A 41,480-nucleotide genomic window follows, 5' to 3' on the forward strand; every position below is an offset into this window, starting at 1 on the left:
AACCCTACGCCGAGGGCATCACCGCCAGTGCCTGTTACCGCCTCAACACCAGCGTCCTGGAAGGCATGAACAACCGCATCAAGGTCATCAAGCGCATGGCCTACGGCTACCGGGACAGCGACTACTTCTTCCTCAAGATCAAAGCCGCCTTTCCCGGGAATCCGCGATGAACCTTTTTTTTGCCTATCGGGAGGTCTCTCCAGATGGGGCGCGGCTCAGGGCGCGACGCCCTTCCGGGAACGCCGCGAGTACGTCCCTGTAGGCTCCCTTTCGAACGTCCTGTTCTCAAGGGTCCCGGAAGGGCGTCGCGCCCTGAGCCGCTTAGTAGTGAGCCTCCGCGCCACAGAGACCGCTCCGCCTGGCCTGGTTCTCAAAGGGGAGGGCGGTTCCAGCGCGACGCCCCGACGTTCCAGTTGTTGATGATTATTTGACCTGACAAAGCGTTTCCTTACACTTCCTTGAAGGGCGTCACAATTTGAAATGGACGCCATGCCTACCAAAAAAAGAAAAAGGGGAATGTCATGTCCATGGATTTCGAGGATCGACTGGAACAAATGCGGGCCAAAGTAGGGCAGTTGGCAGGTGAACTCAGTACCGAGGAAGCCACGAAAAACGCGCTGGTGATGCCTTTCATCAAGGATATTCTTGGCTACGATGTGTTCAACCCTTTGGAAGTGATTCCCGAGTTCACGGCCGACCAGGGAATAAAGAAAGGCGAAAAGGTCGATTATGCCGTCAAGCAGAACGGCCTGGTTCAGATTCTTATCGAATGTAAACGAGCCGGCGACGAGCTCGGCTTCAAACACGCTTCCCAGCTTTACCGGTATTTCTCGGTCACTGATGCCAGAATCGCCATCCTTACCAATGGAGTGCGATATCAGTTCTTCACCGATCTGGATGCGGCGAACCGCATGGACAAAAACCCGTTCATGGAAATCGATTTCGCCAACTTCAACTGGCGGCTGTCCGATGAGATCCGCAAGCTTTCCAAGAACGATTTCGACCTGGGCGATGTCATCAACGCTGCCGGCGAGCTTAAGTATACGAACAGAATCAAGAAACTGGTGGCGGAGCAATTCAGTAATCCCTCCGAAGAATTCGTGACTCTATTTGCAAGTCAGGTCTACGACGGGCGACTCACGCAACGCACCAAAGAGGATTTTCGTGAAATTGTCCGGAAAGCCACGGCTCAGTTTCTGAATGACAACCTCAATGATCGTCTTAAAGGCGCCGTACGCGACGACTACACCCAGAGACCGGAACCGTCGATGAGAGATGGCTCGGACGAAGAGCAAGGGCCGCAAGTGGAAACCACTGCGGAGGAACTTCAAGGTTTCTATATCGTTCGGGCGATCCTGTCGGACCATGTGGATATCAACCGCATCATTGACCGCGATACGTTGAGTTACTTCGGCGTATTGCTGGACGATAACAATCGTAAGCCGATCTGCCGTCTGCACTTTAACCGCGCACAGAAATACCTCGGGCTCTTCGATGAGAACAAAAAAGAGACCCGACATCCAATTTCCGCGCCGACGGACATCTTCCAGTACAAAGACCAGATCAGGCATACCATCGGCTACTACGATACGGCCCCTGCGACCACCATGGAGCCACTGGATAGGGACGAGACCACGCAAGTATAAGCAGGCATAATTCCCGCTTATGGTTATGGGGCCGATGATCGGCGTAATTTATAGCCGGTCGCCGGCCCGACATCCGGCGTCGTGATAATCCCTGCGCCGCTCACAGTCGCGCTCGCACACAGTACCCTCCGCTCTCAGCTCTCCAAACTGACCTTCGCTGGAATCTTTATGCGTAATTTACGGCCCGCCCGCATTACGGAATAGAGAATTTACGCCGGCCTCGCCGATGCTTCGCCTATCCATTCCGTCGTATCCACGAATCCCGTGGTCGACGTTCTGAACGGAAAGGCGACGCCTGGTTCGCCTGGGTCGAGACGCCGATCTAGCGGCACTGGCCAGCAAGGGCGCCGACCTGGTGATCCTGGACCTGGGCCTGCCGGACATGGACGGCCGCGAGGTGCTGATTGAGCTGCGCCAATGGTCCACGGTGCCGGTGATCGTGCTCACGGTGCGCGCCGACGAGGCGGAAAAAGTGGCGCTGCTGGACGCCGGCGCCAACGACTACGTGACCAAGCCGTTCGGCATCGAGGAACTGATGGCCCGCATCCGGGCTTTCCTGCGCAACGTCCATGGCCGCCGGGACCTGAGCCCGGTGTACGACGATGGCGAACTGCGCATCGACCTGGCGGGCCGGGACGTGCGACTGCACGGTGAGCCGGTGACGCTGACCCGCAAGGAGTTCGCCTTGCTCGCCGCGCTGTCCCGGCAACCGGGCCGGCTGATCACCCAGTCGCAACTGCTGCGCGAGATCTGGGGACCGAGCCATGTGGAAGACGCCCATTATCTGCGCATCCTGGTGGCCAAGCTGCGCCAGAAGCTCAAGGACGAGGCCACGGCGCCGCGTTACATCATTACCGACCCGGGAGTGGGCCTGCGATTTCTGGGACAGGACCCTGGCCCGGACCATCGGTAAGTACGTGTAATGTATATTATGTTAAATACAAGATATTAAGATAGAAGACATTGAGGTTGAGCCCCTGGAGGCATCGGGCCTGAGCCCGACCCTCCAGCCACTTCCGCCCTATGCCGGACAGTGCTCTTTCAGGAAGCTGATCTGGTCCGCCACCACCTGTTCGAAGGCCTCGCCCAGATAGATCTCGAAGTGCCCCGCCTGGTAATGCTTGATCTGGTGCCTGGGCGTGCGGCTGGCATGGCGAAGGGTTTGCCGGGCCGGCGCCACGGTGTCGTTGTCGCACACGCAGTACAGCACCGGCGCCTGGATGGCGGCGGTTTTGCGTCCCGGGTAATAGCGGATGATGTCCAGGGCGAAGCGCGCGGCGGCTTCGTTGCGCACCTCGGCGCCGTCCGGCGCCAGGTTCATATAGCCGTCCCAGGCGTCCGGGGCGGTCATCAGGGCGGTTTCGCCGGGGCGCCCCGCCACCGCCACCATCACCGGTTCGGCGCGGGCCAGGGCGCCGAGCCGGTCACGCAGGGCGCGGACGGTGAGTTTCGCCGAGACCAGCGGTTCGGTGGCCAGGGTCGAGGCCAGGCCGTCGGTGAACGGGCATTGGGAGATCACCGCCGCCAGGCGCGGATCGTCGGCGGCGGTGGCCAGCACATGGCCGCCGGAGAAAGACGTTCCCCACAGGATCACCCGGTCCGGGTCGGCCTGGTCCAGGGTTCGGGCATGGGCCACCGCCGCCTTCCAGTCCTGCAGCTGCTTTTTGATGTCCAGCAGTTGCCGGGGCTGGCCGTCGCTGTCGCCGAAATGGCGATAGTCGAACAGCAGGCAGGCGTAGCCCTGGGCCACGAACCGCTCGGCGTAGGCCGGCAGCCGCATATTGCGGGTGCCGCCCAGGCCGTGGGCCATGACCAGGACCGGTGCACGGCCGGGGGTGTCGGGCAGGTAAAGATCGCCCCGACAGGTGACCCCGGCGGATGGGAATTGAATCGGTGTTACGGACGTCATCGCCCTGCCCCCCTGGAAAATTCTCGACGGCGGCAGCTTGCCTCGGATGGCTGGCCGGGCGGTAGGCCGGGGCGTCCGGGCGCCCCGGCGGCAGGTTCAATCGTGCATGAAGACCAGGTTCCGGGTCGCCGAAGCGCTCTAGAGTTCCGCCACCGCCGCCATGGCGGCGGTGAGCTCGCTGAGCTGGTCGGGCTGGATGCCGAAGGGCGGCATGATGTAGACCAGCTTGCCGAACGGGCGAATCCAGACGCCCCGCTCCACCAGCATTTTCTGGGTGGCGGCCACGTCACGGGGTTGCTCCAGTTCCAGCACGCCGATGGCGCCCAGGGCGCGCACGTCGGCCACGCCGGGCAGGCGGCGGCAGGGTTCCAGTTCCCGGCGCAGCTGCGATTGGATGCCGGCCACCCGGCCGCGCCAGTCGCTTTCCAGCAGCAGTTCGATGCTGGCGTTGGCCACCGCGCAGGCCAGCGGGTTGCCCATGAAGGTGGGGCCATGCATCAGCACGCCGGCCTCGCCGTCGCAGATGCCGGCGGCCACCCGATCGCTGCACAGGGTCGCCGCCAGGGTCATGTAGCCGCCGGTGAGGGCCTTGCCCAGGCACAGAATGTCCGGGCAGACACCGGCGTGTTCCAGGGCGAACAGCTCCCCGGTGCGGCCAAAACCGGTGGCGATTTCGTCGAAGATCAGCAACACGCCGTGCTGGTCGCACAGGCGGCGGGCGCCGCGCAGATACTCCGGATGGTAGAGGCGCATGCCGCCGGCCCCCTGGACGATGGGCTCCAGGATCACCGCCGCCACTTCATCGGCGTGCCGCTCCAGCAGGTCGCGCAGGGAATCCAGGTCGCTCTCGTCCCAGTCGTCGTGGTAGCCGGTGCGCGGCGCCTCGGCGAACAGGTGCTGGGGCATCACCTTGCTGAACAGGTGGTGCATGCCGTTGACCGGGTCGCAGGTGGCCATGGCCCCGAAGGTGTCGCCGTGGTAGCCGTGGCGCAGGGCGATCAGGCGGTGCTTCTCCGCCCTGCCCTGGCTCAGCCAGTACTGCAGCGCCATCTTGATCGCCACTTCCACGGACACCGAGCCGCTGTCCGCCAGGAACACCTTGTTAAGGGGCTCCGGGGTCAGCGCCACCAGCTTCTTGCCCAGTTCCACCGCCGGCTCGTGGGTGAGGCCGCCGAACATGACGTGGGCCATGCGATCGATCTGGGCCTTGGCGGCCTGGTTCAGGCGCGGGTGGTTGTAACCGTGGATCGCCGCCCACCAGGAGGACATGCCATCGATCAGGCGGCGGCCGTCGTCCAGCTCCAGGTAGACCCCCTCGGCGCGGGCCACCGGGTACACCGGCAGGGGCTTGGAGGTGGAGGTATAGGGGTGCCAGAGGTGGTCGCGGTCGAAGGCGAGATCGATGGCACCGGGTCGGGAGCTGGGCATGGTGGAATCCGTGCGGGCAAGTGGGTGAGGAACCATGCCAATTCGGGGCCGCCGACTCAAGCCCTGGCGGCGGCTGTTTACAGCTGGGTCACCAGCAGCCGCGCCAGCACCCCGTAGCTGTCATCCGGATTGCGAATGCCGGAGATGTCGAAATTGAAACGCTCGAACAGGGAAAAGCCCAGCCCCACGGTGGCCGAGGTGTCCAGGTGATCGATCAGGTCGTGGCGGTAGCCCAGGCGCAGGGACGCCGGGCCGAAGCCGTCGAAGGACAGATTGGCGCCGGCGAAGCGGGCGTCGTCGTCCTGTTCAAAGGCATCCCGGGCGTCGATATTGATGTTGAGCCGGGCGCCGGGCCACCACCAGGCCGGGTCCAGATAGGTGGCCAGGCTGGCCAGGGCCGAGGTGCGGTAGGGGCTGGACACCAGCCGGCCGTCGTCCCGGTGCGGGAACAGCCGCTCCACCCGCAGCGCCATGTCCAGGTCGCCAAAGGTCTTCTTGAGGCCGGCATTGATGTTGAAGCCCTCACTGGCGGTGAGGGTGCCCGGGGCCTGGAAGGTGGGATTGAAGGCCGCTTCGGTGGGCCGGGTGTAGCTGTAGAGCATTTCCCGGCGGGCCTTGAACACGGCGTCGAAGCGGTAGTCCTGGCCGGGGCCGAACAGCCGGTCCAGGGTCACCCCGGCTTCGGTCAGGGAGCTGCCCTGCCCCCGCGTCATCGGGTCCCGGCGCGGCGAGGTGTCGGCGGGAAACAGGGCCGACAGCCGGGTCTGGCTGCGCGCCATCAGGCGGGGCGAGAAATAGCGCACCGGCAGTTCAAACTCGGTGCCGGCATCGGCGTTGACGCTGAGCCGGTCGCGGTTCAGTTCCTCGACCACCCCCGGGTTGCCGCCGGCCACCGGTTCGCCGACCACGTCGAAGTCGCCAAAGAAGCGCTCACCGTGGGCGGCGCCGGTCAGGCAAACAGTGATCAGTAAGGCAAACAGGCGCATGGCCGTCCGCTCCGGAAAAACGCGCGGAAGTGGGATAACGATGGGCACTACTATGCAACAGCCGGGATAATTGTTAAAAGGCGACAGCGCGAATTTTACGTTTCCGCTTTTCAGTCCCCGTTTTTATGGTTCTATCGCCCTGGCATTCCCGTTGGGAATGAGTGCCAGTCCCAGGTTTCATTGGATATCACGCCCCGCCGGGCGGAGCATGGTCGCTCCCCGGCCGCCCTACCCCTTTCCGTCGTGAGCAGATTGATGAATCAACGCGCCTTCTGGCAGTCCGGCCTGGTGCTGGTGGCTCTGGCCACCTTCGCCATGGCCTTCAAGGGCATCTTTGCCCGCTTGGTATACCAATACGGCGTGTCCGTGGACGTGCTGCTGGTGTGGCGCTTCGCCCTGGCGGTGCCGCTGTTCTGGGTCGGCGCCCTGTGGATCAATCGCAACCGGCCCAAGGTCCGGTTGGACCGCCGCCAGTGGCTGCTGTGCGGGCTCAGCGGTCTGTTGTTCTTCTTCAGCACCTGGTGCGACTTCAGCGCCATCCATGAACTGGGCGCCAGCCTGTCGCGGATGTTGCTGTACCTGTTTCCGGCGCTGGTGATGCTGATCGAGGCGGCGCGGGCCCGGCGGCTGCCCTCGGCGCTGCACGCCCTGGTGTTCGCCGGCGCCTGGAGTGGCATTGCCCTGTTGCTGCTGCCCGGCTGGCAGGACGGCCGGGTGACCCTCCACGGGGTGCTTTACGGGCTGGGCGCGGCGGCCTGCTACGCCAGCTTCCTGACCCTGGGCCAGGGGCTGATGAAATCCCTGGGCTCGGTGCGCTTCAATCAGGTGTCGAACAGTTTCACGCTGGTGTTCATGGGCGTCGGGCTGCTGCCCGGCATTCCCGCCTCGGAGCTGATGCTGAGCGCGCAGGCGCTGGGTTGGATGCTGGTGATGGTGGTGGTGTCCACGGTGTTGCCGTTCTTTTTGCTGTTCGAGGGCTTCCACCGGGCCAATGCCTCGGAGGCGGCGGTGGTGGCCATGTTCGGCCCGGTGGTGACGGTGGGGGCCGCCCTGGCGCTGTTTCCGGACGAGCAGCTGGGGCCGCTGCAATGGCTGGGGATGGTGGTGGTGCTGGCCAGTATCGGCGCCCTCAAGCTGGTGAAGGCGCCGAACTGAGCCGGTGGATCAGAACTCCGCTTCCAGGGACCAGCGGTAGACCACGTCGTCGGCGCCGTCGCTGAGGCCAAGGATGGCGCCCGCTTCCCACTCCAGTTCGTGGCCGCCCAGCTTGAACTCGCCGAGCAGTACCGGGCCGGCGCCGTGGTTGCCGCTTTCACCGTAGTATTCCAGGGCCGGGGCCAGATCATCGTCCTCCAGCCAGGCCAGCTGGGCGGCGGCGGAGTATTCCACCTCGTCTTCCTCGGCGTCGTCGCCGTCCTGCTTTTCGGCGAAGGCGTTCAGGCGCAGGCGGAAGTCGCCGGGCAGCCGCTGTTCATAGAGCGGCCCGATCTTGTATTCCCACAGGTCCTCGTCACGCTCCTTTTCCACCTCGCCGAGCAGGGCCAGGGCGTAGTCCCGGTTCTGGAACAGGTTGAAGCGCCCTTCCAGCTCATAGGCTTCCAGTTCAAACGCCTCGCCGGGCAGCTTTTCCGTGTTCAGGTAGGCTTCCAGGGCGAAGCGGTCACTGAAGGCGTAGCCCAGAGAGAATTTCTGCAGCCAGCGTCCGTCTTCCTCCCGGTCGCCGTCGTCCAGGTAGGTGCCGCGGGTTTCCAGCTCCCACTCGCCGGCGTGGATGCGGGGGGAATAGACCTTGTCCACATCGGCCAGGGTCAGCGTCGGCAGCCCGGCGCAACAGGCGAGCGCCAGCAGGCGTGGCAGGCGTTGGTTCATTCCGAGTCCTTGTTCGAGTCCGTGAACGGCAAGATTAGCGCAGAGGGCGTGTTGTTAGCTTAAGGAAAGCTTAAGGGATCGAGGGTTATCGCGGCTGAAGCGGTACATCGCCGATCGCGGCTGAAGCCGCTCCTACAACCCCTGTAGGAGCGGCTTCAGCCGCGATCGGCGCTTCACTTGCTCAGGTACTTCATGGCCCGCTCGATGCCCTCAAGGGTGAGCGGGAACATGTGCTGGTCGGCCAGCTGCTTGATCCACTGGGTGGAGGTGGTCATCTGCCAGGCGCGCTCCGGCTCCGGGTTCAGCCAGATCACCTTCTCGTAGGTCTCCATGATGCGCTGGAACCAGACCGCGCCGGGTTCGTCGTTCCAATGCTCCACGGAACCGCCCACGGAGTTCACCTCGTAGGGGCTCATGGCGGCGTCGCCGATAAAGATCACCTTGTAGTCGCTGCCGTACTTGTGCAGCACGTCCCAGGTGGAGACCTTCTCGTCCCAGCGGCGGCGGTTGTCCTTCCACACGTATTCGTAGATGAAGTTGTGGAAGTAGAAGTACTCCATGTGCTTGAACTCCAGCCGGGCGGCGGAGAACAGCTCCTCGCACATCTTGATGTAGGGGTCCATGGAACCGCCAATATCGAAGAACAGCAGCACCTTGACCCGGTTTTCCTTCTGCGGGCGCATCTTGATGTCGAGCAGGCCGGCGTTGCGGGCGGTGGAACGGATGGTGTCATCCATATCCAGCTCTTCGTCGCGGCCGGTGCGGGCGAACTTGCGCAGCCGGCGCAGGGCCAGCTTGATGTTGCGGATGCCCAGCTCCACGGAGTCGTCCAGGTTGCGGAATTCCCGCTTCTCCCAGACCTTCACCGCGCTCTTGTTGCGCGACGGGCCGACCATGCGGATGCCTTCCGGGTTTTCCCCATAGCCGCCGAACGGGCTGGTGCCGCCGGTGCCCACCCACTTGTTGCCGCCCTGGTGGCGTTTTTCCTGCTCTTCCAGGCGCTTGCGCAGCTCATCGAGAATCTTTTCCAGGCTGCCCAGGCCCTGGAGCTTCTCGCGCTCCTCGGCGGACAGGGTCTTTTCCAGCTGGGCGCGCAGCCATTCCTCGGGAATGGTGCGGCTCAGCCAATCCGGCTCGATGCTTTCCAGGCCCTCGAAGTAATGGGCGAAGGCCCGGTCGAAGCGGTCATAGTACTTCTCGTCCTTGACCATCACCGCCCGGGACAGCATGTAGAAGTCCTCGATGGACCCGAACGCCACATGGTGTTTGAGCGCGTCGAACAGATCGAGCAGTTCGCGCAGGCTCACCGGCACCCGGTGGGCACGCAGGTCCTCGAAAAAACCGATCAGCATGGAGGTTGCCTCCCAAATCCTCGGTGCGGGTCGCGGCTGAAGCCGCTCCTACGGTACGCCGGAGCGACGGCAGGAGCGGCTTCAGCCGCGACCCACGGGCGCGATCAGCGTTCGCGGCGGCTCATGAAGGCCAGCCGTTCCAGCAGCTGCACGTCGGCCTCGTTCTTCACCAGGGCGCCGTACAGGGGCGGCACCGCGCTCTTGGTGTCGCGGTTGCGCAGGATGTCCTGGGGAATGTCGTCGGCCATCAGCAGCTTGAGCCAGTCGATCAGCTCGCTGGTGGAGGGCTTTTTCTTCATGCCCGGCACCTTGCGCAGGTCGAAGAAGATCTCCAGCGCTTCGCTGACCAGCTCCTTCTTGATCTCCGGGAAGTGCACGTCGACGATCGCCTGCATGGTCTTGGCGTCGGGGAAGTTGATGTAGTGGAAGAAGCAGCGGCGCAGGAAGGCGTCCGGCAGCTCCTTCTCGTTGTTGGAGGTGATGATGACGATGGGCCGCTTCTCGGCGCGCACGGTTTCGCCGGTCTCGTAGACGAAGAACTCCATGCGATCCAGTTCCTGCAACAGGTCGTTGGGGAACTCGATATCGGCCTTGTCGATCTCGTCGATCAGCAGCACCACCTGGTCGTCGGCGGAGAACGCCTCCCACAGGCGGCCCTTCTTGATGTAGTTGGACACGTCCTCCACACCCTCGGCGCCGAGCTGGGAGTCGCGCAGCCGGGACACCGCGTCGTACTCGTACAGGCCCTGCTGGGCCTTGGTGGTGGACTTGATGTGCCAGGACAGCAACGGCATGCCGAGGGACTCGGCCACCTGCTCGGCGAGCAGGGTTTTGCCGGTGCCCGGCTCGCCCTTGATCAGCAGCGGACGCTGCAGGGCGATGGCGGCGTTGACGGCCATCTTCAGATCTTCGGTGGCCACGTACTGGTCGGTGCCCTGAAACTGCATGCGTGTCTCTCCACGTCATCGAGAATAACGAGGCGCACTCTAGCAACCCCCGGCGCCGGCGCAAAGGGCCGGAATCGCCACGTTGCGGGAGGATTGCGTCAGTCCCTGTGCCATAATCCCGCCCCATGAATCTGCTGCTGCTGCATCCCGATCAACGCCTGGACGGCGACCGCTGGCGTCTGGACCCGCGCCAGGCCAGCCATGTGCGCCAGGTGCTGGGCCTGGCGGTGGGCGATCATTGCCGGGCCGGATTGCTCAATGGAGGCCTGGGAACGGGCCGCATAGAATCCATTGAAAACAATGAGATAGAAATTTCTTTTAAAGTGGATTCTCAGCCTCCGGCGCCGCTTCCGCTGAACCTGCTTCTGGCCCTGCCCCGGCCGAAAATGCTCAAGCGCCTGCTGATCGACGGAGCCAGCCTGGGCATCAAGCGCATCGTTCTGATCAATGCCTGGAAGGTGGACAAGAGCTACTGGCGCACCCCCAACCTGAAGGCGGATCTGTTACGGGAGAAACTGCTGCTGGGCCTGGAACAGGCCGGCGACACGGTGCTGCCGGAGCTGGTGATGGCGCCCCGCTTCCGGCCGTTCGTGGAGGATGATCTGGACGCCTGGGCCGGGCCCGGCCCCCGTTTCCTGGCCCATCCCGGGGATTACCCCGCCCTGCCCCACGACCTGGACGGCCCGGCCACCCTGGCGATCGGGCCGGAAGGGGGCTGGACGCCGTTCGAGGTGGAGATGCTTGAGGCGCGGGGCTTCCAGGCGCACCGTTTCGGCACCCGCATTCTGCGGGTGGAAACCGCGTTGCCGGCGTTGGTGGGGGCGTTGATGCGGTTGCCCTAGGCGCAATCGCGACTGAAGTCGCTCCTACACAGGTTTTCCGTAGGAGCGACTTCAGTCGCGATAACCATCAAATCAACGCCGGTAAGGATTACGGCGCGGTTTGCGCGGCGGCTTGTCACCGCGCTGGTGGCGCAGGCGCGCGCGGCCGTACAGGCCGGTGTACTTCTTGCCCTTGAGATCCACCCGGTCGGTGAGCGGCTTGATCTCATCGGCGGTGAGTTCTTTCCAGCGGCCCATGCGCAGGTCCGAGGGCAGGCTCAGGTCGCCGAAGCGGATACGGATCAACCGCGCCACTTCCAGGTCCTGGGACTGGAACAGACGGCGCACTTCCCGGTACTTACCCCCGGTGAGGCTGACCTTGTGCCAGTGGTTGGCGGCCTCCTCGGCGCCGCCGGCGTCCACGATGCTGTCGAACCGGGAAACCCCGTCCTCCAGCAACACGCCGTCCAGCATCGCCCGCCGTTTCTCGTCGGTCAGCTCGCCGCGCACCCGTACCGCGTACTCGCGCACGAAGCCGTTGGACGGGTGCATCAGGCGGTGCGCCAGTTCACCGTCGGTGGTGAACAGCATCAGGCCGGTGGTATTGATATCCAGCCGGCCCACCTGCACCCAACGCAGGCCCTGCAACCGGGGCAGATTGTCGAACACCGTGGGGCGCCCCTGCGGGTCGTTCCGCGAGCACACCTCACCGGCTGGCTTGTGATAAACAATCACGCGCCGAATTACGTCTTCTTCCGCCTTCACTGGAATGATCCTGCCGTCCACTCTGATCGTGTCTTCCGGCTCCACCCGGTCACCCAGGGTCGCCACCTTGCCGTTCACGGAGATGCGCCCGTCGGCGATCCAGGTCTCCAGTTCACGGCGTGATCCCAGCCCGGTGCGGGCCAGGACTTTCTGCAACTTTTCACTCATGACGCGATGCTTCGTCCTCGTTGGCGGGCGTCCCGCCGTCGTCGTTGCCGTTCCGGTCGCTTTCCTGCTGCCCGGATCGGTCTTGCGCGTCCATTTCCGCCGCCACCGGTTCGGTGGGGGCGGCATCGTTTTCCGCTTCCGGTGACGCCTTGCGCCGGAATTCGGATTCGAAGCCCACGTTGACCTGGTCCACCTTGTCCATGCTCATCAGCGTGGACTCGTCGATCTCCGGCTCGTCCTCGAAGGCGCCGAACAGGCGCTCCTCGGCCTGCGAGCGCCGCTCTTTGTCGTGGTCACCGTCGCCCTGGCCGCGGTCCGGGTCCGGCGCGTCGCTCAGCGCCAGTTCCTCGTTGAGCTTGTCCAGATCCTTGATCTCGGACAGCGGCGGCAGGTCCTCCAGACTCTTCAGGTCGAAGTAGTCCAGAAACTGCCGGGTGGTGGCGAACATGGCCGGTCGCCCGGGGACGTCCCGGTGGCCCACCACCCGCACCCAGTTGCGTTCCAGCAGGCTCTTGATGATGTGCGAGCTGACCGAAACGCCGCGAATCTCCTCGATCTCGCCCCGGGTAATGGGCTGACGGTAGGCCACCAGCGCCAGGGTTTCCAGGATCGCGCGGCTGTAGCGCGGTGGTTTTTCCTGCCACAGCCGGCTCACCCAGGGGCCCAGCTCCTTGCGCACCTGAAAGCGGAAACCGGAAGCCACCTCGCGCAGCTCGATGCCACGTTCGGCGTAGTCTTCCGCCACCTCTTCCAGCAGTTTCGACAGGGCCGCCTTGTCCGGCCGGTCCTGCTCGTCGAACAGCATCAACAGGGCGTCCCGGTCCAGCGGGCCGTCGGCGGCGAAAATCGCCGCTTCCAGAATGTTCTTGATGTGCTGCGGCTCCACGTCAATCGTCCTCGGGCGTGTCGTCGGCGGTTTCGTCGTCATCGATTTCCAGCGCCGCCAGGGCCTCGGACTCCTCCAGAACCAGGGTCCTGGCCTTGACGTGAATGGGGCTGAAAGGCTCGGTCTGGATCAGCTCGATCAGCGAACCCTTGACCAGCTCCAGCACCGCCAGAAAGCTCACCACCACCCCGAGCCGGCCTTCCTCGGCCTCGAACAGCTCCACGAACGGCACGAACTCGCGGCCCTTGAGCCGGTCCAGCACGTTCGCCATGCGCTCGCGGGTGGACAGTTTTTCCCGCGATACCTGGTGGTTCTCGAACATGTCGGCGCGGTACAGCACTTCCTTGAAGGCCAGCAGCAGCTCGCGCAGGTCCACGTCCGGCTCCGCCTTCTCGCGCACGTACTCCGGACGGCGGGCGGCGGCCAGCTGAAAATCCCGTTCCTGGCGCGGCAGCCCGTCGATGTCCTCGGCGGCCTGCTTGAAGCGCTCGTATTCCTGCAGACGGCGGATCAACTCCGCGCGTGGGTCCTCGCCGTCCTCTTCGTCGTCATGGCTGGGGCGCGGCAGCAGGCTGCGCGACTTGATCTCCCCCAGCATGGCTGCCATCACCAGATATTCGGCGGCCAACTCCAGGTTGAGCGCCTTCATCAGGTCCACGTATTCCATGTACTGGCTGGTGATCTGGGCCACCGGAATATCCAGGATGTCCAGATTCTGGCGCTTGATCAGATACAGCAGCAGATCCAGCGGCCCTTCGAACGCCTCCAGGAATACTTCCAGGGCGTCCGGCGGAATATACAGATCGTCCGGCAGCTTGGTGATCGCCTGACCGTACATCAGACCAAACGGCATTTCCGCCTGTCGCGGACTGGCCGGCGCCAGGGGGTTGTCGGCGCCGGGCGCCGCTGGCTGGTCGACGACGTCGTTCATGCGTGCCGCTCCCGCTGGCCGCTCGCCCGCTGGTCGCTCACCGGTAGTGCAGCCCCATGGCGGAGCGCACTTCCTCAAGGGTGGCGCGGGCCGCCTCGCGGGCTTCCTCGCAGCCTTCCGTGACGATGGCGCGCACCAGGTCCGGGTTGCGCAGATGTTCCTCGGCGCGCTTGCGGATCGGTGCCAGCTCTTCCTGCACCGCCTCGATCACCGGCTTCTTGCATTCCAGGCAGCCGATGCCCGCGGAGGTGCAGCCCTCGCGCACCCATTCGCGGGTGGCGTCGTCACTGTACACCTTATGGAATTCCCACACCGGACACTTCTCCGGATTACCCGGGTCGCTGCGGCGCACCCGGGCCGGGTCGGTGGGCATGCGCCGGATCTTGGCGTCCACCTGGTCCGGCTCCTCGCGCAGGCTGATGAAGTTGCCGTAGGACTTGGACATCTTCTGGCCGTCCAGGCCCGGCATCTTCGAGGCCGGCGTCAGCAGCGCCTGGGGCTCGGGCAGAATCACCTTGCCGCCGCCCTCCAGGTCACCGCTCAGGCGTTCCTTGTCGCCCAGGGTGATGTTTTGCTGGCCCTGCACCAGGGCGCGGGCGGTTTCCAGGGCCGACTCGTCGCCCTGTTCCTGATATTTGCGGCGGTTGTCGGTGTAGATGCGCGCCTGCTTCTTGCCCATCTTGCGGATCGCCGCTTCCACCGCTTCCTCGAAGCCCGGCTCACGGCCGTACAGGTGGTTGAAGCGGCGCGCCACCTCCCGGGTCAGCTCCACATGGGCCACCTGATCGGCGCCCACCGGCACCTGGCCGGCCCGGTAGATCAGAATATCGGCGGCCTGCAGCAGCGGATAACCGAGGAACCCGTAGGTGCTCAGGTCCTTCTCGCGCAGCTTCTCCTGCTGGTCCTTGTAGGTCGGCACCCGCTCCAGCCAGGACAGCGGCGTCATCATCGACAGCAGCAGGTGCAATTCCGCGTGTTCCGGCACCTGGCTCTGAATAAACAGGGTGGCGGAGCCGGGATTGACGCCGGCGGCCAGCCAGTCGGTGACCAGGTCCCAGACATGGTCCTGAATGGCATGGGGGTTCTCATATTCGGTGGTGAGACCATGCCAGTCAGCGACAAAAAAGAAACATTCGTACTCGTGCTGCAAACGTGCCCAATTCTTGAGCACGCCATGGTAGTGCCCCAGATGCAGGCGCCCGGTGGCGCGCATGCCCGATACCACTCTTTGGGAGGGAACCACGGAACTCAAAAGCCGACTCCTGTCGTAACGGCAAGAAAGCGGCGATTATAAAGGGAACCGCCGGGGTAAAGACAGGGCTGGCATACCGCCAACCCCGGGAAGATCCGCAATAAGGCCTTGCAGGGACAGTGCCAATCCGTCCCCGGGCTTACGGTTGTTCAGAAAATGGCGTCGAGAGGCCCGGCGCCCTCGCGCACCACCTCCGGCCCGGTGCCGTCGGCCAGGGAGATCACCGTGGTTTCGGTGACCCCGCAGAAGCCCCCGTCGATCACCAGATCCACCTGCCCCTGCAGGAAATCACGCACGTCCTGGGGGTCGGTGAGCGGGAATTCGTCGTCCGGCAGGTGGGCGGTGGAGGTCATGATCGGCCCGCCCTGCTCCGCCAGCAGCGCCTGGCAGATGCGGTGGTCGGGCACGCGGATGCCGATGGTGCGTTTTTTCGGGTGCATCAGCCGCCGGGGCACTTCGTTGGTGGCTTTGAGAATAAAGGTGTAGGCGCCCGGGGTATGGGCCTTGAGCAGCCGGTAGTCCGGGTTCTCCACCTTGGCGAACACCGCCAGCACCGACAGGTCCGGGCACAACAGGGTGAACTGGTGTTTGTCGTCCAGCCGGCGCAGGCGGATCAGGCGGTCCAGGGCATCTTTTTCGCCGATACCGCAGCCCAGGGCGTAGGTGGTGTCGGTGGGATAGGCGATCAGCCCGCCCTTGCGGATCACGTCCACCGCCTGGCGGATCAGCCGTGGCTGGGGCGTTTCCGGGTGAATATGCAGAACCTCGGTCATGGCGCGCACACCTCCGATGTCAGGGCTTGGGAACCCGCATGGCCGGCGGCCGGCAGTTGCCAGACCGGGGTGCCGTCCGGCGGGAACGGCGGCAGGCCGCCCAGCGCCAGCCATTTCTGTTGCGGGGAATGAAAATCACTGCCGCCGGACACCGCCAGGCCGAAGTGCCGCCAGCACTCCTCCAGCAGGCCGGCCTGATGGGGGCTGAGCCCCGGCATCACCGCCTCCATGGCCTGTCCGCCGGCGTTACGGAAATCCCGTACCAGCTCGCGCAGCCGTTTGCGGGTCAGGTTGTAGGCCTGGGGATGGGCCAGCACCGGCACGCCGCCGGCGGCCAGCAGGTCCTGAACGCCCTGCTCCAGGGTCACCCAGGGGGTGGACACGAACGCGGACTGGCCCTTCTTGAGGAACCGGTTGAAGGCATGGCGCTGGTCGCGCACCACGCCCTCGTCCACCAGCACCCGGGCGAACCAGGGCCGGCCGGGGGTGTCCGAGGCGGCCCGCTCGCAGGCTTTGGCGTAGCTGTCTTCTATGCGCGCCGCCTTGTCCAGGCGGGCGCCGATGCGCCGGGCCCGCTCCCGGCGGGCGTCCAGCTGGGCCGCCACCCGGGCGCCCAGTACCGGGCATTGCGGGTCCACCCACAGGCCCAGCACGTGGATCTCCCGGGTGCCCCACAGCACCGACAGCTCAATGCCGTCGATCAGGGTCAGCCCGTGGGTGGCCGCGGCGGCGCGGGCCTCCGGCAGGCCGGCCAGGGTATCGTGGTCGGTGAGCGCCAGGGCGTCGACGCCGTATTCGGCGGCACGGGCGACCAGATCCGCCGGCGCCAGAACGCCGTCGGAGGCGAGGCTGTGGCAGTGCAGGTCGGGGCGTTGGAATGGCACGGTGTTGGTCATGGCGCGCACGTTACCACACTCGTGCCCGGGGCCCTATATAAGGCATACCGTCGGGACCGTGCCTGGCGGGATGATTTAGGCGGCGGTTCCCGCTACCATCGGCGGTCCGAACGAGGAAACGACTTCATGAAGCAACTGTTCGATTACCTCCCGGTGGTGGTGTTCTTCGGCCTGTACTTTCTCAGTGGCCGGGACATCATGCTCGCCACCTGGGGGATCATCGCCGCCACCACCTTCCAGGTGGTCGCCGGGCGCCTGATCTGGAAGCGCTGGCACCGGCTGCATCTGATGGTGCTGGCGGTGACCCTGGTGTTTGGCGGCCTGACCCTGCTGCTGCGCGACGATGTGTTCATCAAGTGGCGGCCGTCGATCATCAGCTTCGTGCTCGCCGCGGTGCTGCTGGTGGGTCATTTCCTGCGCCAGCGCAACCTGCTGCAGAGGCTTTGCGAAAAACTGATGGTCAGCGGGTTCGGCTATGTGGTCACCCTGCCCCGCCGGGACTGGAACCGCCTCAATCTGGCCTTTATCACCTATTTCCTGGGCCTGGGCCTGCTCAATCTGTACATCGCCTACAACTTCAGCACCGATTTCTGGGTCAACTTCAAGTTGTTCGGTTTCACCGCCCTGCAGATGGTGTTTTACGTGGGGGCGTTCCTGTATTTCTATAAGCGCATGCCGGACGCCGACCGCCAGCGCCTTTTTCACCAGCAAAAAGAACCGCCGGAGCCGCCGGCCAAGAAGGACGAAGACGACGATGCTGTACGCGATCATCAGTGAAGACGTGGCCGATTCCCTGGACAAGCGCGCCGGCGCCCGGGGTGATCATCTGGCGCGCCTGGAGCGGCTCCGCGATGAAGGCCGCCTGACCCTGGCCGGGCCGCACCCGGCGGTGGACAGCCCGGACCCGGGCCAGGCCGGCTTCACCGGCTCCCTGGTGGTGGCCGAGTTCGACTCCCTGGACGCCGCCCGGGCCTGGGCCGACGCGGACCCTTACATGGCCGCCGGGGTCTATGCCCGGGTCACGGTAAAGCCGTTCAAGGCGGTATTGCCCTGAAAGCCGGCCGTACTCGCCGTTTTCTTGCCTGAAATGTGACTATATTCGGCGCCGCCGGTGGCGCCGGTTGCCTAAACTTCGCGCCTTCACCTTCAAGGAGTCCCCATCGATGCTGGTTCGCTGGTTGTGTTTGTTGTTGCTCGCCGTGCTGTCCGTACCGGCCACCGCCGCCACCGCCTGGGTGAGCGATGAAATCTATGTGCCGGTGCGTTCCGGCGCCGGTTCCGGCTACCGCATCGTGCACCGGGGCCTGAAAAGCGGTACCCAGGTGGAGTTTCTCGGTGAGGAAGGCGACTGGGCGCACATCCGCCACGGCGATGTGGACGGCTATATCGGCAAGCAGTACATCAGCCGCACCCCGGTGGCGGCGATCCGCCTGCGCGATGCGACTCAGAAAGCGGAAAAACTGGAGCAGCAGGTCAGCACCCTGCGCGAACAGCTGGGTCAGGCCCAGAGCGAGCGCGACCGGCTCAGCGGCGAGAACCAGGAACTGCAGGGCTCGCTGACCAGCCGGGGCCAGGAACTGGACAAGCTGCGCGATGTGGCCGCCGACCCGCTGCGGCTGGACCAGGCCAACCGCCGTCTCAATGAAGAACTGAGCATGCTGCGTTCCGACCTGGATCAGCTCAAGGCGGAAAACGCCATGCTGCGTAACGACAATACCTCACGGAAATGGATCACCGGCGTGGCCATTCTGATCCTTGGCGCGGTGGCCGGCCTGCTGCTCAAATCCCGTTCCGGACGCCGGCGCGGCGGCTGGGCCAACTAACCGGGCCCCGCCACCGGCGTTCACACGTCCACCTTGCCGAACAGGGTTTCCAGGCGCAGCACCACCCCGCTGATGCCCCGGTAATCCTGTTCGCGGGGCCACAGCATGAACGGCTCCACCTCCACGAACAGCCACGGCCGCCATACGTTGCGGCGGTAGCGCGCGTACAGCCGGTAATTGTCCACCACCCCGGGTTTGCTGCGCCCGCCGGCGCCCACGCCCAGGTTGAGCGCCGACTGGTTGCCCAGCTGCTTGAACAGGTTGACCCCCTGAAACAGCCCCAGGCCGGTGCCGGCCTGGTTGAATTCCTCGGTATAGCGCACTTCGGTGGAAAACCGCAGGATGGTGTCCGGCGACAGGGGCCGGTCCAGCTCCACCAGGGAGCGGCTGCCCCAGCCGTCCGGGTCTTCCCAGTAGATTCGCTGGGTATAGCGCAGCCAGGCGCTTTGGTTGGCGAGCGGATAAAGCCGCCGGTAGCGGGCGCGCACAAAGGTGGTCAGGTTCGAGCGGGCGCCCACGTCCACGTCCAGGTCCATGGCGTCGGTGCGGTCCACCACCCAGCGCAGGGCGCCGCGAAAGCCGCCATCGTCCTTGGTGCCGGGCAGATTGCGGGCCACCGGCTGTTCGTCCCGGTCCTCGTCGCGGCTGCGGAACAGCAACGACAGGCGGCGCTCGGCGCTGGGCAGCCAGACCCGGGCGTCCACGTCCACGTCGTTGGCGCCGTCGCCGTCCTCGCGCCACAGTTTCTCTCCGGTCACCCGCACCAGGCTGGAGGCGGGCTCGTTGTTTTCCCGCAGCGGGTCCTGGAAAAACCCGTCCACCCAGCGGCTCGGCCAGCACAGCGAACGGGACAACCAGCCATGGGTACGATCCACCAGGGTGTCGGCGCCCTGCCAAAAGCATTCATCCGGGGCCGCCCGGGCCAACCCACTGCACAACAGCAATCCCACCAGTAACGTTCGCTTCATGGCGCCAGCATAGCGTCCGCGAGCGACGGCGGGAATCCGTGTTATCAGCCTTCGCCGCCGAGCGCGCCACTATCGCGCAAACGCTGAATGGCGGCGTCGTCCAGGCCGCGCTCACGCAGCACCTCGCCGTTGTGCTGGCCCAGCCGGGCGCCGCTGAACCGGTAGGACACCGGGGTGGCGGAAAAACGGAACGGCGAGGCCACCTGCCGTTGCTGGCCGCCATCGTGGCGGGGCACTTCCACCACCATGCGGCGGGCGCGCAGTTGCGGATGGGCGGCGGCCTCGCTGAAGCTCAGCACCGGCTCCACGCAGCAATCCAGCTCGGCGAACAGCGCGCACCAGTGGTCGTAATCCTGGCTGGCCAGGGCCTCGGCGATGCCCTCTTTCACCTCCGCCACCGTGTCCGGATCGCGGCTCAGACCCTTGGCGGTCAGGTCCGGCCGGCCGATGGCCTGGCAGAACTGGCTGAAGAACTGGGGCTCCAGGCCGGCCACCGACAGATAGCGGCCGTCCCCGGTTTGGTAGCAGTCATAGAAGCCGCCGCCGTTCAGCGTGGTGCCCTCCAGGGCCGGGTCCTCGCCGCCCACCAGCGCCGGCGGCGCGGTCAGGCCGTGCAGGGCGAAGGCGGCGTCGGTCATGGAGATGTCCAGGTGCTGGCCCTCGCCGCTTTGCTGGCGATGTACCACCGCCGCCAGGATCGCCATCACCGCATGGCAGGAGCCGCCGGCCACATCGGCCACCTGGCACGCCATCGGCGCCGGGCCGCTGTCGCGGCGGCCGTTGTAGCCGGTGATGCCGGCGATGGACAGGTAGTTAAGATCGTGGCCGGCCCGGTCCCGGTAGGGGCCGTCCTGGCCGTAGCCGGTGATCGAGCAGTAAATCAGGCCCGGGTTGATCGCCTTCAGGGTCTCGTAGCCCACGCCCAGCTTGTCCATCACCCCGGGGCGGAACTGTTCCACCACGATGTCGTAGTCCTTGACCAGCTCATGAACCAGCTCCCGGGCGTCCGGCTTTTTCAGATCCAGGGCCAGACAGCGCTTGGAGCGGTTCAGATAACCGTGCACCGCCGACACGCCGTCCTCGGACGGCGGCAGCAGGCGTACCATGTCCGGCCGGGTGGGTGATTCCACGCGCAATACCTCGGCGCCCATGTCGGCCAGCATCAGGGTGGCGAAGGGACCGGGCAACAGGGTGGAAAAATCGAGTACTTTCAGGGACGCCAGGGGACCGCTCATGGACTTCTCTCCTCGCTGAAAACCCCCGACCCTACCCCGAGCCGGGGGCGCCGCCAATGGCCGGGTGCATCGCCGAGTGACCGAATCGGACATGGGGCGGTGGCGCCAAACACGTTAGGATGCCCCGCTGTTTCGAGGACACTGCGGTACTTTATGACTCCGATAATAAAACTGCGCGGCATCCTGGCCCTGGTGGGCATCACCCTGAACACCGCGCTGCTGATCATCCCCCTTTATCTGTTCGCCCTGCTGCGGCTGGTGCTGCCGTTCCATCCGGTGCAGGTGGCCCTGGCGCGGGTGCTGGTGGTGGTGGCGGAAAGCTGGATGGCGGTGAACAACGCCATCATCAGCCTGTCCAGCGGCGTGCGCTGGCGGGTGGAAGGCATGGAGGGCCTGGCTCGCCAGGAGTGGTACCTGGTCACCGCCAACCATCAATCCTGGGCGGACATCCTGGTGCTGCAAAAGGTCACCAACCGGCGGGTGCCGTCGCTGAAGTTCTTTCTCAAGCAGGAACTGATCTGGGTGCCGCTGCTGGGGCTGGCCTGGTGGGCCCTGGATTTCCCGTTCATGAAGCGCTACAGCCGCGCCCAGTTGGAAAAGCACCCGGAACTCAAGGGCAAGGACATGGAAACCACCCGCCGGGCCTGCGCCAAGTACGCGCACTTTCCGGTGTCAGTGATGAACTTCTTTGAAGGCACCCGTTTCACCCGCGCCAAACACGACGAGCAGGATTCCCCCTACCAGCATTTGCTCAAGCCCAAGGCCGGCGGCGCCGCTTTCACCCTCAAGGCCATGGGCGGGCAGTTGCACAAGCTGCTGGATTTCACCATCGTCTACCCGCCGGGCACCACCCGTTCGCTGCTCGGTTTTCTCGGTGGCGCCATGGATCAGGTCCAGGTGATCGTGCACCAGCGGCCGATCCCGGACTGGGCCGCCGACGGCGACTATGAGAACGATCCGGAATTCCGCGCCCGCATTCAGGGCTGGATCAGCGAAATCTGGGCGGAAAAAGACGTACTGATCCAGTCTCGCCTTTCCGCCTAAGCCGCAAATTGCCTATAGTAGGAGCGGTCGAACGACCGCTCCCACCGGTGGATCGGCCGGGGATCGCGGCCGAACCGACACCACCGACCACGACGATACCGATCAGAAAGCCATAACAGGGGTGACATGGCACTACGCAACCTTTTCAAGCCACGGTGGCGACACCGTGACGCCGCCGTGCGCGCCGACGCCGCCGCCGGCCTCGATCCGCACCGTGACGGCGACACCCTGACGGCCCTGGCCGAGCGTGACGACAGCCCGCGGGTGCGGGCGGTGGCCGCCGCCGCCCTGCTCGATCTGGCGGTGCTCGACCGGCTGATCCGCGACGACGGCGACGCCGACGTGCGCGAGGCCGCCTCGCAACGGATCATGGCGCTGCTGGCCGGTGAGGTCAGCGGTGGTCCGGACCCGGCCACCCGCCAGCGTCTGATCGCCCATACCGACAACCCCCGGGTACTCCAGCATGTGGCGCGGCACAGCCCCGACCCGGACAGTCGCCGGGCGGCCCTGGCCGCCATCAACGATGCCCAGGGCCTGTACGAGCTGGCCCTGCACGGCCAGGACGCGGCACTGCGTCTGGCCGCCGCCGAGCGTCTGGACGACGACGCCCTGCTCCGCCAGCTGGGCCGCGACGGCCGCGACAAGAAAGTCGTGCGGCTGGCCCGGGAACGGATCAAGGACCATCAGAAGGCCGCCGCCGAGCACCAGCAGCGCGACCAGGAACGGGACCAGGCCCTGGCCGCCCTGGAGCAACTGGCCCAGCGCGCCAACGACCCGCTGTTCGACGCCCGCCTGGGGCAACTGGAACAACGCTGGCGGGCGGTGGCCGAGGACGCCTCCGCCGACCAGCGCGCCCGCGCCGAGCGGGCCCTGGCCCAGGGCCACGAACAGATCGAAGCACGCCACCGCGAGCAACGGGCGGTGGCGGTCCATGACGCCGCCGTGGCCGAGCGGCAGGCGGCCCTGGATACCCTGCGCGCCCTGCTCAGCGACCTGACCACCGACACCTGGGACCAGCAACTGGGGGAACTGCGTTCCGCCGTGGCCACCCAGGAGCGCCGCTGGCAGGCCGCCGCCGAGGACGCCCCCGGCGACGACGACCAGGAACTGGCGTTCCGCTCCCAACTGGACGAATGGCGGCGGCTGATCAGCCTGGCCGAAGCGGCCCGGGAACAGGAGGAGCCGGAACAGCGCCTGGAGCTGGCCCGCCAATGGCCGGCCCGGGTGGCGCCGCCTTCCACGCTGCTGGGCCTGTCGGAGGCCGCCGAGGAAGCCGCCCCGGAAACTCCGCCCCCGGCGCGGCGCGGCGCCGACAAGGCCGCCCCCAGCCGCCACCGGGGTCTGGTGGTGTCACTGCGCCGGGAGCTGGAGCGCGGCAACCTGAAACACGCCAACCGGCTGTGGCTGAAGGCCGAGGCGGTGCTGGCCGAGGAAAGCGATCCCTGGCTGGCCCGGCAGCTGGAGCGGCACAGCGCCCGCCGGGAGGAACTGCGGGACTGGCACGCCTTCGCCGCCCAGCCCAAGAAAGAGGAACTGTGCCAGCGCATGGAGACCCTGGCGGACGCGGACATGGACCCGGAAGAACGGGCCAGCGCGATCCAGGCCCTGCACGACGAATGGCGCTCGCTGATGAGTTGCGACCAGGATCAGGACCAGGCCCTCTGGGATCGTTTCAAGGCGGCCTCGGACCGGGCCTATGAGCCGTGCCGGGCCCATTTCCGGGAGCTGGACGCGCAGCGGTCGGAGAATCTGGAAAAACGCCGCGCCCTGTGTGCCCAGCTGGCGGAGTTCGTGGCCGGCGAAAACTGGGAGAAGGCGGACTGGGAATCGGTCTGGGAGATTCGCCGGCGGGCCCCCCGGGAGTGGCAGAGCCACGCGCCGGTGCGCTTCACCGATGCCCGCGACCTGCAGAAACGCTTTTCCGCCCTGCTCACCGAGATCGACGAACGGCTGGACCAGGCCTGGCAGCAGGCGGAAAGCCAGCGCCAGGCCATGATCGAGGAGGCCCGTGCACTGACCGAGCAGCAGGATGTGCACGCCGCCGCCCGCCAGGCCCGGGAACTGCAGACCCGCTGGCGCGCGGCCTCCTGGCTGCCGCCGGCCCGCCACCGCAATTATCAGAAAACCTTCCGGGGCCTGATGGACGCCCTGTTCGGCGCCCGCCAGGCGGCCAGCCAGGCCCGGGACGAGCAACGCCGCGAGCAGCGGGAAAAGGCCAGCGCGATACTGGCCGAGTGCGAACAGTGGCTGGAACGGCCGCTGGGCGAACAGGACGACGGCGACCTGGCCGCCCGCGCCGCCGCCCTGGACGAACTGGTGCCGGCGGCCCTGGACAAGGGCCAGCAACGGCGCCACCAGCAGCTGCGCGAGCGGCTGCGGCAATGGCGCGCCGAACTGCCGCGCTGGCGCCGCTGGCGCAACGCCCGCCAGCGGCTGGCCGATGCCCCAGACGGCGACGGCGACGACGGCACCCTGGCGGTGGCCCTGGAAGCCCTGGCCGGGGTGGAATCCCCGCAGCAGGCCCGCCAGGAACGGCTGGCCTGGCAACTGGAGCAACTGCCCCGGGCCATGAAGTCCGCCGGCCAGGCCCCGCTGGACGAAGCGCTCAAACTGGTGGAGGAACGCCCGGAAACGGCGCCCCTGGAAGCCGACACCCGCCAGCGGCTGCTGGCCGCCCTGGATGCGCTGGAACCGGGCGAAGGGCGCGGCTGATTTATCGCGGCTGAAGCCGCTCCTACATCTTGAGGTACCGTAGGAGCGGCTTCAGCCGCGATCCGGAGGTCGAGCTACTGCCCATACCGCTTGGCGGTTTCCAAAAACGTCAGCTCCTCGGCGCTGCTTTCCCGCCCCAGCGCCTGGTTGCGGTGGGGAAAACGTCCAAACCGGCGGATAATGTCCCGGTGCTCTTCGGCGAAGCGCAGGTTTTCCTCGATGTGCGGCCGCAGGGCCTCCGGCACCCGCTCGCACAGGTCCCGGTAACAGCCCACCGCCCGATTCTGCAGGTCCTCGTCCTCGGCGTGCATCAGCGGCATATAGAAAAACACCTGGCCGGGCCAGTCCAGGCGCCGCTCCTGGCCGGTGGAGAGCCCTTCCAGACACAGGGTGGCGGCGCGATGGTCGCCGGCGAAGGCGTCGGCACTGCCCCGGTAAATATTGCGGGTGAACTGATCCAGCAGCAGGATCAGCGCCAGCCGCGAGCCGGCCTCCCGTTCCCAATCCACCAGTTCCCGCTCCAGGGCGGCCCGCACCCGGTCGCCGAAGCGCGCTTCGATGTCCGCGTCCCGGGCCGGGCTGCTCTGGAACCAGCCCCGGGTGATTCCCGCCGGCGGCCAGCCGTGTTCGTCCCGTTCCTCACCGAACCAAAACGTCAGAATGTCCTCATGGGGCGCGTGCAGATCCATCATGGTCGGTCTCCGTGGGGGTTAGCGGCAGCTCGCCGGCAGCGCCGGCTCGATCACCGGCCAGGCATTGTCCAGCAGAGTCGGCTGGGCGGCCACGGTGGGGTGAATACCATCATCCTGCAACTGGCCGGCCTCCACCACTCCGTCCAGCAGGAACGGCAGCAGCGGCGTATCGCCCTGCTCGGCGGCATCGCGGAACGCCTGCTCGAAGCGTTCGGTGTAGGCGCGGCCGTAATTGGGCGGAATGCGCATGCCCAGCAGCACCGGCTCGGCGCCGGCTTCACGGCTGATCCGTATCATGGTGGCCAGGTTGTCCGTCAGCCGGGGTGGCGGCAGACCGCGCAGGCCGTCGTTGCCGCCCAGCTCGATCACCACGGTGTCCGGGTGGTGCCGTTCCAGCAGGGCCGGCAGCCGCACCCGGCCGCCGTCGCTGGTGTCGCCGCTCACCGAGGCGTTGATCACCGGCAGGCCGGAACATTGCGTCTCCAGGCGCTGTCGGAGAAGCTGTACCCACCCCTCCGACTCGTCGATGCCATAGGCCGCGCTGATGCTGTCACCCAGCACCAGCACGCCCTCGGCGCGCACGGCGGCGGGCACAATCAAACACAATACGATCAGCAGGCGTCCCCACATATGGTTTCCACTCCGGTACTCGACGCGCGTCAACTTAGCAAAACGGTCCCCGCGCCGGAAGGCACGCTGACCCTCCTGGATGATATCAACCTGACGCTGAACCCCGGTGATAGTTTGGCCATCACCGGGCCATCCGGTTCCGGAAAATCCACTTTACTGGGCCTGCTGGCCGGTCTCGACGTGCCCAGCGGCGGCGAGGTACGCCTGCGTGGCGAGCCGTTCAGCGCCCTGGATGAAGATGGCCGCGCCGCCCTGCGCGGGCGCTATTGCAGCTTCGTGTTCCAGGCCTTCCATCTGGTCGCCGACCTGAATGCCCTGGAAAACGTGATGCTGCCGCTGGAGATCGCCGGCGCCGACGGCGCCCGGGAGCGCGCCCGGCACTGGCTGGAGCGGGTCGGCCTGGGGCACCGGGAACGGCACTTCCCGGCCCAGTTATCCGGCGGCGAACAACAGCGGGTGGCCCTGGCCCGGGCCTTCGCGGTGGAGCCGGACCTGCTGTTCGCCGACGAACCCACCGGCAGCCTGGACCGGGCCAACGGCGACCAGGTGGCGCGCCTGCTGTTCGACCTGAACCGGGACCACGGCACCGCCCTGGTGCTGGTCACCCACGATCCGGCCCTGGCCGCCCACTGTGCCCATCACCAGGAACTGGTGGAGGGGCGTCTGAGTGCGTGACCCGCGATTGTTGCTGCGACCCTGGCGCTCCGGCGCGTTCCGCATTCAGGCCCTGGCCCTGCTGGTGGCGTCCCTGGCCATCGCCGCGGTGGTGTTGCTGCGCGGGGAGCTGGAGCAGCGCTTCGCCCAGCGCACCGCCGAGGCGATCGGCGGCGATCTGATTCTGGAAGGCAGCCAGCCCGCCAGCGAACAGCAGATCGCTCTGCTCGGCGATCGCCCCCGTTCGGCGATCAGCCGCTTCTCCACGGTGCTGGTGCGCGACGACACCTTCGTGCTGGTCAGCGTCAAGGCGGTGGACGACGGCTATCCGCTGTTCGGCCAGGTGCAGGTCAGCGACCGACGCTTCGGCGACGGGGTGGCGGTGGATCACGGCCCGCCGCCGGGCCAGGTGTGGCTGGCCGGTACCGCCCTGGACCGGCTCGGCCAGCAGCCCGGTGAGTTCGTCACCGTGGGCGAACGGGCCTTGCTGGTGAGCAAGGTGCTGGTCCGTGAACCGGACCAGGGCGCCGGCTTCTACAGCATGAACCCGCGCCTGATGATGAACCTGGCGGACGTGGACTCCACCGGCGTGCTCGGCCCCGGCACCCGGGTGCGCCACGAACTGCGCATCGCCGCCCCCGGCGACCAGCTGGCGCCACTGGAAGCGGCGCTGCGCCCGACCCTGGCGGTGAATCAGGAGATCGACAGCCGCGAGGACGCCGGCCTGCGCTCCATGGGACCGCTGCGCCAACTTACCCTGTGGGGCCAGCTGGCGGTGATGATGGTGGTGCTGCTGTGCGGCGGCGCCATCTATCTGGCCGCCGGCGTGCGCGGCGCCGAGCAGGCCGGCCGCTGCGCGGTGATGAAAACCTTTGGCGCCAGCCGCCGCCGCATCCTCACCCAGGTGCTGGGCCGCGAGCTGCTGGCCCTGCTGCCGTCGCTGCTGCTGGGCCTGGCCCTGGCGGCGTTGTCCTTTGCCCTGCTGCGCCAGTGGCTGGGTGAGGAACTGTCCTGGCGGCCGCCCTGGCACACCTGGCTGCTGCTGGCGCTGGCGCCGGTGGTGATCTGGGGCGGCTTCGCCCTGCCCCGCCTGTGGCGGCTGGCCCATCTGCCGGCCCGGGCGGTTCTCGGCGACCGGCCGGAGGCGCCCAGCGCCCGCGCCGGCCTCAACCTGGTGGGCGCCCTGGCGGCGCCGGTGCTGGTGGCGATGATGCTGTCCGGGTCGCTGGCCGACCTGGGGCAACTGCTGGCGCTGATGGTGGCGGTGGCGGTGGGCCTGCCGCTGCTGCTGTGGGCCCCGCTGCGGCTGGCCGACCGGGCCGGGCAGCGCTGGCCACTGAGCGCCCGGCTGGCGTTGCGCCGGCTGTCGCGGCGGCCGCTCACCACCCTGCCGATGCTGGCCGCCATGGTGCTGGCCCTGTCGATCATGTCGCTGGCCACCCAGGTGGGCCAGCAATTGCTGGCCGACTGGCGGGACCGGCTGCCGGACGACGCCCCCAACTATTTCGTGCTTAATCTGTTCGACCAGGACCTGGACGACTTCCGCGCCTGGCTGGACCGGCACCACGCCCGGGTGCCCGGCTTCTATCCGGTGGTGCGGGGCCGCCTCACCGCCATCAACGGTGAGCCGGTGCGCCGGGCGGTGACCAAGGAAGAACAGCAGGAGGACCAGGGCCAGCGGGCGCTCAACCGGGACCTGTCGCTCACCGAGGCGGAGCGCCTGCCGGACAGCAACCGCACCCTGGAGGGCCGCTGGGTGGGCGACCGGCCCGGCCAGGTGTCGGTGGAATCGGAGCTGGCCGAAGCCCTGGATCTGACCGTGGGCGATACCCTCACCTTCACCGCCCAGGCCGGCGACCTGCAGGCCACCGTGGTGGGCCTGCGCGAGGTGGACTGGGAAAGCTTCGAGCCCAACTTCTACTTTATGTTCAGCCCCGGCACCCTGGACGGCCAGAGCCGCTACTGGCTGACCAGCTTTTATCTGGACGAGGACCAGGCCGGGGAACTGGCCGATCTGGTGCGCCGCTTTCCACAGATCACCTTGCTGGACGTGAATGCCCTGCTCGACCAGGCCCAGGGCCTGATCGCCCAGGCCAGCCGCGCGGCCCTGGCCCTGGCGGCGCTGCTGCTGGCCGCCAGCATTCTGGTACTGGCCGCCGCCTGGCTGGCCGCCGGCCAGCAACGGCGCCGGGACGAAGCCCTGCTGCGGGTGCTGGGGGCACGCAGTGCGCTGCTGCGTCGGGTGGCGGTGCTGGAGCAGTTACTGCTACTGGGCGGCGCCGCCCTGTTCGCCCATTTGCTGCATCTGGCGGCGCTGGTGCCCCTGGGGATCAAGCTGTTCGACGGCGACATGCCCCTGTCCGCCTGGATTCTGCTGCCCTGGGCGGTGGTGCTGCCGCTGCTGGCGCTGGAGGCCCTGCGCCCCCGTGGCCGGGACGCGCCGCTGGCGCGGCTGGCGGGGTGATTCTTGGGTATCGCGGCTGAAGCCGCTCCTACAGGGTCCGTGTAGGAGCGACTTCAGTCGCGATACCGCCTCACAACCGGTTAGCGATCCGCTCCCCGGCGATCAGCCGGAACGACAGCAACGCCGCCAGGGCGCTGGCCGCCATCAACGCGGCCATGGGCAGCGGCGTGCCGTCGTGGATCATGCCCAGGGCGGTGCCGATCAGGCCGGCGAGCAGGAACTGCAGACAGCCATTGAGGCCGGTGGCGGCGCCGCTGTCCTTGTCGAAATAGGCCAGGAAGCTGGCCATGGCATTGGGAATCCCCAGCGCCGCCATCCCCGCCACCAGCATGATCAGCGGCACCGTGGTCCACAGGGTCAGCTGGCCCAGCAGGGTCAGGGTCAGCAGCAGCGCCGCCGACAGACACTGGATCGTCACCGCCACACCGAGAATGGTGACGCTCTCGTAGCGCCGTAGCAGCAACACATTGACCCGGTTGAGGGTGAGCATGGTCACCACGTTGGCGCCGAAGTACAGCGGGAAGGCGGTCTCGCCCACGTCGAAATACTCGATGTAGAGAAAGGCGGCGTCGGTGATGAAGGTGAACATGGCGGAGAACGCCAGCCCGTTGGCGAGGATAAAACCCATCGCCTTGCGCTGGCGCAGCACCCGCCCGTAGGCGGCGAACATGCGGTGCCGCAGGGGCTCCACCGCCACCTGGGGGGTCACCGACGGCAGACCGAATCTGAGAATCAGGCCCACCACCACCGCGTAGGCGGCCAGCATCACGAAGATGCTCTGCCAGCCGGCCAGCTTCAGCAGGGCGGCGCCGATGGCCGGCGCCAGCAACGGCGCGATCAGCAGCACCAGCCCCACCGAGGTGAGCACCCGGGCGGCTTCGCGGCCGTTGAAATGGTCCCGTACCGAGGCCGCCGCGATCACCACCGTGGCGCCGCCGCCCAGGGCCTGCACCACGCGCAGCAGGTACAGCTGCTCGACACTTTTGCAAACGGTGATCGCCAGGCTGGCCAGCAGGAACACCACCAGCCCCACATAGGCCACCGGCTTGCGGCCGAAGTGGTCGGACAGGGGCCCGCCCAACCACTGGCCGGCGGCCACCCCGATCACATAGAGGCTCACCGACAGCTCCACCCGGTGCACGGCAACGCCAAAGTCGTTGGCCATGGTCGGCAAGGCGGGCAAATAGGTATCAATGGCCAGCGGCCCGAGGGCCACCAGCCCGCCCAGCAGAATCGCCAGGCGCAGGGGAGAAATCGCGGACATTAAAGGGTCCCGGGAAACACGAAAGAGTAAAGGGGCAAGGGTACCATTCGGCGGCGCGGGGCGCGCTATCAGAATGGCTGGGCGCCCTGCCCCCAACGTATATTTCTTGCGGCCTATCGGATTCGCTGGGACCATAGCCGCTCGCTCGTGACAAGGAAGCCCATGGAACTGTCTCTCCCCTTTCAGCTTGCCGTGATCACCGTGGTGGCCTTTCTTTGCCAATGGGCCTCATGGCGGATCAAGCTGCCGGCGATTCTGCCCCTGCTGATCTCCGGCCTGCTGCTTGGCTCGGTGACCGGTCTGATTCAGCCCCGCGATCTGTTCGGCGACCTGTTGTTGCCCGGCGTGTCCCTGGCGGTGTCCATCATTCTGTTCGAGGGCGCCCTGACCCTGCGCTTCGATGAGATTCGCGGGCTGGAAAAAACCGTGCGCCGGCTGGTGACCTGGGGCGCGCTGGTGACCTGGGGCGTGGTGACCCTGTCCGCCTGGGGCCTGCTGGAGATGCCGTTCGGCCTGGCGCTGCTGTTCGGCGCCCTGGTGGTGGTCACCGGCCCCACCGTGATCGTGCCGCTGCTGCGCAGCGTGCGCCCCAAGGCCAACGTGGCGCGGCTGTTGCGCTGGGAAGGCATCGTTATCGATCCGCTGGGCGCGATTCTGGCGGTACTGGCCTATGAGCTGGTGGTGGCCACCGGTCAGCAGGGCGCCCTGCTCCATGGTCTGTGGCTGTTCTTCCAGGCCATCGCCGTGGGCACCGCCATCGGCGCGGTGGTGGCCTTCGTGCTCAGCTTCCTGCTGTCGCGGCAGCTGGTGCCGGAATACCTGCGCAGCTTTCTGGTGCTGTCCATGGTGATCGGCTCCTTCGTGCTGGCCAACGGCATCAGCGAGGAATCCGGGCTGGTGGCGGTGACCGTGGCCGGCATCGTGCTGGCCAACCGCAAGGGGGTACGCACCGACGACATCCTGCACTTCAAGGAAAACCTGTCGGTGATGCTGATCTCGGTGCTGTTCATCGTGCTGGCCGCGCGCCTGGAGATGGACCAGCTGCTGAGCCTGGGCGCCACCGCCCTGCTGGTGCTGGCGATTATCCAGCTGGTGGCGCGGCCGCTGTCGGTGTGGGTGTCGACCCTGGGCAGCAGCCTGAACTGGCGGGAAAAGGCCCTGCTCGCCTGGATCGCCCCGCGCGGCATCGTGGCGGCGGCGGTGTCCGCCCTGTTCGCCCAGCGGCTGCAGGAAAACGGCGTGGAAGGCGCCGACCTGCTGGTGCCGCTCACCTTCATGGTGATCATCGGCACCGTCGCCCTGCAGAGCGTGACCGCCCGGCCCCTGGCCCGCTTGCTGAAGGTGGCGGAGCCGGGCCCGCGCGGTTTCCTGATTATCGGCGCCAACCCGGTGGCCAGGGCGGTGGGCGCCGCACTCAACGAGAACAACTTCCCGGTGATTCTGATCGACTCCAGCTGGGAGAGCATCCGCGCCGCGCGCATGGAGGGCCTGGGTACTTTCTATGGCAACCCGGTTTCCAGCCACGCGGATCAGCATCTGGATCTGGTCGGCTACGGCAAGCTGCTGGGGCTGAGCCCGCGCCGGGAGCTGAATACCATGGCGACCATGCGCTACCGGCTGGAATTCGGTGAAGCCAACGTCTACAGCCTGCCCTGGGTCAGCGAGAAGGAAGACAAACACGAGGTGGCCGCCCATCACCGTGGCGCCACCCTGTTCAGCAGCGAGGCCAGCTATGCGCGGCTCGCCAGCCTGATCAGCCAGGGCGCGGAAATCCGCCGCACCCGGATCACCGATGAATTCAGCTTCGAGGCCTATCTGAAGGTGGAGGACCGGCAGGTGATGCCGCTGTTCGCCATCGATACCCGGGACCGGGTGCAGGTGTTCACCGCCGAGCAGCAGCCGGAACCCAAGGCCGGCTGGTCGGTGATCGGCCTGATCAAGGAAGAGGAAACGGAGAAGACCGAGGCGGCGGCGCGCGAGTGACGCGGCCGGGTCGCGGCTGGATCGCGGCTGAAGCCGCTCCTACATCCAAGGTAGCCATGTAGGAGCGGCTTTCAGCCAGCGTTAAACGAATCAATCAACCCGCACACGCGGCCATCCTCCAGCCGGCAATCCGGGGCGTCTTCCCAGGCCGCCATGGCGGCGCGCATGCGGTCGCTGAGGCCGCGCAATTCCCGGATGCGCGCTTCCACCTCATCCAGCCGCGTCTCGATCAGGGCCCGCACCCGTGGGCACGGCGTGGCGCCGCTTTCCGATTCCTCGATCAACTCGCGCACATCCCCCAGGGTGAAGCCCAGCCCCCGGGCCTTCAACGCGAAACGCAGCCGGCGCAGGTCGTCGCCGCCGTAGCGGCGGTAGCCATTGGCCGCGTCCCGCTGGGGGCGCAGCAGGCCCAGTTCGGTGTAATGGCGAACGGTTTCGGCGGTGGTGTCGGCCCGCCGGGCCAGATCGGTGACGCGCATGGGGCCTCCCGGTGATGGTGAAACCGTAAGTGGTAGCAACGGGCGGTTATTGTAGCACCGGTACTCAGACCCGGCCGGGGTAGCCGGTGATCTGACGAATGGCCCGGTACAGGGGTCCCAGGCGCGGATACAGGCGGCGGTAAACCCGCCGGTAGAGTTGGTCGTAGAGGGCGGTCTCCGCCGGGCGCGGATCGAAACGGCGGCCGGGCCGGGTCATGGCCGCCACGGCGGCGGCATGGTCGTCGAACAGCCCGGCGCCCACCGCCGCGTTGATGGCGGCGCCCAGCCCGGAGGTCTCGAAGGTGTGCGGGCGCACCGCCGGCAGCCCGAACAGGTCGGCGGTGATCTGCATCACCGCGTCGCTCTGGGAGCCACCGCCGGACACCAGCAGCCGCCGCACCGGGGTGCGGTTGCGCTTTTCCAGGCGCTCGCGGCCTTCGCGCAGGGCATAGGCGATGCCCTCGATAATGGCCCGGTACAGATGGGCGCGGGTGTGCACGTCGCCGAAGCCGATGATGGCGCCCTTGGCCTCCGGCCCGGGAACCCGCACCCCCGGGTTCCAGAACGGCTGCAGGGTCAGCCCCAGGGCCCCCGGCGGTGACGCCTCCAGAAGCTGTTCGAACAGCTGCTCCGCCGGCACCCCCAACTGCTCCGCCTGGCGCACTTCCTCGGCGGCGAACTGCTGCTTGAACCAGTTCACCATCCAGTAGCCGCGCTGCACGATGATCTCCGAGTTATAGCGGCCCGGGGCGGCGGCGCCGTAGGCCGGCACGAACGGGATCGGCTCCACATAGGCGGCGTTGCAGGTGTTGAAGGTGGCGGTGGTGCCGTAGCTGAGGTGGCCGGTGTCCGGCTCGAAGGCGCCGGAGCCAAGCACTTCACAGGCTTTGTCGGCGCCGCAGGCGATCAGCGGCAGCCCGGCGGGGATGCCGGTGTCGGCGGCGGCGGCCTCGGTGATGGCCCCCAGGGGCCGGCCCGGCGGCACCAGCTCCGGCAGCTGCTCACGGCGCACCCGCAGGGCGTGCCATTTCATGTCGCCGGGGGACGCCCAGCACTGCTTCTTGTAGTCAAACGGCAGATAGCCCACCTGGCTGGCGGTGCAATCCCGGCGCTGGCCGCACAGCCGCCAGGTCAGGTAGCCGGACAGCAGCAGGTAGGAATCGGTGCGCGCCCACAGGTCCGGTTCCTGGGCGGCCAGCCAGTTGCATTCCGCCTTGGCCTGGAACTGGCGCAGGGTCTCGCCCTGCCCCAGGGCCGCCACCGGCCAGCGCCAGTACGCCGGCAGCCGGGGATAGTCGTCGGTGCGGCGCTGGTCCAGCCAGATCACCACCGGGCGCAGCGGCGTCATCGCCTGATCCAGGCACACCACCGAGGCGCGCTGGGTGGTCAGAGCCACCGCCACCACCCGCTGGCGCAGCTCGCCGTGCGTCTCCCACAGGCCCTGGCAGGCCAGGCTCAGCTGCCGCCAGAAGTAGTCCGCGTGCTGTTCCGCGTGGCCGGGGCCACCGTCCCGGTAGGGCTGGATCGGCTGCTGGTAGCGGCCCACCAGTTCACCGCTGGCGTCGAACAGCATGGCCCGGCTGCTTTGCGTGCCCTGGTCCAGCGCCAGCAGCAGCGGCGCGCCGGAGCCCGGCCGGTTGGCGCTGCCGCTCACATTGCCGCTCACGCCGCCGCCCGCTCCGCCGGCGGCACCCCGTAGAAGCGCTCGCGCAGTTCCTGGTAGCGGCTCCATTCCTGTTCCCAGCGGGCCTGGTCCCAGCCCAGGATCTCACCGGTGAGCGCTTGCAGGCGCGGTGCCAGGGCGGCGCCGCCGTCCCGGCGCAGCAGGCCCAGGCGGGTGCGCCGCAGCAGCAGGTCGTCCAGGTGCACCACCGCCTCGTTTTCCAGCATCCAGCGAATCAGGGCGTCGTCGTCCTGGTTGCCGTGCAGGAACTGGTCCACCTGCAGCGGCGCCTCCGGCAACGGCCGGAACATGGGCGCGTTGCTGCGCCGGGCCCGGCGTGCCGCGCGGGCGTCCAGCAGGCCGGCGGCGGCCAGGGCGTCCAGGGCGATCAGGCGGAAAGTAGTGAGCTTGCCGCCACTCACCGTGACCACGCCGTTGCCCTGCCACACCGCATGGTCGCGGCGCTCCTTGGAGGGCGCCCGGTCGCCGGGCTTGCCGGCGGCCGCTTTGCGGGCGGCGTCGGAGGCGATCACCGGGCGCACCCCGGCCATGGTGGAGAGCACATCCTGGCGGCCCAGGGCGGCGCCGGGAAACTGGCTGTTGATCAGCTCCAGCAGGTAGTCCACTTCGCCGGCGCTGGCGCTGGCTTCCAGGTCCAGATCGTCGCCGTGGTCCAGGTCGGTGGTGCCCACGCAGGTGACCCCCTCCCAGGGGAACACGAACACCGGCCGGCCATCCCGGGGGTGCATTACCGTCAGGCAGTCGTCCACCGGCAGCCGCGCCGGGTCCACGAACAGATGGCTGCCACGCAGCGGCCGGATACGCGGCGGCGTGCCCGGCTCCGGCGCCCCCAGCCGGTCGGCCCAGGCGCCGGTGGCGTTGATCACCACCGGCGCGCTGAGGGTGGCGCGCTCGCCGCTGACCCGGTCTTCCACGGTCAGCTGGGTGCGGTCGCCCTCCCGGCGGGCGTCCAGGGCCTGGGTGTAATTAAGGCTCTCGCCGCCCAGGCGGGCGGCTTCCAGCAGGCAGCGGATCACCAGGCGGCAGTCGTCGGTGAGCGCGTCGGTGTAGCTCATGGCGCCGCTCAGGCCGGTGGCGTCCAGGCCCGGCACCCGCGCCAGCAGTTCCCGGCGGGGCACGAAACGGTGGTCACGGATGCCGGCCAGGAAGTCGTACAGGGACAGCACCGCGGTCATCGGCCAGCGGCCGGGAAATTTGCCCTTGCGCAGGGGAAACAGGTAGGTGGCCCGTTCCACCAGGCCGGGCAGATCGCGCAGCAGCCGCTCGCGCTCGCGCAGGGCGTCGCGGGTCAGGCGCACATCGCCCTGGGCGATATAGCGAAGACCGCCGTGGACCATCTTCGAGGAGCGGCTGGAGGTGCCCCAGGCGAAGTCCCGCTGCTCCAGCAGCAGCACCTTGTGGCCCTGGCGCGCCGCCTCCAGCAGCACCCCGGCGCCGGTGATACCACCGCCCACCACGATCAGATCCCATTGCCGTTCCGCCAGTGTGGCCAGCGCCGGACGTGCTCCCAGCATGTGTCAGTCCTCCAGCAGGCAGCCCGGATTGAGCCGCCCTTGCGGGTCAAAATGTGTGATCAGGCCGCGTATCGCCGCCAGACCCTGCTCGCCTTTTTCGTGCCCCAGCCAGGGGGCGTGGTCGCGGCCCACCCCGTGCTGGTGGCTGATGGTGCCGCCGTGTTCCACGATGGCGTCGCTGGCGGCGCTCTTCATCGCCCACCAGCGCCGCCGGGTGCTCTGGTAATCCTCCGAACACCGGAACACATAGGTGGTATAGATACTGGAACCTTGCGCATACAAATGCGACAGATGCGTGAATACGTGGGCCCGCTCGCCCTCCCCGGCGTGCTCCCGCAGGGCCTTTTCGATGGCCGCCACGGTGTCCGGCACCCGCGCCCAGTCCACGCAGGTTTCCAGGGTATCCACCGCGTAGCCCTGTTCCCAGAGGCCGTGGCGCAGATACGGCGAGCGGAAGCGGGCCTCCTCCCATTTGCGGCCCAGCACCCGGCCGGTGGTGACGCCGCCGGCGGCGCGCAGATAACGGCGCGCTTCGCCGAGGGCGTGGCGGCAATGGCGCCGGTCACCGGTGACCCCGAAGGTGACCATGCATTTTCCGTCCAGGGGCTGGCCGCGCCAGGACAGATACCGATGCAGAGCGCTCACCAGCCGCTCGTGGCCGGCCAGGGTCAGTTGGGTGCGGGTCTCCTCCGGGTTGGAGACGCGCACCATGGACAGCGGCACCCGCTCCTGCACCAGCCGCCGGGCCAGGGCCACGGCGCTGGCCCAGTCCGGCATGAAGGCCACATGGAACTGTTCGTCCCGGGGGGCGGCGCTGACCCGCACCTTGACCTCGGTGATCACCCCCAGGCGCCCCTCCGAGCCCATCACCATTTCGCGCAGGTCCGGCCCGGCGGAGGACGCCGGAATGGTGGGCAGCTCCAGGGTTCCCCGTGGCGTCTCCACCCGGCCGCCGGCGAACAGCTGCTCGATGCGGCCGTAGGCCAGGGACTGCTGGCCACTGGAACGGCTGGCCACCCAGCCGCCCAGGGTGGACAGCTCCCAGGACTGGGGATAGTGGCCGAGCCGGTAGCCCCGCTCCTTCAGTTGCCGCTCCACCTCCGGGCCCGGCGTGCCGGCGCCGAAGGTGGCCAGGCGGCTGTCTTCGTCCAACGCCAGCAGGCGGTTCATCCTGGCCAGGCTCAGGGTCAGCACCGGCCGCTCGCCGGCGGGCGGATTGATATGGCCGGCCACCGAGGTGCCGCCACCGTAGGCGATCAGGCGCACGTCCTGTTGCTGGCACCAGTCCAGCAGCTCGCGGACCTGGTCGCCGTGCTCGGGAAAGGCGACGCCGTCGGGAAACACCTGGACCTGGCCGGAGCGCAACGCCAGCCAGTCCGCCAGGCTCTGACCCCGGGCATGGCGCACGCGGGTCTCCGCGTCGGTATCGATCAGCGGGTGCGGCGGCAGCCGGCTGGCCGGCACCCGGGCCAGCACCGATTCCAGGCTGGCGTCCGGCAGCGGCCGTCCCGGCCCCAGGGTCTGGCGCAGAAAGGCCGCCCCGGCCGGTTTCAGCGGATAGTCGTTGGCGCTGTCGCCCCAGCCGTTCCAGCGTCTCATGCGGATTGCTCTCCTCGATTCACGGGCCAACGGACATGGTAGCCGGCGGCGCCCGACCTTTCACTGGCCCTGGCGGACACCAATGGACTTTTCAGGACAGCGTGCCCGGCGGCCAGCATATCGTGACGCCGGTCGCTATTCGCGGGTACGCGACTTTACCGATTTTTACCGGCTCACTATGGTTTCGCCCGTTCGCTGGGCTAAGGTATGGCGGACGGAATCAAAATGAATCAGAGGAGCGACAATGAAACGTCTTGCGGGAAGCTTGATGCTGGCGGGGGCGGTAACGCTGGCCGGCTGTAGCACCATCAATCCTTACACTGGTGAAAAGCAGACCTCGAAGGCCGGCGCCGGCGCCGCCATCGGCGCGGTGAGCGGTGCCCTGATCGGTATCGCCACCTCGGACAGCGCCAAGCAGCGCAAAGAGCGCGCCCTGGCCGGCGCGGGCATCGGCGCCATCGCCGGCGGCGGCGTGGGCTACTACATGGACGTACAGGAAGCCAAGCTGCGCCAGAAGCTGGAAGGCACCGGCGTTTCGGTAACCCGGAACGGCGACCGCATCATCCTGAACATGCCCGGCAACATCACCTTCGCCACCGACTCCACTGACGTGCAGAGCAACTTCCGCCCGGTGCTGGATTCCGTGGCCGAAGTGCTGAAGGAATACAAATCCACCATGGTCCAGGTGGCCGGTCACACCGACAGCACCGGTGGCGAGCGCTACAACCTGCTGCTCTCCCAGCAACGGGCCCAGGCCGTGTCCCAGGTCCTTCAGGGCTTCGGCGTGCAGGCCGTGCGCATCGATACGGTGGGCTTCGGCGAAACCCAGCCGGTGGCCGACAACGGCACCGCCAATGGCCGCCAGCAAAACCGTCGTGTGGAACTGACGTTGATTCCGTACGAGGGCTGAACGACGTGGGAGCCGCCCCACCCCGGGGCGGTTCCGATCACCCAGTTACAAGTTGAAAGTTAAAAGTTAAAAGGAAAAACCCTCCACGGAGCCGCCCTTTTAACTTTCAACTTTAAACTTTCAACTCCCCTCTACTTCCTTCTTCTTGACCCGCAACCGCCAAACCAACACCGCCAACGGAACCATCAACACCACCACCAACATATACGGAAACCGGTGGTCCACGGCGTAGAGGCTGGTGCCCACCAACGGCCCGAGCACGAACCCCAGAGACGGACAGGCGCTGGCCAGGCCGGCCACCCTGCCCTGTTCTTCATTGGATACCCGCAGGCTGGCCAGGGCCATGATCGCCGGCATGCCGAAGCCGATGCCCAGGCCCACCAGCATCACCGCCGCGGTCATGCCGACCCGGTTGTCGAACATCCACAGCAGCGCCGCGCCCAGGCCGATGGCGGGTACCGCCACCGCCAGCAGCGCCAGGGCCGGGGCGCGCAGCCATTGCACCACCAGCAACTGCCCGAGCAGGGAGGTCACCGCCGCCGCCATCATGGTGGTGCCCAGGGCGCCGGCGGCTTCCGCCGGGGTCATGTGCAGCGCATCCTGGAACAGAAAGCCCAGGGTCTGCTGGATCAGCGCCAGGCACATGAACAGCACCACGCCGGTGATCAGCAGGTCCCGGAAGCGGCGGTCGCCGTAGGCGCGCAGCCCGGTGGCCAGCACCGCCCGGACCCGCTGGTCCGCCGGTTGGCCCCGGTACGGCGACGGCGGCAGAAACAGCAGCACGGTGAGCGCCATCAGCCCCACCAGCGCCGCCACCAGGTACAGCGGCAGCACCAGGGACACGGCGGCCAGCAGGCCGCCCACGCCGGGGCCCAGCACCGTGCCCAGGTTGTTGGCGGCACCGATGCGCGCCATGCCCCGGGTACGGGCCTCCGGGGTGGTGATGTCGGCGGTGTAGGCCGCCGCCGCCGGCGGCGTGGCGGCCATGATCAGGGCCTGGGCCATGCGCGCCACCACCAGCAGCGTGAGCAGGCCGCCGCCGAGCAGAACCTGATTCAGGCCCAGGTGGAAGATCACGCCGAACACCAGGGTGCCCAGGGCGTAGCCGCTCAGACCGATAATCAGCACCGGCCGGCGGCCGCGCAGCTCGCTCAGGTAACCCCAGATCGGACTGGCCAGGGCGAACGCCAGGGACGAACAGCTGATGATCAGCCCCACCTGCACCTCCGCCAGCCCGGCGGCGCGGCCCAGGGACGGCAGCAGAATGAACACCAGGGTCTGGCCCAGGGCGGTGACCCCCACCGCGCCCAGCAGCAGGGCCTGGGTGAGGCCCGGGGCGAGCGTGGGAACGATGGGGAAACGGGGCACTTGGGACTCCTGGTATGGCAAGGAACGATTCAGGATACAGGCTGCAGGATACAGGGAATGGCATGGCGCCGGCCCTTCACCCTGTACCCTTCACCCTGTATCGCGGCCGCGAGGCCGCCGGTCAGTTGTTTTCTTCGGATAGCAAGAAATGGGCCCGGGCGATGGTGATGGGCTCCTCCCGACGTTTCTGCCAGGCGCTGATATGCACATTGGCGATGCGCCGGCCCAGCCGGGTGACGCGGCATTCCGCGAAGGTATCGCGGAACAGGCCGGCGCGCAGATAGTCGATGGTGAAATCGATGGTCTTCGGCACCTTGGGCTCGCCCATCTCCAGCAGAATGAAGATGATCGCCGCTTGCTCCATGAAGCCGGCCACGGCGCCGCCGTGCAGCGCGGGCAAGGTGGGGTTGCCAATATTCTCCGGGTTTTTCGGCAGAATAAAGGTGAGTTCCTCGCCCTGGGCACGCACCTCGATGCCGAGGAAACGGGCGTAGGGTACCCGGTCGATCAGGTCCTGGTGGGCGGCTTCGCCCTTGCGGCAGGCCTCGATAAGGGCTTTCAGACTGTTGGTCATCAGGATACCACCCGACCTTTCTTATCCAGTTTCATGCGCGTGTAGGTGGCCAGGGCGGTGGCCACCGGCTCGCCGTCTTCCTTGCCCTCTTCCCAGGTGGTCAGCCGCACGAAGGTGACGTGCTCGGTGAGCCGGTAGCAGCTGGCATGGCACACCACCGCCTTGCCCGGAGTGGGCGCGTGCAGGTGATCGACCCGGAAGTCGATGGTCGGGGTGATTTCGAAGTTGGGGAACAGACGGCAGCTGTTCGCCATGCCGCCGGCCTGGTCCATCATGGCGAAGATGGCGCCGCCGTGCAGTACCCCGGTGTCCGGGTTACCGACCAGGTCCTCGCGCCAGGGCAGGCGCACGCGCACCCCGTCCTCCTCGGCGCTGAGCACTTCCATGCCCAGGTTACGGGAATGTCTCACCGTTTCCAGGGAGCGGTTGCAAACGTCCATTCGGGTGTAGGGAATGCTGGTATCCGTCACGGGGGCCAATGCTCGGTTATTGCGGGCACGGCAAGATTACCGCCTTGTCAGTACAGCTTCAATTCCGCACACGTTCAATTGGCGAGGATGCATGGCTTCACGCCCGTCCCTGAGACCGTCCCTGAAAAATTCCGCCCGCGCGCTCGGCCACATGGTGGAGCGGCGCCGGCACCCGCACCGGTTTATCCAGACCGACAAGACCCCGTGGGAAGTGATCCACCGGGACGGCATCATGGCCGTGCGCCACTACAGCCTGCCGCCCATGGAACAGATCGCCCTGGGCGAGGAGTCGGTGCCGGTGCGCCGCGACAAGCACCGCGTGCCGCTGATTCTGGTGCCGGCGCTGGGGATTCGCTGCTGGACCTTCGATCTGATGCCGAACCGTTCCCTGGTCCGCTATCTGATGGCCCGTGGCCACGATGTCTATCTGATCGATTGGGGGCAGCCCTCCCAGGCCGACCGGGAACTGGACCTGGACACCTACGTGAACCACTGGCTGCCCCGGGCGGTGGACGCGGTGCGCGCGGCCAGTGGCAGCGATCAGGTCAATCTGCTCGGTTACTGCATGGGCGGCCTGCTCTGCCTGCTGTATCTGGGCGGCCATCCCCAGGCGCCGGTGCGCAGCCTGGCGACCATCGCCAGCCCGGTGAATTTTCACAAGAGCGGCCCGTTCGGCAAGGTGTTCAGCCTGGCGGCGATTCCCGCCATGAAGATCCACGACTGGTTCCAGTTCCGCCTGGAGCCGCTGGACAGCAAGCTGTTCCATATCCCCGCCGATCTGCTG

General features: G+C 67.1%; 39 protein-coding genes. 15 read left to right on the forward strand and 24 right to left on the reverse strand.

Annotated features, from left to right (window positions below; all coding sequences use genetic code 11):
- The 3 genes from FGS76_RS06650 to FGS76_RS06660 form a co-directional block, all read left to right on the forward strand.
- A partial coding sequence (locus FGS76_RS06650; protein WP_138771842.1) for a transposase occupies positions 1-170 on the forward strand: 170 nt, incomplete at its 5' end.
- A gap of 351 nt (positions 171-521) precedes the next feature.
- A complete protein-coding gene (locus FGS76_RS06655) occupies positions 522-1,646 on the forward strand; it encodes a type I restriction endonuclease (protein WP_205717205.1) in 1,125 nt (374 codons plus the stop codon).
- A gap of 331 nt (positions 1,647-1,977) precedes the next feature.
- The gene (locus FGS76_RS06660) at positions 1,978-2,559 is read left to right on the forward strand and encodes a winged helix-turn-helix domain-containing protein (protein WP_276607928.1); all 582 of its coding nucleotides are present in this window, start codon (positions 1,978-1,980) and stop codon (positions 2,557-2,559) included.
- A 108-nt stretch (positions 2,560-2,667) separates the two neighbouring features.
- On the opposite strand, the gene FGS76_RS06665 is transcribed toward FGS76_RS06660, so the two are convergent.
- From FGS76_RS06665 to FGS76_RS06675, 3 genes are all read right to left on the reverse strand, one after another.
- On the reverse strand, positions 2,668-3,555 hold the full coding sequence (locus FGS76_RS06665) for an alpha/beta hydrolase (protein ID WP_138771843.1): 888 nt from the start codon (positions 3,553-3,555) through the stop codon (positions 2,668-2,670).
- A gap of 138 nt (positions 3,556-3,693) precedes the next feature.
- Entirely contained in the window at positions 3,694-4,983 is a 1,290-nt protein-coding gene (bioA, locus tag FGS76_RS06670; RefSeq protein WP_138771844.1) for an adenosylmethionine--8-amino-7-oxononanoate transaminase, read from the reverse strand.
- Between the two features lie 77 nt (positions 4,984-5,060).
- Positions 5,061-5,969, reverse strand: a complete 909-nt coding sequence (locus FGS76_RS06675; RefSeq protein ID WP_138771845.1) for a hypothetical protein — start codon at positions 5,967-5,969, stop codon at positions 5,061-5,063.
- A gap of 255 nt (positions 5,970-6,224) precedes the next feature.
- Here FGS76_RS06675 and FGS76_RS06680 point away from each other — a divergent pair, with 255 nt between their 5' ends.
- Positions 6,225-7,124: a DMT family transporter gene (locus tag FGS76_RS06680; protein ID WP_138771846.1), complete on the forward strand. Its 900-nt coding sequence runs from the start codon at positions 6,225-6,227 to the stop codon at positions 7,122-7,124.
- Between the two features lie 9 nt (positions 7,125-7,133).
- Here the strand turns inward: FGS76_RS06680 and FGS76_RS06685 are convergent, their stop codons facing one another.
- From FGS76_RS06685 to FGS76_RS06695, 3 genes are all read right to left on the reverse strand, one after another.
- On the reverse strand, positions 7,134-7,838 hold the full coding sequence (locus FGS76_RS06685) for a hypothetical protein (protein WP_138771847.1): 705 nt from the start codon (positions 7,836-7,838) through the stop codon (positions 7,134-7,136).
- A gap of 173 nt (positions 7,839-8,011) precedes the next feature.
- Positions 8,012-9,190 (reverse strand): vWA domain-containing protein, encoded by a 1,179-nt coding sequence (locus FGS76_RS06690; protein ID WP_138771848.1) that lies wholly within the window; start codon positions 9,188-9,190, stop codon positions 8,012-8,014.
- Positions 9,191-9,294: 104 nt separating this feature from the next.
- Positions 9,295-10,137, reverse strand: a complete 843-nt coding sequence (locus FGS76_RS06695; RefSeq protein ID WP_138771849.1) for an AAA family ATPase — start codon at positions 10,135-10,137, stop codon at positions 9,295-9,297.
- A gap of 125 nt (positions 10,138-10,262) precedes the next feature.
- Between FGS76_RS06695 and FGS76_RS06700 the strand changes: the two genes are divergently transcribed.
- Positions 10,263-10,979, forward strand: a complete 717-nt coding sequence (locus tag FGS76_RS06700) for a 16S rRNA (uracil(1498)-N(3))-methyltransferase (protein WP_138771850.1) — start codon at positions 10,263-10,265, stop codon at positions 10,977-10,979.
- Between the two features lie 72 nt (positions 10,980-11,051).
- On the opposite strand, the gene rluB is transcribed toward FGS76_RS06700, so the two are convergent.
- The 6 genes from rluB to FGS76_RS06730 all read right to left on the reverse strand — a co-directional run bounded on the left by rluB (position 11,052) and on the right by FGS76_RS06730 (position 16,629).
- Positions 11,052-11,891 carry a 23S rRNA pseudouridine(2605) synthase RluB gene (gene rluB, locus FGS76_RS06705; RefSeq protein ID WP_138771851.1) on the reverse strand — a complete coding sequence of 280 codons (840 nt, stop codon included), beginning with the start codon at positions 11,889-11,891 and terminating at the stop codon, positions 11,052-11,054.
- The gene (gene scpB / locus FGS76_RS06710; protein WP_205717206.1) at positions 11,884-12,777 is read right to left on the reverse strand and encodes an SMC-Scp complex subunit ScpB; all 894 of its coding nucleotides are present in this window, start codon (positions 12,775-12,777) and stop codon (positions 11,884-11,886) included. The genes rluB and scpB overlap by 8 nt, the downstream gene beginning before the upstream one ends.
- Position 12,778: 1 nt before the next feature.
- Complete coding sequence (locus FGS76_RS06715; protein ID WP_138771853.1) at positions 12,779-13,708, reverse strand: segregation and condensation protein A; 930 nt, start codon at positions 13,706-13,708, stop codon at positions 12,779-12,781.
- Positions 13,709-13,745: 37 nt separating this feature from the next.
- Complete coding sequence (locus FGS76_RS06720; protein WP_205717207.1) at positions 13,746-14,960, reverse strand: tryptophan--tRNA ligase; 1,215 nt, start codon at positions 14,958-14,960, stop codon at positions 13,746-13,748.
- A 149-nt stretch (positions 14,961-15,109) separates the two neighbouring features.
- A complete protein-coding gene (locus FGS76_RS06725) occupies positions 15,110-15,733 on the reverse strand; it encodes an L-threonylcarbamoyladenylate synthase (protein WP_138771854.1) in 624 nt (207 codons plus the stop codon).
- On the reverse strand, positions 15,730-16,629 hold the full coding sequence (locus tag FGS76_RS06730) for a PHP domain-containing protein (RefSeq protein WP_138771855.1): 900 nt from the start codon (positions 16,627-16,629) through the stop codon (positions 15,730-15,732). The genes FGS76_RS06725 and FGS76_RS06730 overlap by 4 nt, the downstream gene beginning before the upstream one ends.
- Positions 16,630-16,755: 126 nt before the next feature.
- Here FGS76_RS06730 and FGS76_RS06735 point away from each other — a divergent pair, with 126 nt between their 5' ends.
- The 3 genes from FGS76_RS06735 (at position 16,756) to FGS76_RS06745 (ending at position 18,452) form a co-directional block, all read left to right on the forward strand.
- Positions 16,756-17,406, forward strand: a complete 651-nt coding sequence (locus FGS76_RS06735; RefSeq protein WP_138771856.1) for an inner membrane-spanning protein YciB — start codon at positions 16,756-16,758, stop codon at positions 17,404-17,406.
- On the forward strand, positions 17,384-17,683 hold the full coding sequence (locus FGS76_RS06740; RefSeq protein ID WP_138771857.1) for a YciI family protein: 300 nt from the start codon (positions 17,384-17,386) through the stop codon (positions 17,681-17,683). The genes FGS76_RS06735 and FGS76_RS06740 overlap by 23 nt, the downstream gene beginning before the upstream one ends.
- Before the next feature lie 109 nt (positions 17,684-17,792).
- A complete protein-coding gene (locus FGS76_RS06745) occupies positions 17,793-18,452 on the forward strand; it encodes a TIGR04211 family SH3 domain-containing protein (protein ID WP_138771858.1) in 660 nt (219 codons plus the stop codon).
- 20 nt (positions 18,453-18,472) lie between these two features.
- Here the strand turns inward: FGS76_RS06745 and FGS76_RS06750 are convergent, their stop codons facing one another.
- The gene (locus FGS76_RS06750) at positions 18,473-19,420 is read right to left on the reverse strand and encodes a hypothetical protein (protein WP_138771859.1); all 948 of its coding nucleotides are present in this window, start codon (positions 19,418-19,420) and stop codon (positions 18,473-18,475) included.
- 44 nt (positions 19,421-19,464) lie between these two features.
- Entirely contained in the window at positions 19,465-20,655 is a 1,191-nt protein-coding gene (locus tag FGS76_RS06755) for a CaiB/BaiF CoA transferase family protein (RefSeq protein ID WP_138771860.1), read from the reverse strand.
- Positions 20,656-20,808: 153 nt separating this feature from the next.
- On the opposite strand from FGS76_RS06755, the gene FGS76_RS06760 reads away from it, so the two are divergent.
- Together FGS76_RS06760 and FGS76_RS19765 are read left to right on the forward strand one after the other, a co-directional pair.
- Positions 20,809-21,699 carry an acyltransferase gene (locus FGS76_RS06760; protein WP_138771861.1) on the forward strand — a complete coding sequence of 297 codons (891 nt, stop codon included), beginning with the start codon at positions 20,809-20,811 and terminating at the stop codon, positions 21,697-21,699.
- Between the two features lie 126 nt (positions 21,700-21,825).
- Positions 21,826-24,411 (forward strand): DUF349 domain-containing protein, encoded by a 2,586-nt coding sequence (locus tag FGS76_RS19765; RefSeq protein ID WP_138771862.1) that lies wholly within the window; start codon positions 21,826-21,828, stop codon positions 24,409-24,411.
- A gap of 74 nt (positions 24,412-24,485) precedes the next feature.
- On the opposite strand, the gene FGS76_RS06770 is transcribed toward FGS76_RS19765, so the two are convergent.
- Together FGS76_RS06770 and FGS76_RS06775 are read right to left on the reverse strand one after the other, a co-directional pair.
- On the reverse strand, positions 24,486-25,103 hold the full coding sequence (locus FGS76_RS06770; RefSeq protein ID WP_138771863.1) for a DUF924 family protein: 618 nt from the start codon (positions 25,101-25,103) through the stop codon (positions 24,486-24,488).
- Between the two features lie 18 nt (positions 25,104-25,121).
- On the reverse strand, positions 25,122-25,733 hold the full coding sequence (locus tag FGS76_RS06775; RefSeq protein WP_138771864.1) for an arylesterase: 612 nt from the start codon (positions 25,731-25,733) through the stop codon (positions 25,122-25,124).
- Between FGS76_RS06775 and FGS76_RS06780 the strand changes: the two genes are divergently transcribed.
- Positions 25,734-26,408, forward strand: coding sequence for an ABC transporter ATP-binding protein (locus FGS76_RS06780; protein ID WP_138771865.1), 675 nt, complete (start codon positions 25,734-25,736; stop codon positions 26,406-26,408). It abuts the gene before it with no gap.
- On the forward strand, positions 26,401-28,851 hold the full coding sequence (locus tag FGS76_RS06785; protein WP_170214416.1) for an ABC transporter permease: 2,451 nt from the start codon (positions 26,401-26,403) through the stop codon (positions 28,849-28,851). The genes FGS76_RS06780 and FGS76_RS06785 overlap by 8 nt, the downstream gene beginning before the upstream one ends.
- A gap of 70 nt (positions 28,852-28,921) precedes the next feature.
- On the opposite strand, the gene FGS76_RS06790 is transcribed toward FGS76_RS06785, so the two are convergent.
- Entirely contained in the window at positions 28,922-30,115 is a 1,194-nt protein-coding gene (locus tag FGS76_RS06790; protein WP_138771866.1) for a multidrug effflux MFS transporter, read from the reverse strand.
- A 162-nt stretch (positions 30,116-30,277) separates the two neighbouring features.
- On the opposite strand from FGS76_RS06790, the gene FGS76_RS06795 reads away from it, so the two are divergent.
- Positions 30,278-32,098: a cation:proton antiporter gene (locus FGS76_RS06795; protein WP_138771867.1), complete on the forward strand. Its 1,821-nt coding sequence runs from the start codon at positions 30,278-30,280 to the stop codon at positions 32,096-32,098.
- Positions 32,099-32,169: 71 nt separating this feature from the next.
- On the opposite strand, the gene FGS76_RS06800 is transcribed toward FGS76_RS06795, so the two are convergent.
- The 4 genes from FGS76_RS06800 to FGS76_RS06815 form a co-directional block, all read right to left on the reverse strand.
- Positions 32,170-32,577 carry a MerR family DNA-binding protein gene (locus tag FGS76_RS06800; RefSeq protein ID WP_138771868.1) on the reverse strand — a complete coding sequence of 136 codons (408 nt, stop codon included), beginning with the start codon at positions 32,575-32,577 and terminating at the stop codon, positions 32,170-32,172.
- Positions 32,578-32,641: 64 nt separating this feature from the next.
- Positions 32,642-34,243 (reverse strand): FGGY-family carbohydrate kinase, encoded by a 1,602-nt coding sequence (locus tag FGS76_RS06805; protein WP_276607927.1) that lies wholly within the window; start codon positions 34,241-34,243, stop codon positions 32,642-32,644.
- The gene (locus FGS76_RS06810; protein WP_138771870.1) at positions 34,240-35,775 is read right to left on the reverse strand and encodes a glycerol-3-phosphate dehydrogenase/oxidase; all 1,536 of its coding nucleotides are present in this window, start codon (positions 35,773-35,775) and stop codon (positions 34,240-34,242) included. Before FGS76_RS06810 ends, FGS76_RS06805 begins: the two co-directional genes overlap by 4 nt.
- A 3-nt stretch (positions 35,776-35,778) precedes the next feature.
- Positions 35,779-37,374, reverse strand: coding sequence for an FAD-binding oxidoreductase (locus FGS76_RS06815; RefSeq protein WP_138771871.1), 1,596 nt, complete (start codon positions 37,372-37,374; stop codon positions 35,779-35,781).
- A 244-nt stretch (positions 37,375-37,618) separates the two neighbouring features.
- Here FGS76_RS06815 and FGS76_RS06820 point away from each other — a divergent pair, with 244 nt between their 5' ends.
- On the forward strand, positions 37,619-38,284 hold the full coding sequence (locus tag FGS76_RS06820; protein ID WP_138771872.1) for a YiaD family glycine zipper/OmpA-like lipoprotein: 666 nt from the start codon (positions 37,619-37,621) through the stop codon (positions 38,282-38,284).
- A 120-nt stretch (positions 38,285-38,404) separates the two neighbouring features.
- Here the strand turns inward: FGS76_RS06820 and FGS76_RS06825 are convergent, their stop codons facing one another.
- The 3 genes from FGS76_RS06825 to FGS76_RS06835 all read right to left on the reverse strand — a co-directional run bounded on the left by FGS76_RS06825 (position 38,405) and on the right by FGS76_RS06835 (position 40,696).
- The gene (locus tag FGS76_RS06825) at positions 38,405-39,652 is read right to left on the reverse strand and encodes an MFS transporter (RefSeq protein ID WP_240692444.1); all 1,248 of its coding nucleotides are present in this window, start codon (positions 39,650-39,652) and stop codon (positions 38,405-38,407) included.
- 121 nt (positions 39,653-39,773) lie between these two features.
- Positions 39,774-40,226, reverse strand: a complete 453-nt coding sequence (locus FGS76_RS06830; RefSeq protein WP_138771873.1) for a PaaI family thioesterase — start codon at positions 40,224-40,226, stop codon at positions 39,774-39,776.
- Positions 40,226-40,696: a PaaI family thioesterase gene (locus tag FGS76_RS06835; protein WP_240692445.1), complete on the reverse strand. Its 471-nt coding sequence runs from the start codon at positions 40,694-40,696 to the stop codon at positions 40,226-40,228. The genes FGS76_RS06830 and FGS76_RS06835 overlap by 1 nt, the downstream gene beginning before the upstream one ends.
- A gap of 91 nt (positions 40,697-40,787) precedes the next feature.
- On the opposite strand from FGS76_RS06835, the gene FGS76_RS06840 reads away from it, so the two are divergent.
- Positions 40,788-41,480, forward strand: a 693-nt coding sequence (locus tag FGS76_RS06840) for an alpha/beta fold hydrolase (RefSeq protein WP_138771874.1), incomplete at its 3' end; no start/stop codon positions are given.

Origin of the sequence: Alloalcanivorax gelatiniphagus, from assembly GCF_005938655.1 — a bacterium.
Classification (GTDB): domain Bacteria; phylum Pseudomonadota; class Gammaproteobacteria; order Pseudomonadales; family Alcanivoracaceae; genus Alloalcanivorax; species Alloalcanivorax gelatiniphagus.

Bases quoted from the DNA above. Each gene is read 5' to 3' on its own strand.
- FGS76_RS06695 (WP_138771849.1), bottom strand. From the start codon at position 10,137: ATGCAGTTTCAGGGCACCGACCAGTACGTGGCCACCGAAGATCTGAAG.
- FGS76_RS06760 (WP_138771861.1), top strand. From the start codon at position 20,809: ATGACTCCGATAATAAAACTGCGCGGCATCCTGGCCCTGGTGGGCATC.
- FGS76_RS06730 (WP_138771855.1), bottom strand. From the start codon at position 16,629: ATGACCAACACCGTGCCATTCCAACGCCCCGACCTGCACTGCCACAGC.
- FGS76_RS06690 (WP_138771848.1), bottom strand. From the start codon at position 9,190: ATGCTGATCGGTTTTTTCGAGGACCTGCGTGCCCACCGGGTGCCGGTG.
- FGS76_RS06800 (WP_138771868.1), bottom strand. From the start codon at position 32,577: ATGCGCGTCACCGATCTGGCCCGGCGGGCCGACACCACCGCCGAAACC.
- FGS76_RS06795 (WP_138771867.1), top strand. From the start codon at position 30,278: ATGGAACTGTCTCTCCCCTTTCAGCTTGCCGTGATCACCGTGGTGGCC.
- rluB (WP_138771851.1), bottom strand. From the start codon at position 11,891: ATGAGTGAAAAGTTGCAGAAAGTCCTGGCCCGCACCGGGCTGGGATCA.
- FGS76_RS06735 (WP_138771856.1), top strand. From the start codon at position 16,756: ATGAAGCAACTGTTCGATTACCTCCCGGTGGTGGTGTTCTTCGGCCTG.
- FGS76_RS06815 (WP_138771871.1), bottom strand. From the start codon at position 37,374: ATGAGACGCTGGAACGGCTGGGGCGACAGCGCCAACGACTATCCGCTG.
- FGS76_RS06780 (WP_138771865.1), top strand. From the start codon at position 25,734: ATGGTTTCCACTCCGGTACTCGACGCGCGTCAACTTAGCAAAACGGTC.
- FGS76_RS06665 (WP_138771843.1), bottom strand. From the start codon at position 3,555: ATGACGTCCGTAACACCGATTCAATTCCCATCCGCCGGGGTCACCTGT.
- FGS76_RS06675 (WP_138771845.1), bottom strand. From the start codon at position 5,969: ATGCGCCTGTTTGCCTTACTGATCACTGTTTGCCTGACCGGCGCCGCC.
- FGS76_RS06830 (WP_138771873.1), bottom strand. From the start codon at position 40,226: ATGACCAACAGTCTGAAAGCCCTTATCGAGGCCTGCCGCAAGGGCGAA.
- FGS76_RS06725 (WP_138771854.1), bottom strand. From the start codon at position 15,733: ATGACCGAGGTTCTGCATATTCACCCGGAAACGCCCCAGCCACGGCTG.
- FGS76_RS06700 (WP_138771850.1), top strand. From the start codon at position 10,263: ATGAATCTGCTGCTGCTGCATCCCGATCAACGCCTGGACGGCGACCGC.
- FGS76_RS06655 (WP_205717205.1), top strand. From the start codon at position 522: ATGTCCATGGATTTCGAGGATCGACTGGAACAAATGCGGGCCAAAGTA.
- FGS76_RS06790 (WP_138771866.1), bottom strand. From the start codon at position 30,115: ATGTCCGCGATTTCTCCCCTGCGCCTGGCGATTCTGCTGGGCGGGCTG.
- FGS76_RS06715 (WP_138771853.1), bottom strand. From the start codon at position 13,708: ATGAACGACGTCGTCGACCAGCCAGCGGCGCCCGGCGCCGACAACCCC.
- FGS76_RS06745 (WP_138771858.1), top strand. From the start codon at position 17,793: ATGCTGGTTCGCTGGTTGTGTTTGTTGTTGCTCGCCGTGCTGTCCGTA.
- FGS76_RS06755 (WP_138771860.1), bottom strand. From the start codon at position 20,655: ATGAGCGGTCCCCTGGCGTCCCTGAAAGTACTCGATTTTTCCACCCTG.
- FGS76_RS06740 (WP_138771857.1), top strand. From the start codon at position 17,384: ATGCTGTACGCGATCATCAGTGAAGACGTGGCCGATTCCCTGGACAAG.
- bioA (WP_138771844.1), bottom strand. From the start codon at position 4,983: ATGCCCAGCTCCCGACCCGGTGCCATCGATCTCGCCTTCGACCGCGAC.
- FGS76_RS06680 (WP_138771846.1), top strand. From the start codon at position 6,225: ATGAATCAACGCGCCTTCTGGCAGTCCGGCCTGGTGCTGGTGGCTCTG.
- FGS76_RS06770 (WP_138771863.1), bottom strand. From the start codon at position 25,103: ATGATGGATCTGCACGCGCCCCATGAGGACATTCTGACGTTTTGGTTC.
- FGS76_RS06775 (WP_138771864.1), bottom strand. From the start codon at position 25,733: ATGTGGGGACGCCTGCTGATCGTATTGTGTTTGATTGTGCCCGCCGCC.
- FGS76_RS06820 (WP_138771872.1), top strand. From the start codon at position 37,619: ATGAAACGTCTTGCGGGAAGCTTGATGCTGGCGGGGGCGGTAACGCTG.
- FGS76_RS19765 (WP_138771862.1), top strand. From the start codon at position 21,826: ATGGCACTACGCAACCTTTTCAAGCCACGGTGGCGACACCGTGACGCC.
- FGS76_RS06810 (WP_138771870.1), bottom strand. From the start codon at position 35,775: ATGCTGGGAGCACGTCCGGCGCTGGCCACACTGGCGGAACGGCAATGG.
- FGS76_RS06685 (WP_138771847.1), bottom strand. From the start codon at position 7,838: ATGAACCAACGCCTGCCACGCCTGCTGGCGCTCGCCTGTTGCGCCGGG.
- FGS76_RS06750 (WP_138771859.1), bottom strand. From the start codon at position 19,420: ATGAAGCGAACGTTACTGGTGGGATTGCTGTTGTGCAGTGGGTTGGCC.